The sequence below is a fragment of the Ferdinandcohnia sp. SAFN-114 genome, from assembly GCF_059415045.1.
In genome coordinates this window covers 1-57,671 of the sequence record NZ_JBPFDQ010000017.1, presented here as the reverse complement: position 1 = coordinate 57,671, position 57,671 = coordinate 1, and the positions used below count along the sequence as shown (strand labels likewise).

Here is a 57,671-nt window from a genome sequence, read left to right as displayed (position 1 = left end):
AAGCTATACTAGCTAAAAAGGTAATCATTCTATTTCCCCCTATTCTCTTTAATAGAATTTATGAATGCGTTTACAATAATTATAATATTTAAAGTGAATTTTAGGAGGGTTTTAGATTAAAAGGTAGAAATTCGACAATAACGTGTCCAAATTGTGAACTAAAACGCAAAATTTCTACCTTCTTGTTTAAATTTCTAAGCTCGCTCGTAATGCCTTTACATAATTTCGACTAACTGAGAGCTGTTCACTTCTACCTTCTATTTCCAATTGATACGCACCGTTAAACCATGGAGTGAGACGAGTGACATATTTTAAATTGACAAGAAAGCTTTTATGGATGCGGAAGAACCCAAACGATTCAAGTCTGCTTTCCAAATCTTTCAGCTGTATTTTTGTCTCGTATTCTCCCACCTTAGTTATGAGTTTGGTTACTTTTTCATCTCTTACAATATATAAAATATCCTTTGGTTCAAGATAGATAATCTCACCGCTTGAATCAATTGCCAATTTCCCAGTTTGCTTTCCTTTTTCCTTTTCCTCAGTCGTCTGGAAATGTTTTTCGATCCGTTTTACTGTTTCTTCTAGTTGTTCCTCATCAAATGGCTTTAATAAGTAGTCAATTGCATTAAAACGGAATGCTTCCACAGCAAATTCCGGGTAGGCGGTTGCAAACACAATGAGTGGCGATTTTTTCAATTCCAAAAGGGCTTTTGCTGCATCCATTCCGTTAACCTTTGGCATTTCTATATCTAAAAAGACAACATCTGGTTGAAGTTGGATCGCTTTTAAAATCGCTGCCTCCCCTGAATCGGCTTCCCCGACTATTTGAATGGATGGATGCGCTTCTAAAAGATGTGACAGTTCATCACGACTATATAATTCATCATCGACAATAAGTGTTTTAATTTTTGATTCCATTTTATATAGCCTCCGTAACTGGGATTGAAAAAGAGATTTCCGTTCCCTGATTTACTTCGCTTTTAATTGCTAATGCGGACTTTTCACCAAAATGCATCGTAAGCCTTCTATTAACATTATATAAAGCGACACCACTACCTTTTTCTGACTTTATTGGGGTAACGCAAATTTCCCTAGCACGTTCTTTACTCATCCCCATTCCATTATCCTCAACCTTAACAAAAACACAGTCATTCCCTTTTTGAATTGAAATACTTACCTGAAAATCTCCATCATGATTCTTCATGCCATGCTTGATTGCATTTTCTACAATCGGCTGAAGGGTAAGTGGTGGAATATGCTGATACAAAGCAGCTTCCTCAACTTTATAAAATACCTTCAATTTGTCTACAAATCTTGTTTCCTCAATTTCTAAATAAGCTCGAACTTGCCGCAATTCCTGCTCTAAAGTTGTTACATTTTGTGTCGTTACCGATAGGTTCTGGCGTAAGAAATGTGATAAAGAAACGAGTAGTTTCCTAGCTTTTGTTGGATCTCTCCTGACTAATGAGAGAATCGTATTTAATGTATTGAACAGAAAGTGCGGACTGATTTGTGCTTGAAGCACTTTGATTTCGGCTTCTTTAGCAAGCTGAAATGCCTTGTCCGCCTCCGCAATTTCAAGCTGATTACTTAAAAGTGAACTTAAACCAGAGATTAGCTCTGTGACAACAGGTGTAATTTCTTTTTCAGAACGGAAATAGAATTTTAGCGTACCAATCGTTTCTTCTCTTCTTTTTAATGGAGCAATCACAGCCGCACCGAGTGGGCAATCCTCATCCCTACATTGAATCATCTTTTTGTTTGCGATTACAATTTTCCCGTTATGAATAACTTCCTGCGTGATTTGTGTTTGAATAGGCATCTGTGAACGGTGATGGTCATGGCCAAGACCTACATGCGCTAGGATTTCGTTCGTGTTTGTCATCGAGACAGCTGTAGCTTGAATTTCATCCTGAATAATATGACAAACGGCCTGAGCTGTCTCACGATTCAAACCGTTCCGTAAATAAGCGAGCGTCTTGTCCGCAATCCGCAGTGTTTTTTGAGCTTGAACTGCACCTACCCGTTCTCCCTCATTAATTACACTCTTGATAATCATGAGGAAAAGTGCACATCCCAAACCATTTGCTAAAATCATCGGAATTCCAATGATCTCAACCAAAGCCCATGCCTTTTCAAACGGGCGCGAGAAGAGTAAAATAACCAACATTTGAAGTGCTTCCGCAGAGGCTGCAATAATAAACGCTGTACTCAGTTTCACATGTTTATTTTTCTTATAAAAGTATCCCGAGATAAATCCAGCAATAATGGATGCAAAACCACAGGAAAACGCAGTAAACCCTCCCAAGGTAAAGCGATGAATTCCTGCAATTAGACCCGCACCTAAACCAACCTTGTAGCCCCCAAGAAGGCCTGCAAGCACAACACCAATTACCCGTGAGTTTGCTAAAGCCTCATCGGTGGTTAAAGCAGATGCCCACCGGTCAAATTGCAGGCTTTCCGTGTTCAGGCTTAAGCCAGTATACGTACCAATGATTCCAAAAAAACCAAAGAAGACAATCGCCACAAGCTTCTGCCAGCGGTTCAGCTCCTCCTGATACATCATCCCTCTAAAAAACTTCAATCTAGTCAAAATAAAAGCGATTGCAACAATAATCCCTAACCGCTCCAATAGCGTAATCAACAGTACGAACATATACATGCTCCTTTTTGGGTCACTGGGACAGGTCCCTTGTCCCACATCAGATATTAATTTTGGGACGAGGGGCCTGTCCCTCTGTCCCTATTGTATCAAGATTATTGGGGTTGTGGACAGTTGGAAGTTTTATGAACTCTGACTTGTCATCCCATCTTAAATTTCTCATTTCTATATATGTCAATGGCTTGCTCTTGCGCCTGTAAGCATAATTCTGCTGCTTTAAAAGCATGCGCTTGAGTCATGGCTAGTTCGGTACGGTTCATGCAATCTAAGATGAACTGCCCAAAGAAAGGAAATCCAACCTTTCCGGACACATTAAAATACTGCTCTCCATCTTTATTAACTAAAAAGACGTGATTTCCATTATTCGCACGTGCCAGATCGATGTATTTCCGGATTTCAATCGTCCCTTCCGTACCAATTATAAAGATTCTCCCATCGCCCCAAGTCCTTAAACCGTCAGGAGTAAACCAATCTACTCGGAGATAATTTGTTGCCCCATTATCTCCAACCAATGTTGCATCACCAAAATCATCTAATTCCGGATACTGCGGGTGGTTATAGTTTGCTATTTTACTGTGTAACACCTTTGCATCCTGACAGCCTGTGTAATATAAAAATTGTTCAATTTGATGAGAGCCAATATCACATAAGATTCCACCATATTGTTCTCTTTTAAAAAACCATTCTGGTCGGCTAGGTGCATTTAATCGGTGTGGACCGAAACCAGTTACCTGAATGACACGACCAATTGCACCGGTTTTAATTAAATCACCAGCAAATACAGCTCCCTCTACATGAAGACGCTCACTATAATACACCATGTACTTTTGGCCAGTTTGTTTTACAACTTCCCTTGCTTTTTCCAATTGTTTTAATGAAGTAAAGGGTGTTTTATCTGTAAAATAGTCTTTACCTGCATTCATTACCTGGATACCAAGTTCACTTCGTTTTGAAGGGATCGCTGCACCAGCCACAAGCTGAACACTTGTATCTGATAAAATTTGCTCTAAAGACTCAGCATGCACCACCTCAGGAAAAGTTTCCAAGAACTTAGCTACTTTTAGGGGATCGGGATCATATACCCATTTCAAAGTAGCACCTGCTTCAATTAATCCATTGCACATTCCGTAAATATGCCCATGATCGAGACATGCTGCTGCAAATATAAATTCCCCTTTTTTCACAACAGGATTTGGTTTTCCCTTTGGCGCATAATTCATACCATCATGTACCACTATTATCCCCTCCTATTAATCTGTACAGACACATTATCTTAAGACAAACTGGTTTCAGAATACTAGCCTACCTGCACTGAATAATGAAGGATAAGTTCTTCAAGCACGTCAATCCCAGTCATGATATCTTCAAGTTCCGTATACTCGTCCGGATGGTGGCTAAGTCCATCGACAGAAGGTACAAAAATTAAACCAGTAGGACAAAGCTTTGTCATATTCATCGCATCATGTCCTGCCCCACTTGCCATCCTTTGATAGGAAAGATTTAAACTCTCACAAATTGATTCTGTAACATCATTTATATCTTTAGAGAGTAAAACGGGTTCTTCACTAATGATTTCATTGCTTACTATTTCAAGCTTTCGATTTGTTTCCAATTCTTGTATCGTTTTATATAAATGGTCTACTACTCTTTGTCTTGACTCTACGGAGGTAGATCGGATATCCACCTTAATATCCACTTCACCTGGTACAACATTCATTGCACCTGCATGAACATCCATGACTCCAACAGTAGCAACGGTTCCATAATGTTGTTCATCTATGGCAATTTTCTCTAATTCTAGTGCGATCTCAGACGCTCCTAATAGGGCATCTTTTCTCATATGCATCGGGGTTGTACCGGAATGCGAGGCGGTTCCTTTAATTTTGATAACCAACCTTATCGGAGCGGCTATTCCCGTAACAATCCCAATATTTTTGTTATTGTTTATTAATACTGGACCTTGCTCAACATGCAATTCAAAGAATGCTTTAATTTCTTCATTTACTCTACTGGCTTCTTCAACACTATCAATATCAAGAGCGCATAATGAAAGGGCCTCTTCCATTGTAATTCCATCACGATCTTTTAAATATCTAAATTTCTCTTTATCAAATAGTCCAGACATCGCCTTACTTCCAACAGTAGAAACGCCGAATCTAGCAGATTCTTCACAGGCAAATGAAACAATCTCAATTGGGTGAGCGGTTTCAATTCCCTTTTCATTGAGCCTTTTTACAACTTCCAATGCAGCTGTAACACCCACTACCCCGTCATATTTTCCACCTTGATAGACAGTATCCAGATGGGAACCCATTAGCACCGGCGGTAAATGCTTGTTTTTTCCTTCTCTCCTTGCAATTACATTACCACACTGGTCCATACTGATTTCTAATCCTTCTGCTTTACACATCCGCATAAATGCATGTGTACAAGTTTGTTCCTCATTGGTATAGGCAATTCTAGTTATTCCTTTTTCACCAGAGTTATATTGATTGATTTTATTAAAAAGTACTTGATATCTTTCAATCCGATCCATGCTGATATATCTCCCGTCCTGTCATTCATGATTCTATCAATATTATACCAGTTAGATAGATTTGTTTAGAGATGATTTTTAAGATTTAGAAAAATGGCAAATAAAAAAAGCAACGCCTTTTTTTTAGACATTGCCTCATTTTCATTTTATCGAATTGTCTTTAATGCTTTCCCCCAAGAAACAACTTGGTCTAACAGCATGTTCATATTATCATCATGAATATTTTGCGGTTTAAAATCAGTACCATTTTCAAAATCTAAAAAGAGCGATAAAGTTGGATGGGTGCGTACATCCGCAATGTTTAATTCACCACAGATTCCACGAAGATGTTCGGCCGCACGAGCGCCACCAGTTGAACCATAGCTAACGATTCCAGCCGATTTATTGTACCAAGCTTCTCGAGCTAAATCCATCGCATTTTTCAATGCCCCTGTGATACTGTGATTGTATTCTGCAACAACAAATATAAAACCATCAAGACTTGCTAATTTCTCATTCCATTTCGCAATCCCAGGTGCATCAGCTGTTCCTAAGAACGGTAAATCGTACTCTTTAATATCTACAATTTCATAGTTAGCATTTCCTTTCTTGTCACCATAACCCTTTACCCATTCTCCTACCTGTGGACTAACTCGACCTTCACGTGTACTGCCTAGAATAATTCCAATGTTTAATTTTTCTTCAGTCATTTTTGGATCCTCCGTTGCTGTATTTTTGCCAAACAATTTGTCTAAAAAGCCCATACTTAACACCACCTATGTAGTTAAGAAAAGCATTACGGTTTTAATTTCCCTATATCTAATAGATTCTATTCAAGCATATTTTTTACGTCGGATTTAAGATTCGTTGTAAGAACTGTTTTGTCCGTTCTTCCTTTGGATTTTTTAATACCGCATCTGGTTTGCCCTGCTCAACAACATACCCTCCATCCATAAACAGGACTTTATCTGAGATCTCACCTGCAAATTGGATTTCATGAGTGACAATAATCATGGTCCAATTTTCATGAGCCAAGTCCTTCATCACCTTTAACACTTCTCCAATTAGTTCAGGATCTAAGGCGGAAGTCGGTTCATCGAATAAGAGCAGCTCCGGCTTTAGTGCTAATGCCCTCGCGATTCCTACCCGCTGTTGCTGTCCGCCAGATAATTGGTCAGGGTATAAATCCATTTTCTCCTTTAATCCGACCTTTTCTAGTAAATCCACTGCCTCACGTCTTGCTTCCGTCTTATTTCTTTTTTGAACAATTAGTGGGCCTTCCATGACATTTTGAAGGGCTGTTTTATGTGGAAAAAGGTTATAGGATTGAAACACCATTCCCGATTTTCGACTTAAACGAATGACGTTCTGTTTACTCAATTTTTCTCCAAAATTTATGGATAATCCATCTTCAAACTGAAAATTTCCTTTATCCGGTTGTTCAAGACCATTAAAGCAACGGAGCATCGTTGTTTTTCCTGATCCGGATGGGCCAATAATGGAGACAACTTCCCCTTTATTAATCTCGAGATCAATATTTTTTAATACTTCATTTTCACCAAAAGATTTTGCCAAACCCTTAACAGATAAAAACATACCCTCACCCCTTTACTTTAAGACATGTCGACTTAACCTTCGTTCGAGTACTTCTTGAAACAGTGATAAAATGAAACAAATTATCCAATAGATTAGAGCAGCTTCCAAATATAATAGGAGGAAATCGTACGTCCTTGCAGCAATCTCCTGGGCCTTACGAAATAATTCAGCCACCAGCACCAATGAAGCTAAGGATGTATCTTTTACAAGGCTAATAAATGAATTAGACAGTGGCGGTACGGATACCCTTGCGGCTTGAGGAAGAATGATGCGCCTTAAGGCTGTCCATCTTGTCATTCCAATTGTAAACGCAGCTTCCCATTGACCTTTTGGTATCGATAAAATGGATGCACGAATAATTTCTGATGCATAGGCGCCAACATTTAAAATAAATGCGATTGCCGCACTTGGAAAAGGGTCAATATTGACTCCGATATTGGGAAGTCCGTAAAAAATAATAAATAATTGGACAAGTAAAGGCGTTCCTCGAATCGCTGAAACATAGATAATAGCTGGAATCTGAAAGAATCTAGATTTAGACAATCGCATGATTGCTGTGAGCAACGCAAGAATAATTCCGCCTATAAATGATATAAGTGTGAGTGGAATCGTATATTGAATCGCTCCAGAAAGCATGGAGGGAAGGGAATTGATAAATAACTCCCATCCCTCCATATTGGCAGTAATCGTGAAAATTAGACTATTTTGTAGAAACATCTTCACCAAACCATTCCTGCGAAATTTTTGCTAATGTTCCATCTTCCTTCATTGCAGCCAACTGCTCGTTAATTGCCTTTACCAAGTCTTCATTCCCTTTGTTAAAAGTAAAGGCCATTTCCGAAACATCGTCTGACTCAGCAGCGATTTTAATACTCTCATCACCTTGTGATTTAATATAATCAAGAACAGCAAGCTTATCATTAACAGTAGCTTCGGCACGTCCTTGCTTAATCAATTCAATCGACTGAGCAAGCCCTTCTACACCTACGATTTCAGCGCCATTCTCTTGAGCGATTGCACCGTAATTACTTGTCAAAGATTGCGCAGCTTTTCTGCCTTTTAAATCTTCAAATGACGCAATATCACTATTATCCTTTGCTACAACAAGAACAGCTGAGGAATAGGTATAAGGTTCTGAGAATTCATAATTAGCCTGACGGTCTTCATTGATCCCCACTTGGTTTGCTATTAAATCAAATCGTTTTGAATTTAGACCTGCAAACATTGAGTCCCATTGGGTTTCCATGAACTCCACTTCAAGATCCATACGCTTAGCGACTTCTCTAATGACTTCCACATCATATCCTGTTAATTTATCCTCTTCATTATGGAAGGTATAAGGTGCATACGTACCCTCTGTTCCTACTGTAAGAACACCCTTTTCCTTGATTTCGTCAAATAAGGAGCCTGTTTGTTCAGTATCGTTGTTTTCTTCATTTCCAGCATTATTGTCTTGATCTGTGCCACCACATCCCACTAGAAAAAAAGCAAAAGTAAGAATGATGGAAAAAAGAAAAACTTGTTTTTTCATTTTTAAAAACCCCCTGTGAATTTAATGCGTGTTTATGCTTAGTAGTAGATTTTACAAGTTCAGCCATTCTCATTCATAAGGACGACAGCAAAAAAAAGAAGCCAGCAATGCTGACTTGATTAGTGTAATTCTTACCGTCATTCAGTTGTATGCATTTTGGCTGTGGCACTAGGTAAAGTTATTCGAAAAGTTGTACCTTCAGCAGAGCTCTTTAATAAAATCAAATCCCCTCCTAGGGCTTGGGATATCATTTTACTAAGTGCCAATCCTAGTCCCAGGCCCCTGATTTTATATTTCTTTTTTTCTCCACGGAAAAAACGTTCAAATATATAGGGCTGCTCCTCTTCAGGAATCCCGCAACCAGTATCAGATACATCAATCATAACTTCCGTTTCACTTTCCATCATCAGTATGGAAATTTCACCTTCCCCTTCCATCGCATGATACGCATTGTTCAGCAAATTCGTCATTACTTGCTGAAAACGGATGGGATCAACTGTTATTTCAACTGGTGTGGAGAGCGTAGATAAATTGATTTCTATCTCTTCTTTTTGAGCAATTTGCCAACTAAAAACTGCATCTTTCACTACTTCATTACTACTATGAACGGCTTTATTAACAGGAACTTCATTGGTTGCAAATTGGTTAAATGCAAGTAAATCTTCTACCATCGTTTTCATTTTCTCAACTTCATTTAATGATATATTCAAAAACTCTTTTGCCTCATCTCCTGTTACCACCTCTTCTTTCAATGCCTGTAATAAACCGCTGATAGAAGTAACAGGTGTTTTCAATTCATGTGTGACACCAGCAAGGAGCTCTGTTCTCAAGGCCTCAAGCCTTTCTAACTTTTTTGTCATTTCTTTAAACGATTGGATTAATTCATATACTTCTTTTTCTTTACTTTCATTTGGAATATCGACATGATAATAACCCTCTGCTACAAGTTTAGCTGCCTCCGATACATCTCTAATCGGTTTTGCTAAACGATTGGAAAGGACATAAATGGCAGCCCAACCCAGCAGGGCAAGACTTATAATCATAATGGCTAATTGAGTATACTCTTGGTTGACATGTGTTAATTTATCTTTTGAATCAACCATTAGCACCCACCCAATAACTGAATCATTAACCACAATGGGGGACTTTACGATATAGAATTCTTGACCAATTAGATCTACTTTCTGAATGGATTCCTTGTTTTCAATGATAGTGGGATTCAGTTGTTGTTCGAATGGCCCTCTTGGCCGATTACTTGATAGAATAGTTCCATCTGTATCGATTATATAAGTGAAAGGATCAATTTCCAATTCCGTTTTTAATTCCCTCTCATGAAAAAAATCAGGAGGACGTACTGCCCGCTCATTTGTGGCAACAACTCGGTCTGCCATACTATCCGCCAGAAGCGACATTATGTTCAACCTGTTTTCTAATGTATTATGTCGAATCCAGAATGCCGACACAATAGCAATGACAACAAGCCCCATACATAATGTTAGTAAATATCTCCTTGTCCAATATTGCTTTAATGAAATACGTTTTTCTTTATTGGGGTTATTCATTCCATTGTCGCATTTGTTATTTTTGATAAACACTTAACTGATACCCCAATCCCCGAAGTGTTTTAATTTCCCCTTCCGTACTTGGCCAGTCTTCCAATGACTTTCTAATTCGCTTTATTGCCAGGTCAACTGCTCGGTCGCTTCCCTCATAATCCCAACCCCAAATTTGTTCTATAAGTTGATCTCGCGTGAATGTTTGATTCGGATGTTCAGCTAAAAATAATAGAACGGATAAATCACGTGGAGTAAGAGAGATACGTTTTCCATTCACCATCACTTGATGTGCTTTCAAATTAATTTCTAATTGTCCATACCGTTTCACAGGATTATCGTTGTCTGCCTGAGTACGTCTCAATACAGCTTTCACACGTGCAACCACTTCGTCAGCAACAAATGGTTTCGATATATAATCATCTGCACCCATATCTAATCCATCTAAACGATAATTCACATCACCAAGTGCCGTCAGCATAATCACAGGGCAATTACTTTCTTTTCTTATTTCCTTTAAAATGTCCCACCCATCCTTGTTCGGCAACATCACATCTAACAGTACAAGATCCGGGTAAGCTTCATGAAATTTTTCTAAGACATCATTTCCATCATATACTTGTATGACTTCATAGCTAACCTTCTGCAAATAAGCTTTCAATACTTGACTAATCGCATATTCGTCCTCAACCACTAAAACTTTCATTGGTATCCAGTCCTCCTGAAAACAAGATAAAGCACAATCCGACTAATGTTTTCCTTACTTTATCACAGTATCACAGAAATAAGTCAGCAAAAAGTCAGGGAGTATCTTTATGAAATAGGATTGAATTTAGGAATTGAAAAAAAACTCCGCCCCACTTTATGTAGGAAGAAACAAGGATAAATATCAAGTTGATCGAAAAATTTTTTTTGACATACACCTGACATATTAGCCACATATACTTTTCATTGTTCAAGGTTACACATAATTTTAATAAACAGAAGGAGGCTCCAAGTGATGCCAGTCCAAACTTCTTTTAATCCAAATGGACGCAAAGAATTAAAACATGCAATATCGAAGGCAGAGTATTATTTATTGCGAACGAAGCTACTACATTTTATGCGAGGTGATCCGAATGCTGGGCCGGATGGTAAATATCTCATTCGTTCAACCTACTTTGACAACTTCGATAACAAGATATTGATTGAAAAAAAAGAAGGTTTTTTAAATCGGGATAAATATCGTGTACGCATTTACGGATTAAGCGATCATGTGGTCAATCTCGAAAGGAAAAGCAAACGGAATAACTTAACATATAAATCAAAATGTACACTCACCCGGAATGAATATGAAAAAATTCGTAGTGGTGATATTCAATGGATGGAACATGACGAACGAGGACTTATTCGGGATTTACATGCAGAGATGGCCTACCATCTCATTAGACCTCTTACCGTGGTAGATTATGAACGGGAAGCATTTACATATCCTTATGGCAATGTCCGGGTCACTTTCGATATGAAGGTACAATCTAGTTTACAAAACACAGATATGTTTAATAAGCATTTACCGATGGTTGATGTCCTGGAAGCAAACCTTGTCATATTAGAGGTAAAATACGATGAATATATTCCAGAAGTGATTAAATGCTTACTGCAATTATCGGACACTAGACAGGAAGCCTACTCTAAATATCAATTAAGTCGGATGTATGGCCAATAAAGGATATTGGTTATTAAAAAATATACTTATATAAAATGGATAGATTAGGAGAGAAAAAAATGGATATCACAACTTTTTCAGATATTTTTAAGTCAAGCTTTTTAGAAAAGAGCACTTCAATTTCTTTTATAGATTCTATTTTAAGTATCGGATTCGCATTATTACTTGGTTTAGTCATTTATATGGTCTATAAAAAAACCTTCAATGGGGTCATTTACTCCCATTCTTTTAATATATCACTCATTATTATGTCGATGGCTACATCCCTTGTCATTCTTGGTATTAGCCAAAATGTACTCTTATCACTTGGGATGGTTGGTGCATTATCAATTGTACGTTTTCGTACCCCGATTAAGGATCCAATGGATTTAGTCTATTTATTCTGGTCACTGATTGTTGGAATTCTTTGTGGAGCAGGATTCATTTTACTAGCAATTGTAGGGTCTCTCATAATTGGGGCAGTTATCATTCTATTTGCTAACAAGATCAAGGTAGAAAACCCTTATCTCTTAGTTGTGAAATATGGTAAAGAAATAGCAAACGAAGAAATAGAACGAATTATTAAAAAACATGCAAAAAAATACTCATTAAAGTCAAAATCTATTATGCAAGGTTATGAAACAGAAGTCACTTATGAGATTCGTGTTAAAAACAATGATTCAAAAATAATAGCAGATATTTCAGAATTGAAGGGCATACAATCAGCAGTCATGCTAAGTTACGATGGCAATTTTACCGCATAAACAGTAAGTACAAGTAAGGAATAGAATTGCACTTAGTAAAGGGTGAATGAAAATGTTAAAGAATAAAATGAGGATTCTCTTTACATTATTATTCGGTTCCTCGATCTTAATCAGTGGCTGTACGAGTAATTCAGATACAGCCATTAAAAAACAGGAAGAGATAATCATTGATTTAGTTTCATATAAAGATAGTGACTACTACACAAGTTGGCAAGATGACCCATTCACTTCGATTAAACTAGAAGGGCAAACAGCAACAGTCGATGGACCGGATGGGGCGATTGTGGGAGGTAATCAGATTCTGATTCGTACTTCTGGAACGTATGTCTTATCAGGCACGCTTGATGATGGACAAATTGTCGTCGATTCTGAGGACCATGGAAATGTCCGTTTAGTATTAAATGGAGCAACCATAGACTCTTCAACAAGTGCACCGATTTATATTAAACAAGCAGATAAAACGATTATTTCGCTAGAAGAAGGCACGGAAAACATACTTTCTGATGCCACTGAGTATGTCTATGAAAAAAATGATAAGGATGAACCATCCGCTACAATTTATAGCAAGGATGACCTAACAATCAATGGAACCGGATCATTGGTTGTGAATGGAAATTACAACGACGCAGTAAAAAGTAATGACGATTTACTAATTACTGGTGGGACCTTCAAGGTAACATCTAAAGACGATGGAATGATCGGTAGAGATGTATTGGCAATAAAAGATGCTACGATTACCGTTAAAGCTGGTGGAGATGGCTTAAAGGCATCGAATGTCGAAGACAAAGCAAAAGGTAACATTGTACTTGAAAGTGGCACTTATACGATTGTTTCAGACGGAGACGGAATTCAAGCAGAAAAGAATGTGGTTGTTACCGATGGTATGTATTCTATTACAGCTGGTGGAGGAAGCCCAGAAACGATTATGAATGTGGAATTTCCGATGGGTGATGGTATGAGACCGGAAATGCCGGCCTATTTCAATCCACCTGATAACAAAAACGGGGAAATGCCCCAGCCACCGACTCCTCCAACCGAGGGATCTCCTCAATCTGGAGCGCAGCCTGGTCCCCCTCCTCAACCTGGGGATTCTAGTGATAATCAATCATCTCAAGGAACTTCTAATGATCAGAGTAGCCCTTCAAAACAAGCTAGGCCTACAGAAAGGACAGAAAGTAATGCATCCACTGATGATACGATTAGCGCCAAGGGGATAAAAGCTGGCACTACCATTACTATTACCGGTGGGAACTTAAAGATTGACTCTCTAGAAGATGCTGTCCATAGTAATCAAGATGTATTGATTTCAGGTGGTATAACCAAAATATCCACTGGTGATGACGGTATTCATAGCGACCAAAATGTAGTGTTGAATGGTGGTGAGCTTTCCATTGACAAAAGCTTAGAAGGGATAGAAGGAACAAATATAACAGTAGCTGATGGAAACTATCACGTTATTGCTGAAGATGATGGGATAAATATAAATGGCGGAAGTGACGAATTTGGCATGCCAGCTGGCTTTGGAAACATGAATCCTCCAGTAGCAACTGACACACAGGAAAAACAAGACACAACAGTTTCTACTGAAAGTGAAAATCAAGCGGAGACAACCGATGAAGGAATATTGTTAATCAAAGGTGGCTATTTATTCGTTAATGCCAATGGTGACGGTCTTGATTCAAATACTTCCATTAAGATGACAGGTGGTACTGTTATTGTCTATGGTCCAACCAATAATGGAAATGCAGCCCTAGATTATAATAATTCCTTTGATATTGAAGGAGGCATCCTTGTTGCATCTGGAAGTAGCGGTATGGCCCAAGGGAGCTCGGATGGATCAAGTCAAAATGCAATCATGATGACCTATTCGGAATTTCAAAAATCCTATACGACAGTCTTTGTAGAAGACGAAAATGGAAATACCGTACTTGCCATTGCTCCAGAAAAGCAGTTCCAATCAATTGTCATTAGCACACCAGATATAGAATTAAATCAAAACTATACGATTCATACGGGTGGTACTTTAACTGGTGATAACGTTGATGGTTATTACCAAAAAGCAAATTATGAAAAAGGAACATTATCCACTTCATTTTCATTATCCTCGATTATGACGTATCTGAACGAAGATGGTGTAACGGAAGGAAATCCCCATGGAATGATGGGCGGTTTCAGAGATAGAGGAGGAATGAATCCATTCGGGTCGGAACAAAACAATGAACAGCCACTTCAAATTAAGGAAGAATAACGATTATAGCAACTTGTATTAACAAGCCTAAGTTAAATCATTATTAAAAACGTTGCCAAACCCAGTCATACATTGGGAATGGCAACGTTTAATGTTTTACCAGTCTGGTCACCGTTTATTAAAATTTATTATAGTAACTCAGTTGAATCAAAATCAAAAAGACTATAAAGCTTATATGCCATCAATAGCTCAAACCGCACTTCTGCATTATTTAAATCGACACCTAATAGTTCAGAGATACGGTCAATTCTATATTCTAAAGTGCTTCGATGTATAAATAATGCATTAGAGGCCTCTCTTACATTGCCATTATGAAGTAGATAAACTTTTAGTGTCCCAAAGAGATCGACGTTATTTTTTTTCGAATACTGCACCAAGGCACCAAGGTTTTTCTTGATAAAGATTTTGGCTGATGCAAAATCACTCGTATTACTTAAAATGGTGTAGGCACCGAGATCATCGTATAATGCATAGCCTCCGTCAGGATTACGATTCATGATTACATTTTTCGCTTTAGTTGCCTTCATGAAACTATCATTATAGTCTTCTAGCTTGGTTGTACTCCCACCAATTCCGATATATGGCGTTATCCTTTCTTTTTTTGCTGAATCTGATAGAAGTTTATATAGTCGTTCCCAAACGTTTTTCTCGCTTGGTGTTTGAACAATGATAATAAAATCATCACTTTTACGACTGAAGATTATGTTTGAAAAATGAAAAGATAAATCAGACTTTATTTGGTCCCATACTCTTGATTTCTTCGCTTCAACCGCAACGACATTCTCACCTGCATCATCAGCTACATAGAAAGAGCCTACTACAACCGTATGGGGTTCAAGTATATTCCAATTGGTCAATGTTGCATATTGGATAATCTTTTCTGGATTTTCAATGGTTTCTGCGAACAATTGATTGATGAATCCTTCTTGTATCTGTTCTTTTGTATCTAGAACGAGTTTCTGCTTAATGAATTCAATTGCATACACATTTAAGACATGGTCAATCGTAAGGCGAATAAGGCGGTTCATTTTTTTCTTGTATAAGCTCACAATCATGTACCCTAAAGCTTTATTTCCCTGCAAAATGGGGAGTACATGTAAGTCTGTGCCATTAACTGTAAAGGTCAAATCTTCTATACTAAGCTTTGTAATTTCACTTTTCTTCTTTGTGATTTCATGTTCGTATTCATTTTGGAGGTGTTTTTCCTCCTGTTTAACCTTTGAGGTAATTGGATTCATAAATCTATCATATAAAAATACGGTACTATCAATCATGGCGCTAATTGTATTTGTGATCTCAACTAAATCTGCACCTTTTACTGTCTTTTTTACTAATTCTTGTTGATGCTCTACGATGGTCTCAAGATTTTTTTTACTCTCGTATTCAAACCGATAAAGTCTTGCGTTTTCGATTTGCATGGACACGAAGTCCGAAACAAATTTCAAAAATTCCAGATCTTCATCCGTAAAATAGCCTTCCCCACCGGTTGTGACATAAATAACGCCAATCGTCTTCAAATTAACTAGTAATGGAACTGTGAGTTCTGTTCCTCCTGATACCTCAACATATGGAAAATAGGAGTCCAATGATTTATTTGAATGGATGTTTATCTTAATTGGATGTCCGACTGGCCCATACCATGGGGGATGAAGGTCAAAGCTTGTGTTTTCTTCATCATATAAATAGACGCATGCACCATTTGCTTGGGTCCCTTTACATGCACGTTCCACCACTTTTTCGATGATATGTTCGATTGAAGAGTTTGGAAGGATATTCTCCTTAATCCACTCGATTCCCTTCATTTTTCGTTTTTGACTTTCCTTCTCACGCGCGATGATTAATGAGGATGCAACATCATGACCAAACTCTGTAAAAATTTGTTCAGCTTCAATGATTAATGGAATAAATTCTCGAAAGCCTATTACGCAAAGACCAAAGCTTTCGTTTAGGTTATGTAGGGGGACTGTAAACCATGTTGATAAGTTTTCATTTTTGATGGCAGTATGAAAGGCACATTTAGTCTCTTCACGCTTATCCTTCTGCCACCAAATTGCATTTTTCAGGAGTTTTGGAGAGCAGTCGTTGACATCTAAGTGAAGTGTTTGATCGATTGTGAACTGTTCTCCTTTCCAAACTTTGGGGACAAGCCTTCCTTTTTCATAGAGGACGACTCCCACTAAATCACAGGCATATTCCTTATAAAACCCTTCTAGCAAGTAATCTAGTGTTTCTTCAATCGTGTCAAATGTAACAAGGTGGCGCGCCATCGTTCGTAAATGAGTATCAATTTTCTTCATTAACTTTTCTCGTTCACTCGTTAGCTTCAAAAAAATCGCCACCTTATCCTTTGTTTTCTATATACATTCCACTTTATAATTCGAATTCCTTCTTAAAGCGTTCATTTTATATAGATTGGCCTATTTAAGTATTTCTTTAGCGATAACAACTCTCTGAATTTGATTCGTTCCTTCATAGATTTGCATGATTTTTGCATCCCTAAAATACTTCTCGACTGGGTAATCACGAATAAATCCATAGCCACCAAAAATTTGTACGGCATCTGTTGCTACTTTCATTGCGGTATCAGAGGCAAAGCACTTTGCAAAGGAAGCATGCTTGATGGATGGAGTACCCGATTGTAAAAACTGGACAGCTTGATGAACAAGGAGCCTTGCCGCTTCAATATTCATCGCCATATCCGCAAGCATGAATTGGATCGCCTGTAGATTTGAAATTGGTTTTCCGAATTGAGTTCTATCCTTCGAATAAGAAAGGGCATCTTCATAGGCAGCTTGAGCAATTCCTACTGCTTGAGCTCCTACCATCGGTCTAGCAATCATGAGCCCTTGTAAAAAGATTTTTAAGCCGGCACCTTCCGCACCGATTCGATTCGATGCTGGAACACGTACATCTTCGAAAATGACAGATGCTGTATTTGAGGCTCGTAAGCCAAGCTTTTTCTCTTTGACACCTACCTGTAACCCTTCTGAATCTCGATCTACGACAAATGCTGTAAAACCACTATCTTTTACATTGGTTAACACAACAAAAAAGTTAGCATAGCTTGCATTCGTAATAAAACATTTTTCACCATTTAAGATGTATTCCTCACCACTTCTGATTGCGGTCGTCTTTAAAGAGCTAACATCACTCCCTGCACCTGGTTCAGTCAAGGCAAACGAGGCAAACTTTCCTTCCCTAGTGAGTTGGGGCAGATATTTTCTCTTAAGCTCTTCACTTCCACCCACTAGAATTGGGTATGAAGATAGTGAGTTTGCTTCTATGCTTGTTGCAACACTCGCACATGCTCTTGCAATTTCTTCAACGATTAAAGCATGTGAGAGTTTATCAATGCCCGGCCCTCCATATTCCTCTGGTATTGCTAGGTTGGATAAACCTACCTCATGTAGTTTTCTTAGAATGTCTAGCGGAAATTCTTCTTCCTCATCATACTGCCGTGCAAAAGGTGTAATTTGATTTTTTGCAATGTCACGTGCAAAGCTTCTAATTGTTTGCTGTTCCTCTGTTACGATAAAGCTCACTTTTATCACCCTTTTTTATGAGGTTATCAAAAAGGCCGGTTGAAAATGACATAATGTATAGGAACTTCGACTAATTACCGACGCAGTCCTTTTCATTTCATCCTCCTTTTTGACAAACATTATATGACTTTCTCTGTATAACCTAAATATGTGGATTGAACGAGTGGATTTTGGATTAATTCATCTGCTCTGCCTTCAAGGACAAATTTGCCTCGGTCCATCACATATGCTCGATCAGCAACACTAAGGGCTGCTTTTACATTTTGTTCAACTAAGATCACCATTGCACCAAACTCATCCCTTATTTGCTTCATAATATCAAGGATTTCTTTTACGATTAAAGGCGCTAATCCCATTGAAGGCTCATCTAGAAGGATCACTTTTGGATCAGACATTAACGCCCTTGCAATGGCTAACATTTGCTGTTCTCCTCCACTTAATGTTCCTGCAATACTATTCATATGCTTCTGTAATCCTGGAAACATCTCAATCATTCGGTCTATCTTTGTAGTAATAATCTGTTTTTCTTTTCGGTATTTAAAATACATTCCAAGAACCAAATTTTCCTTAACCGTTAGATTTGAAAAGATTTGACGCCCTTCAGGGACAAGAGAAATTCCTTGTTCGACTACTTTATGAGATTTCACGCCCGTTAAAGATATATCATTATAAAAGACTTCACCTTCAGTTGGCTTGTAGATACCCGAAATCGTTCCGAGCAAAGTACTTTTTCCTGCTCCATTCGCTCCGATGATCGATATGATTTCTCCAGGATTCACTACTAGATTGATTCCATCGATTCCTCTAACTCTACCATGATAGGTAGTAAGATTGGTTGTGCGGAGTGTCATAATACTTCCTCCCCTAAATAAGCAGCTATTACCTTTTGGTTTTTCTTAATCTCATCTGGTGTTCCTTCAGCAATCTTATTTCCAAAGTCAATTACAACAATTTTATCTGCAATTTTCATGACTGTATTCATGTCATGTTCCACAAATAGAAATGAATAGCCTTCTTGTTTCATGTCGAGTAGGATATCTGCAACTTTTGCCGCTTCTCCGTCATTAAGCCCTGCCATTGGCTCATCAAGTAATACAAGCTTTGGTTTCGAAACGATTGCACGTGCAATTTCTAAAAGTTTTTGCAGTCCATATGGTAGATTTCCTGCAATTTGGTCTGCTTGATCAAGTATGCCTACCTTTTCCAAAGCTTCTTCAGCAAGCTGTTTTGCCATTTCATCATCTTTATTTACCGCCTTGGTTCTTAATGCCGCAAGAAAAACATTCGTTTTCATTTGAGGGTGAACACCGAGCATTACGTTTTCAAGAACAGTCATGTTGTCAAAAATTTGAAGGTTTTGAAACGTACGAGTAATTCCTTTAGAAGCTAAACTATGAATCGGTGACCCATTTAACTTTTCCCCCAAAAACCAGACCTCACCACTAGTACTAGGCAGAACAGATGAGATCATATTAAATAACGTTGTTTTCCCAGCACCATTCGGACCAATAACAGCGAGTATTTCTCCTTTATTCATTGTGAAAGAGACATCGTTTACTGCCACAATTCCGCCGAATCGTTTCGTTAAATGATTAATCTGCAGGATGATTGTTTTCATTTACGACAACGTCCTCCTTTCTTGTTACAGGACGAACTTTATCCTTAACCCGTTCGTAAAGATTGGCACCTGTCGGGATAAGTCCTTTTGGCATAAACATAACGACAAGGATTAAGACGAGACCATACACAATAATTTCGACTTCTCCACTTACATCAAATAACAATGGAAGATAATCCTTCACCCATTCACCGAGCATCGTCATTAAAAAAGCACCAGCTATTGCACCCCAAATAGATTGGGAACCGCCTACTACTACCATTACTAGAAATTGTATCGAGACTAATATGTGAAAAGTAGATGGTGTAATAAAATTCATAAAATGAGCATACATACTTCCTGCAACTGCTGCAAAAATGGCACTTAATACAAAAATATGAAGTTTAAACTTTGCTACGTTAATTCCTAATGACTTTGTTGCAATCTCACTATCATGAATGCCTCTTAACACCCTTCCAACATGGGAATGTACAATATTTAGGGAAACGATGACGATTAAAACAACAATTCCCCAAATAAAATAGTAGAAGCTCAACTCTTGTTGTAAAACAAACCCAAAAAGATTTAATTTTGGGATTCCAGATAAACCAGCAGCACCCTTGGTAATGTCGGTTAGTCCTAGCAAAAGAATAAATACAATAACATTGACACCAATAGTTGCAAATGCTAAGAAATGTTCTTTCAATTTTAATATAGGAATTCCGATAACAAATGCTAGAAGACCTGTCACTAGTACCCCAACAATAAGTGCAATCCATGAAGACATTTGATAACTTGTCGTTAAAACTCCTGTAAAATAAGCACCTAATCCAAAGAAAGCAGCATGCCCAAGTGATATTTGGCCTGCATACCCCATAAGCAGACTTAATCCAATTGTAACCATGCTATATATTCCAATCAGGATAAATAGACTTAACATATAAGAATTATTGAATAATAATGGAAGTACGATTATCGTGGAAAGCATGACAATCAATGGTTTTGTCCGACTAGGATACAACATGTTTCAATCCCCCTCTCCTCACACGCGATTCCCAATAACTTTTGACATAATTCCATTTGGTGCAACAAATAGAACAAGTAATAGAATTCCAAAACTTATCGCATCGCTGTATGAAGTGGATATATATCCTGCTGAAAAAGATTCGATAATACCAATTAAGAAGCCCGCAATTACTACCGCCGGAACCTTCGTCATTCCTCCGATAATCATCGCCATAAAACCTTTTAATCCAAGCATTAATCCCATATCATAAGTTGCACCTGTTACAGGGGCAATGACAATCCCAGCAATCGCTCCTACAGCCGCACTTAAAACAAATGCCAATGTAGACATGGAAGAGGTATTGATGCCCATTAGCCTTGCAGCTACTGGATTTACAACACAGGCTTTTAACGCAGATCCGGTAATTGTTTTTTCAAAGAAGATATAAAGAAGTGCTAGTAAGAAAAATAGCGTACATATGACCCAAATGCTCTGTGGCATTAGTACAGCTCCCATAATTTGAATCGGATTGTTGGCTGAAAATGCAGGTAGAGACTTTGGATATGTCCCCCAAGCAAATAGTCCGATTGCTTTAAGAACCATGGATAAACCTACTGTTATGATGATTAAGTTTATAAAACTTGCATTTTTCGTTGGAGCAATTGCGAGTTTCTCAACAGCAAATCCGATCAATGCTGTACACAAAACGGCTAACAGAATAGCAACATAAATCGGTAAGCCTAGACTTGAAAAAGTGATGCAAAACATCGCACCAAGCATTGCGAACTCACCTTGTGCGAAATTAATAATACCTGTCACATTGTAAATTGTTACGAACCCGATTGCGATTAATGCATAGATACTTCCAGTCGTTAAACCTGTAATCAAATATTGAATAACGGCATCCATCGTAACCCTCCTTTATCAAAAGAACTTAGAAAGCATGCATGACTCACATCATACATGCTTCAATTGATTATCTAAGATTCTATTCTATTTCCCAGCCGTTATCCCCAACCTTAAGGATGGCCATACCATCACCCTCAACACCATTACGATTTTCTGGTGAAAGATTATACGTCCCTGTAACACCTTTATAAGAGATTGTTTCTAAATATTTCTTAATAGATTCGGAATCGGTATTACCTTCGGAAATAGCTTGTAACACCATTTGAATCCCATCATACGCATAGCCGCCAAATGGACCTGGATTATAATCGTACTCTTCCATAAATGGTTCAGCAAAGTCTTTAAAGAGCTGAGTTTGTTCGTTATCTTCTAATGAATCAAGAACATTTAATTTACTTCCAAGCACCAATACTCCAAGCCCATCTGCTCCAACTTGATCTAAGAAACCTTGATTACTTACAGCATGGCTTTGAATCATAGGAACATCAATGCCCAATTGTGAGTAGTTTTTGGCAATAATTCCTGCTCCAGGGGGACGTGACCAAATAATGATAGCACCTGGATTTTTAGGCTTTATTTTCGTTAACTGGACAGTCATATCAGTAGCTTCAGCATCAAAATCTTCCTTTGCAACAATTTCAATACCATTTTCTTTTGCCATCCCTTCAAAGACAGGAAGTCCAGTTTGACCAAAGCCGTCCCTTGCATTGATCCAAGCAACACTATCAATATTGTTATCTTTTAAATAATCAATTACATTTTGAAGTACTGTTTCGTTGCTTTGAGGCGCTTGAACCGTGTATTCATTTAATTGGTCATCATTCAGTACACCTAGCGCAACGAGCGGAATTTTATTTTCAGCAGCTACACCCATCAGTGCCACACTCGTACTGGTTTGAGTTCCTCCTACTACAGCTGTAACATTATGTTCTGAAATCATTTTTTTCATAAGTACAACGGCATTTGTATCATCTGTTTCATAATCCTCGATGATAAGCTCGACCTTTTTCCCATTAAAATCTTTGTCTTTTAGTTGTTTGTTTAGTAATCTAGCAACATCTGCCTCAGGTTTACCTAACGCAGATGCTGGACCAGTATCTGCAACGATGACACCGATTTTAATCGTATCTGAGGATTCCCCACTCGACTTCGCATCGCCTCCACTGATTTCTCCATCAGTTTGTTTTGAACCTCCACTGCAGCCTGCGATAACAAATAAAGTTAAACAAATGACCAGAAATGACCACACCCAAGATTTTTTTCTCATCTTAATTCGGCCCCCAATTTTTCTTTTAATTGATCCTGAAGAGATATTTTTCTAATTTTCCCGCTTGCTGTCATCGGAAACTCATCTATAATCAGTAACTTATCTGGGACTTTATAGTCAGCAACTTTTGGTCTTATGAACTCCAAAAGTTCCTTAACACTTGGTGAAGTATTTGGTTTGATTTTTACGCAAGCACAAGAAATTTCCCCTAATACCGTGTCAGGGAGTCCAACGATGGCCACTTCCATTACATCCGGGTGTGTATAGAAAACTTCTTCTACTTCTCTTGGATAAATATTGTAGCCACCACGAATGATCATTTCTTTTTTTCGTCCAACAATTCTTAGGTTTCCTTGCTCGTCTAATGTGCCTAGGTCACCGGAATAAAACCATCCATCCTCATCCAATGCTTCCCTCGTTTTTTCAGGCATATTGTAGTAGCCCTTCATGATCCCGAAACCACGACAAGCTATTTCTCCAACTTCATTAAGACCAACATCTTCCTTAAATTCGTTAACTATTTTCACTTCGGCACCTGGCAGTACCTTTCCAACCGTTTCGGCACGAATTTGGTCGTCATCATCAAAAGCAGTCATCGTAAGGGTAGGTGATGTCTCGCTTAAACCGTAACAAACAACGATATCACAGCCCATATCCGTACGAATTCGCTTAACAATCTCTACAGGACACGGAGCCGCTGCGATAATACCTGTTCTTAAAGATGACAGGTCATAATTTTTGAACTCAGCATGATTAAGCTCTAAAATGAACATTGTTGGTACGCCATGCTTTACTGTGATTCTTTCATTTTGAGTGGTTTTCAACGCTTCTTTGGCATTATATTTTTCTGCCAAGACCATTCGTGCTCCTACAGCAATCGTACTTAGAATGCTTGGCACCATACCAAATACATGGAAAAGTGGTACAGCTACATAAAAGACATCCTCTTCGGTACACTTCATCTCTTCAGCGGTAATAATCGCGGTGTTCACAAAATTACTATGGGTAAGCATCGCCCCTTTTGGAGCTCCTGTGGACCCTGAAGTATACAAGATACAGAAAATATCATCCTCCGAATCGATTGGGACAGGGGAAAAAGGATGATCGTCAACTCTTTCAAGTAATTGCTCATAACTCATATGGCCATCTTTCACGCACCGAACTGTAATGAGTCTTTCAAGACTTGTGACATGTTGGATAGCTAACGTAAATTGTTCATAATGCTTGACTCCACCAAATTCTTCGGTAAAAAAGGCAATCTTAGCTTCAGAATTACGTAAAATGTACTCAACTTCATCTTGTCGGTAACGAGTATTGAAAGGAACGATGATGCCTCCAAGATGAGAGACAGCCATATAAATTACGACAAATTCATTCCAATTTGGTAAGCAAACCGCAATTTTATCTCCCTTTGTAATGCCGATTTCTTGTAGTGAGGCTGCTAGATTAATAGACTTCTCCCATAACTCCTGATAGGACAGCCGTGTATAACCATCGTATGAAACTTCGTGATGAGGATCCTTTTTGCAAACGTTTTCTAAAAGCTCTGAAACACTAAGTTTGCTTAATTCTTTTTTCATGTAATTCACCCCAATAACTAAAATTTCCTTTAATCAGTCAGGGCTGAAGCCCCGACTGATTAAGACTACAAGACTTCCCAAATCGCCGCGATTCCTTGGCCCCCACCGATACATAATGCAGATGCGCCGTATTTTTTATTTCTTCTCTTAAGCTCGTAAATGAGCGATAAACTGATTCTTGCACCACTTGCTCCAAGTGGATGACCTAATGCTACCGCACCACCATTGACATTCCCAATGCTCGGGTCAAAGCCTAGTTCCTTTTGGCAAGCAAGATATTGAGCAGCAAAAGCTTCATTGATTTCAATCAAATCCAAATCCTCAACTCTCATATTTGCACGCTCTAATGCTTGTCGAATTGCTGGAGCAGGTCCGATTCCCATGTAATTTGGCGCAACGCCAACTATTCCCCATGAAACCAATCTTGCTAAAGGTTTTAGATCTGATTTTTCAGCATATTCACTTGAAGTGACGACCATCGTCGCTGCGCCGTCATTAATGCCACTTGCATTCCCAGCCGTAACTACACCGTTTTCTTTAAATCTAGCTGGTAATCGATTTAAAACATCAGTTGGTGTATCACGTGGATGTTCATCTTGATCGATTACCTTTTCACTTTTTCTTACTTTCACCGTTACCGGTACAATTTCCTTTGCAAAAAAACCTTTTTCTTGTGCTACTAATGCACGCTTATGACTTTGTGAGGCAAACTCATCAATTTGTTCTCTTGAAATCTCATATTTTTCAGCTAGGTTTTCCGCTGTAATGGCCATTGAGCATTTCCCATAGGGATCATAGAGAGCTTCCCATAAGTAATCCTCCATTGGCGCTTTTCCGAGTGGTAAGCCCCATCTAGCACCACGAACAATATGTGGAACCTGGCTCATATTTTCTGTACCACCCGCAATGCTAACATTTGAGTCTCCTAGTTTAATAGATTGCGCAGCGCTAACGATGGCTTGTAAGCCTGAGCCACAAAGTCGATTGACCGTCAATCCTGGCACATGCTCAGGAATACCTGATTTTAACCCGACATGTCTTGCCATATAAATGGCGTCAGTACTGGATTGAATAACATTTCCGATTACTACCTGATCCACTTCTTCCGGCTGGATTGATGACCTTCGTATTGCTTCCTTTGCTGTATGCACGGCAAGGTCAATCGCTGATACATCACGAAATGATCCCCCGAATTCTGTAAAAGCAGTACGTGCACCATCAATGACAACAATTTCTTTGCTCAATATACTTCACCTTACCTTCCAACAAATTGTGGCTTTCTCTTTTCTACAAAAGAATTCATTCCTTCAACACGATCTTCGCTTGCAAAGGCATTTCCGAAACAAGCAGTTTCAAGGTCTAAGGCTACCTGTAAATCCACCTCTGTCCCTCGGTTAATAGAAGTCTTTAGCATTTTCATTGCAATCCGTGGCTTTTGGGCTAATTTTTCAGCCCATTCAATCGCTTCTTCTAGTACACGCTCTGATTCTACTACCTTATTGATTAAGCCCACTTCGAGTGCTTTTTCAGCATCAATCATTTCACCGAAATAGAGCAATTCTTTCGCTTTGGCTTGGCCGATTAAACGTGGAAGACGTTGTGTTCCACCCCCACCAGGGATAATGCCTAAATTAATTTCAGGTAATCCAAATTTTGTCGTTGGTGAGCCGATTCGGAAATCACAAGCAAGTGCTAATTCACAGCCACCACCTAAAGCAAGCCCATTTACCGCAGCAATTACCGGCTTTGAAATAGATTCAACTTTGTCATAAGCAAGACGAGAGATTCTTGACATCTCCATCATGTCGGCTCCATTTAAGTTGACCATTTCATTAATATCAGCACCTGCGGCAAAAGCGCGATCGCCCTTTCCTGTAAGAATAATGGCGCGAACCTCTGAATCCTTTTCAAGTTCCTCGAATAAAGTGAATAACTCATTATATACTTGGCTACTTAACGGATTGTATGGTGGACGATTTAAATAGACGATCCCGATATGTTTATCATTTGAAAGATATTGAACTGTATCCATTGTTACATAACACAACCTTTCGTATTATAAGAATCAAATACGCCTTGGCGTATTTGCGCCCAGATTTTTTCGTGCTTGCTCGAAAAATTTCCTTTTAAAATCTGTGGCATCTGCCAGAGGCTTAACTTTAGTCAGCCTAGTGTTGAAAATCCACTTAATTGTTAAGCTTATTGAATTCATCCAACCACTTATAATAGTTGGGAACTCCGCTGAGTAAAGTTAATAGTCGTACCAGCCTGCACCAGCTTTCTTCCCAACTCGGCCTGCGCGAACTAAATTACGCAATGTAAGTGGTGCTGCAAATCGTTGATCCTTGAATTCTTCGTAAAAATAATCCATAACATGAAGCCCAATATCAACCCCAGCATAGTCTTGAAGGGTAAACGGCCCCATTGGGTAATTCAGCCCTAATGTAACAGCCTTATCAATGTCTTCTGGAGTTGCAACTCCTTCTTCCACTAAGCGGATTGCTTCAATAAATTGAGGAATCATGATTCGATTGACAATAAATCCTGGTACATCTTTTTTTACTTCAATTGGCTCTTTTTTCATCGCGATTGCCAACTCTTTGAATACGCTTACAGTTTCGTCACTCGTTCTATAGCCTCTAATAACTTCTACTAATTTCATTACCTGTGGTGGATTGAAAAAATGCATTCCCGCTACTTGTTCAGGTCTGTTTGTAACACTCGCAAGTTCAGTGATCGACATTGAGGAAGTATTGGATGCAATCAACGAATCAGGCATTAAAATTTCATCCAACTGCTTAAATATTTCCTTCTTCGTATCTAAATCTTCAATGATAGCTTCGATGACGACATCACAGTCTCTCACATCAGACATGTTAGTCGTTAGTATTATTCTTGAAAGAATTGCTGATTTATCATCTTCGGTTAATTTCCCTTTGCTTATGGAACGATTCATTAATTTTTCCATGCGTGCTTGTGCACTATCTAGAAATCTTTGTTCGACATCTACGAGCACTACCTCGAATCCGCAAATTGCTGCTTGATGAGCAATTGCCCCTCCCATAGTTCCTGAACCAATTACGCCAATTTGGTTAAATTTCATGGCAAACCCTCCGATATGTAAATTTTTCATTTAGAAATCATAATTTTTATAATTTTCATATTAATTATAGTGCTTTTAGGAAAAAGCTATCTACCGTAAATTAGAGGAATCGGAAGGTGCTGATTTCGGAAATTAGCGGAAAGGATAACGTAATGTCCGCAAGATTGAGCATTTATATAAAGGCTGTTTTCGCAAACTTTGTTGTTTTTATATCGTTGACTTCCGCTTCAGGTGGACGCTTTCCGCGGGCGTGGCTTGAGCCTCCTCAACGAAATGTGGAGGCGGCTTGCACAGAAACGAGAAAATTGGCCACTCCGACAAAGAGGCGTAATTTGCCTCTGAAGGAGGAGTTGAAATTTCTCGAGTTTCTAGCCGCTACAACTGGACAAGTCGCTACCGCTCCTGCGGGGTCTCAAGTCTCACGCTTTTCCCGCAGGACATTGAATTTACTTCTTTGAAATAACCCACGCACGAAGAAAATGTGAATACATTTTCGAGGAGTCGCCACCTTACGCTCCAATCAACTTGGTTTGCAATTTATTAACAAAAAGCAACAATCTTTTAGAAAAGAGCCTATATAAAAAAGCTGACTCTGCATCGAGTCAGCCTTCGGGTTAATCTATTTATTTGTCAGTGGTATCGTTAATACATTCTCTTTCGAACCATCTTTAGCGGAATAAACAAACAGTTCAAACCTGGCTTCATTTTTTGCATTTGCTATTAATTCTTTCTCAATCGGAATTTCAAAGTCACCCCAAGATGGTGCACCTACTGTTTGATAGTTGTTTTCTACTAGCTTTTCCTCACCATCATAAACTGCATAATCAAAAACACCTTCAAATACTTGAGCTTTACCAGTAAATACGAATTCATTATCCGTCTCAGACACTTTTACATCTTTGAAGATTTTGTTCTGGTAGACTTTATCTTCGTTTGTCGGTGTTACACTATTTTCGGTACCTTGCTCATTTTCATCAACTTCATTATTTTCTTCTTCCTGAGTCGCTTCATCTGTATTGTTATCAATTTGTTCCTCTGTCTCATTCACCTGTTCATTCTCATCAGGTGTATTAGTCTGATCGTTTTGATTACATGCGCTTAGGATTGCGGCAATGCTTAATACAATCAGATAGAATATTATTTTTTTCATTAGAATACCCCTCCTCAACAGAATATCTCTCTCCTTTTCTATTCTGTGAATATTAAAGGAAAAAAATACCTAGGTACTGGTTATAAAAGTTGTCCATAATGGTATATTTTTTGCATATAAATAGTACATGTCCATTTAGACAGGAGAGTTCTAATTCGATGTCATTCTTTATAAAAGCAGCTGCTATCCTTATAGGCAGTATAACAATTGCAATCGGAATCAATACTTTTTTAATACCAAACAGGGTTTTAGATGGTGGGATTATTGGTTTAGGTCTAATTATTAGTTATTTATTTCATACCAATGCTGGGTTCACGATTATGATATTAAGTATTCCTATCTTTATTATCTCTTGGTTTAAGTATCGCTCTTATTTTTTTAACAGTTTGCACGGTATGTTTCTTTCCTCATTTTTCATTGACCTGTTTCATAACTTAAATCAACTCCGTTTACATATTTCTCCTATACTTAGCTCGTTTACAGGTGGTGTCTTGATTGGTTTTGGTATTGGGATTATGCTTCGCTTTGAAACAAGTACTGGTGGGACAGATTTATTAGCCCAGTTCTTATCAGAGATCGTGAAAATGAATGTAGGAATCATTATTCTAATTATTGACGTTTTTGTTATTTGTCTTGGAGGGGTATTGGTTTCTAGTGATACATTCTTACTTTCAGCTATAACCATTTTAGCAGGTGGATTAACTACTAGTCTGTGCACATGGAATCTGAAAAATAATGGTAATAGAATGTAACTCTACTTTCACGGTATTTATGTTTGGGTAAAACGTCTAGTCATAGGACAATAATGGAACATATGATGAAATTGTGTTTATCAAATTAGTGAAATCACTAAATGAGATATTTTAATAAAACCATTTAATAGTCGATGTTTCACCTTTTGCTCGCGCCAATTCTTGGATATTTAAGTAAAGGACAGGGAGATGGAGTTATATGGACATTGTGGAAGAAAAACAATACCATGAGGAGTTATTGGAATGGTGTAGTAACATTTATTTTCACTGGGAAAGGAAGAAACCAAGGTTTTTAAAATTATTTGATTTGAAGAGCTTAGAAGAGTGGGAAATGTCATGTAGTGAATTGAAAGAGAAATTACAGACGAATAGGAAAGCGGAAATTGATGAATATCAAACAGCTCAAAAATTATTTGAGCAGTGGGAAATTTTTTATAGCGAATTAATCAATGGTCAGAAAGAAATTACTTCTGATGTGAGGGAGATGCCTGAGTTGTCCCCAGATTCCGATATGGTAATAGAACTGGCAAATCAGGAAAGTAATAAAGCAGAGGATGAACTTATCAATATGACAATTAAAATGGAGATCCCGATACAGGAATTTAGAAAAATTTTATTAGACTATAAAAAAGAAGTAATAAACTGGGAGTCTACCATAATTCCCAAAATATAGAATGTTAAATTTCCTATTCACGCCTCACCTCTTTTCTTATAAATAAGAGGTGATATTTTTTTCATCAGAAATGAGCATTTGAAAACTAATATTCCCGCTCTTAACTAAATTTATTTTAACAATTAATTCAACCAATATAAAAAATCGATTTAGGTAAAATATTACCGTTGTCATTATAACAACAAAAATGTAGGAGGCGGTAATATGGCAAATCAACTTGATACAAATAAATTAAAACAAGCAGAAGCTCAAGCTTCAATTGCAAAGGACATGATTACTTCGGCAATTGAACAGTCAGCCGCAAACCAAATTTTAGCAAACGAAGCTTTAAAATCAGCTTCACAGGAGATTGCTCAAATTCAAACACTAATAAGTCAAGCACAATCTACACTTCAAGCACAAACAACAGACGAATCTTAAAGTAATATGGACCCCTTTTTTTACAAGAAGGGGGTCCTTATATCCGTGTAAGAAATCAGATATCAACTCCCTTGGGACGTTGCTGGCACTTTTCTCTGATACGTTGATAATAGGACTCCACCGACTATAAAAAGTGATCCCACCATTTCTGCACCAGTTATTGGTTTGTATAAAATTATTAATCCCATTATCATGGCTACAAAGGGTTCTAGATTTGATAAAATGGATGCCTTTGAGGCATCGACAAATCTTATATAATTATTCCAAATCAGATTAGCGATACCATGTACCACAACGGCCGTACCGATCAATAAAGCCCAATCAGAAAAGTCTTGGCCTATTCGTAAAGGTGAGTCCAGTAAAAAAGCAAATGGAATTGCTACAAATAGTCCTACTAAATTTGAATATAACGTAATAGTCAGTGGGTCTGTTCTGTTGGATAAAAGCCTTGTCATAATAATCATAATCGCAAATGTTATCATCGTTACAACAATCCAAACAAGGCCTTTGTCCACTTGAATTGTTGAAAAAGTTCCTTTTGTTACAACAAAATAAATACCTATGATAGCAACAATCGACCCTATGAACATGCGCTTTGTTAATTTTTCTTTTAAAAATATGCCAGCTAATATACTTGTTAAAATGGGCGTAGTTGCTAAAATTAACGCAGATGTGGTTGGATCCGCTGTTTGCAATCCTTTAAAAAAAGACCATTGGTTTATAAATACACCGATTACCCCTAGAAAAAAAACAGAAAGAAAATCTGATTTTCTTAGCAGTTTAAAGTGTTTTTTAAATAAGGTTAATCCAATCAAAAAAATAACAATAAACATAAGCCTTAACATCGTTAATAGTGCTGGTGAGAAATCTAATACTAAAATTTTTCCAAATATAAAATTGCTGCCCCATACTACTACGCAAAAAGTTAGCCAAGAATAAGCTTTTAACATGAATAACACCATCCAGAGTTCAAAAATGACGACTTTTATAGTTTAAACACCCTAGATGGTTCCGTAAACATTTCTGTTTCTATACAGACCAATTCTACATATTTCAGCACTTAAATCAGCTTTTTTAGTTTATTTTGAATGAAATATTTAAAATGTCCTCTTTCGAACTGCCTAACCGGTAGTTTGAAAGAGGACATTTAATGGGGTGAAATCTATTTCAACTTCAACCCACGCTTGATTATGCTTTGAATGGGTTCTTCAGTTGTGGTTATCATGTTTACTTTTGGAAAACTAAGCTGAATCCTGTTACGAACTTGATTTTTTATGTAGTGGTTATGTTGAAAAACGCCACCTTGTAAAATCAAATCAATTTCGCTCTGTTGGATGCCTGCATTTTCAATTGCAGTATGTAGGAGAAGCAGCAATTCCTCTGCAGCACGCTCTAATATCCGTTTACTTACTGGATCCCCCAACCGAAATGCCTCATCGACTGTCGTTGCAATGGCCCCCACGTCATCAACTGAATATGCATCACTATAAGCCCAATTATAAAGTTCTTCAATTTTTGTAAAATCAAATTTCTCCAATACTAACTTGGCTAACAGTGTATTTTCTCCACGGCCATCTTGCATTTTCAGAACGGATTCAATGGCTTGTTTGCCAATCCAATAACCACTCCCTTCATCGCCAAATCGGTGGCCCCATCCACCGGAACGGACAATTCGATTATTGCCATCATGAGCAAAAACGATAGAGCCTGTTCCTGCAATTAAGAGGACGCCAGCTTTGTTTTGGGTCGAGCCTAAAAGGGCAGAAAGACAATCATTTTCTACTACTAATCTCTCAATCTTAATTGGCAACCCGATAACCGTTTCCTTTACAACTCTGGAGACTTCTTTTTCATCGTTGTCCGTATCAATACCGGCAAGCGCAAATACAGCTTTTTTCACCACACTACTCGGATTAATCCCTGCATCCATAAAGGCAGCAAGTATGGCTTTTTCTAGTGCTTCTTTTACTCTGATAGCCCCTGCTACATGATAATTTGTGGCACCAGCTCTTCCTTCACCAAGAATGGTTCCATTTGCATCAACTAGGACCGCAAGTGTTTTTGTTCCACCCCCATCGACCGCAAGCAGTTCGATGGTATTCTTATTCATTGGCTCCAGTCCAATCTGTTATGAAGCTTGAAACGTTAGCCGCGGATTTGTTAAGATGTTCTTGTTTTTCATCTAACCAAGCTGAAAGTTCTTCTTGTTCAGTTAAGCGTGTTTTAATTGTTTTTTCCATTCTACTTGGACTTGGTCCACCCTCTAAATCGCGGATTTTAACAAAATACTCTGGACTTAACACTTGCTTTAATTCTTCTGCTGTTAAGGTAGATTCCTTCCCAACTATCTTTCTAGATTTCTCATTTAATAAGTCTATTGTTAATGATTCTAACGATGTTTTGCCTTGATTTGTAAGCTCTTTAACTGTAGAACTTACAACATGATGTGCTTGGCGAAAGGATAGACCGTCACTACGTACAATTGTATCCGCTAATTCCGTTACATTCGCAAAGCTTTCACTTGCCCGTTTGAGAAGGGTTTCTTTATTTACTTCCATTGTAAGTAAGACAGAAGTCAACAACTCATAAATGCCACCGAGTCTTTCAATGGCTTTCCAGATGTATGGCTGCATGTCATCTTCAGTATCGACAATGTCTCCGAATGGGGTGTTATGAACCATTAATAATACTGTTTGACAATCACCCGCTACACTGGATAAAAGTGCTCTCATGTGTTCAATCGAAACAGGGTTTCGCTTTTGCGGCATGATTGAACTGATCTGTACATATGGAGCAGAAAGAAGAAAAACGCCATATTCCTGTGTTCCCCATAATAAGAAATCTTGCATAGACCGTCCGAGATTCAAGGCTGATAATTGAACAGCAGTCGCTGTTTCTGCGATATAGTCGGCACCTGCGACAGCATCCCAGGCATTATCAATCATATCCTCAAAACCTAGTAAATCCTTCATCCGCTCTCTGTTAATTGCAAAACCAGAAGTTGTGAGTGCTGCTGCCCCCATACTGCTGCGGTTTACGGTTTTATAAGCAGCTTGAAGTCGAACTATATCACGAGTTAACATATCGGTCATTGCATTTAAATAATGGGCTAATGTTGTTGGTTGCGCCTGTTGCGTGTGTGTGTACCCAATCATAATTGTTTCTTTATGTTCATCGGTCATTTCGATAAGAGCTTCGCGGAGCTTTAAAGCCTTTTCTATTAAAGGAAGAAGCTTTTTACGTAATGTCATTCGATAGATGGCAATCCCCATATCATTGCGGCTCCGAGCAATATGAAGGTTTCCTGCAATGTCTCCTGCATCTTCAATCAATGCATGCTCAACTTCAAAAAATAAATCCTCAAATTCGCCTGTATAGCTTCTCTTTTGAATTTCATCTTGATCAAGGTGGGAAACTGCCACAGCAATTTTTTTTGCCTCTTCTTTTCCTACAAGCCCTTGTTCGACTAACATGATTAAATGGGCATTGTGAATTTCAATCATTGAATCAAGCAATTGATGTTTTGCCTCATTATAAGCTGGTTCAAGTACCATTGATGTATATGTTTTAGAAGGAAAAACTGTACCTTCAATTTCAATGATCTTATCTCTAAGTGAGTTTTTCATTCTAGTCAATCCCTTCTGTTTCTTCATCAGCGATCCAATTTTTGATTAACTCATTCATGTTTACCGCTGCCTTTTCTACAATTAATTTTCCTTTTTCATAGGAGATTTGTTGAATGAGACCTGTATAGCCATCCCAAGCTCTCGGTGTTCCTTCTACTAGAACATATGGCATAGAAGAAAGTGGGGACACCTCTTTAAATTCTGTGTCCCATTCTTGTACACGCACCAAATCGGGACGAAATGCTTTGACCGCAGACATTTCATATGGGCCACCATGACCTCTACCCTTTGTTCCTACAAAACCGATTTCTTCAGCTGCATCGATCGCAACCATCTGCCACCAATTGATTAACAAGAAGCTAGCGTCCGTGTGTTTTCCTGTCACATATTCTGCGACTGTTCGAGAAACTCCCATATTGGCATCATGAGCATTTAAAAGAACAATCTTCTTAATCCCTTGGTTGATAATTCCCATCGTAATATCAATTAAATATTCGGTAATTATACTTGGCCGAATCGGGATCGTCCCTTGATATTTAGCTGTTTTTCCAGGACATGCTGTGTAGGGTACCGTTGGAAAAACAGCTCCGCCTAATTCATCATCAATTAAATCTGCAAATCCATCAGCAAGAATAATATCCGTTCCTAAAGGAGAATGCGGCCCATGGTACTCAAAACTCCCTAGAGGAACAACCGCAAACGTAGCCTGATCCAATTCCTTCAAGTCTCTTCCGTGAACATCACTAGCCTTCATACGAATTTCCTCCTCCTATATCAAATGCGCCTTGGCGTATTTGCCGCCAGATTTTTAGGCCCACACGATATGGGTCATAAAGACGTTGCCACAGGATGTGGCGTTATTAGTCTTTGAACTTACTGCTCGAAAGATTCCTTTGAAAAATCGTGGCATCCGCCGGAGGCCAAACTTTATTCAGCCTTGGTTAGAACACGCCTTGATTAGGTCACATCCTGCTTCCCCTCTTCTAAAAGTAGAGGCTCTCAGCTGAATAAAGTTAGATTGCGGAGCCTGCCTTTCCATCCGTAATCTTTTGTGAAATAAATAGAACTGTAATAATTAAAATGATTTGAAGAACGCCATATGCACACGCAGTCCCAAATTGGAAAGCGTACATTTTTTGGAATATCGCAACTGATAGTGGCATCGTTGACGTACTATAAATTAGGATTGAAGCAACGAATTCACCTAACCCCTGAACTAATGCAAGTAAGGTACCTGCAAGAATACCTGAGAAGGCCATTGGAACAACTACTCTTCTAAATGTGTACCACCAATTGGCCCCTAAACTTCGCGCTGCTTCTTCTACCGATTCATCCATTTGCATTAAAGCTGCAGAAGTAGAGCGGAAAATCAATGGTAAATGTCTTACAAAATAGGCCAAAGGTAAAATCCAGAAGGTACCGATTAACACTTGGTTAAAACTGAACACGTTAGGTTCACTAAATGCTGCGATTAAGTTAACCGCTACAACCGTACCAGGTAATGCCCAAGGAACCATGATGAGAATATCTAATAAGGCTTTGCCTTTAAATTTAGTCCGAACCATTGCATAGGCAGCTGCCACACCAAACAGGATATTACCTGCTGTTGCAACAAAACTCATCTGTAAACTGTTCCAAATTGGGCGCCATGTTCGCTCATCTGTAAATAGATCAATATAGTGTTGAAGGGTGTACGCAGTCGGGATAATTTGCACCGTCCATTCCCCGTCCACAGAAAACGAAATAAGTACAAGAACAAGAATTGGAAGCATCAAGATTATAACCCCAACAAATGAAAGGAACATTGATAAGTATTTTACAAATGGGGAACGTAATTCAGTTCTGTGAACACTGATCCCTTTGCTTTGGTTTTGGAAGTTACGCCTTCCTTGATACCATCTCATTAAAATTAAGAATGAAATAGACACAATGGAAAGGATTGTTGATTGCGTTGCCGCCATATCTAAATCTCCATTTGTACGAGATAGATAGATTTGCATAGTCATGGTTCTTTCTACACCGAACATTAAGGGAGCTGTATAGGAAGCCATTGAAATCATAAATACAAGCAAAGAAGATGCCACGAGTGCTGGAGTTAGCATTGGCAGAATTACCTTTCTCCAAATGCGAATCCTTCCAGAGCCAAGGCTTGTTGCCGCCTCTTCCAATGAAGGGTCTAACCCTTTGATGGCTGCAGCAGCCGTTAAATAAAAATAGGTATACATCGTGAAGGTGTGTACCACAATTACCCCAACGACACCTCTTAAGGCAAATGGAACCTCTTCCAGATTAAATAGTGCTTGAAAAGCTCTCGGAATAATTCCACTTTCCCCATAAAGGAAGGTAAATGACAGTACCCCTACTAGTGGAGGTAACGCCATTGGTACTAGAATTAAGACAGAGAGAATTTTTCTTCCTGGAAATTCGTAACGTTCCATTAAAAATGCCATCGTGACACCAACAATGGCACAAGTAATTACACTAATTACCGATATATATATACTTGTCCAAAGCGCCTCTAGGTTTGCTGTACTTGTTAAACCAAAGAAGCGTTGGTAATTTTCGAGATTTGCACCTTCTTCACCGACCACGGATTGGATAAACGTTTGATAAAACGGATAAATAACATAAGCTAATAACACTAAAAACAATGGAGAAATTAAAACATACACAAAATATTTTGAACGGGTTAGTCGTGCCCACCAGTTCTCTTGCACTACAGTACTTTGATTCGCACTCATTCTTTCACCTCCTATTCACCAATCAAGTAAATTCCATTTTCGGGTACGTGAAGGGTAATTGAATCACCGCGACTTAGGATTTTGTTACCTTTATTAATAATCATGACTTTTATCAAATTGGATCCTATTTTCACAAGATAATTGATGCTGACCCCTGTAAATTCAACAAGCTGGACCGTTCCTGTTAGTTGGTTCACGCCTGGTCCTTCATGCAATGCTTCTGGTCGTATCGAGCATTTGATTTTTTCACCTGCAACAAGCTTTTTCCCATTTGCAGATTGAGTCATTGAACCTGTTACGAAAACATCCTCTTCCAATTTCACTTTAACTGCATCGCCATTAATCTCAACAACTTCGCCATTAACAATATTAGATTCACCAATAAAGGAGGCTACAAAGTGGTTAGAAGGACGATTATAGATTTCTTGAGGAGTCCCAATTTGCTGAACAACGCCATCTTTCATAACCATTATGCGATCAGACATTGTCATCGCTTCTGTTTGATCATGAGTAACATAAATCGTTGTGACACCTAATTCAACTTGTAATCTCTTAATCTCAATTCTCGTTTCCTCACGCAATTTCGCATCTAAGTTTGACAATGGTTCATCGAGTAAAAGAATATCCGGTTCAATAACGAGTGCACGTGCCAAAGCAACACGCTGCTGTTGACCACCAGATAACTCATTGATTTTACGCGTTCCATATTGATCAAGGTGAACAAGCTTTTGTGCTTTTTCTACCTTTTCTTTAATAACGGCCTTTGGTAATTTACGTACTTCAAGACCGAATGCGATATTTTCAAATACAGTCATATGTGGGAATAGGGCGTAGTTTTGGAACACCATACCAATGTTACGCTTGTTTGGCTGGAGGGTTGTAACATCTTTATTGTCAAACAGGATTTTTCCCTCTGTAGGAAAATAAAATCCCGCTATCATCCTCAATGTCGTTGTCTTCCCACATCCTGATGGACCTAAAAATGTGAAAAACTCACCAGGTTTTACGTCGATATTTACATTTTCTACCCCTCTTGCTTTACCAAACATTTTACTAACATGATCAAGTCTTACATTTTTCAAACCAAACACCTCGCTGTATAAAAATGAAACTTCCTTAAACTTTAAAAAGGGGTGAAAATAACTCTTCACCCCCTTTTAATCAAATGCGCTTTGGCGTATTTGCGCCCAGATTTTAGGCCCACAGGACGTGGGTCACAAAGACGTTGCCATAGGATGTGGCGTTTTTAGTCTTTGATCTTACGCTGCGAAAACTTCCTCTAAAATATCTGTGGCATCCGCCGGAGGCTTTAACTTTATTCAGTGAATAAAGTTAAAACCTATTAATTTTTACCTTTGATATTTTCATCCCAATGTTGCATCCACTCAGCTTCTTTTTCAGCCATTACTGACCAATCAAGATCTAATGACTTAAGTTCAAGCTCTTGATACCATTCTGGCATCGTAGACTTATCAATATCTGTACGAGTTGGAATTTGGTATAAATCTTCAGCTAACGTTGTACGTGTTTCTGGTTCAAACAAGAACTCATAGAATAATTTTGCATTCTCAAGGTTCTTTGCATTTTTCACAAGACCAACAGCATCAACTAAGATTGGTGCACCACTTTCTGGATACACGAAATCAAATGGTTGGTTATGCTGGTTTTTTTGAATTAAAATATCTTGCAGATTCCAAAGGGAAATAGAACCTTCTTGACGAGCAAGCTTTAAGTATAGATTAGTAGGATCTTGTGCATATTCTTTTGTATTGGCATCTAATTTTGCAAGCCATTCGTACCCAGCATCTGGATTATCAGCACCTTGCTCATGAATCATTGCAGAGTAGATGGTTCTCATCGTTCCTGATGCTAATACACCACGGATAATAATTTCATCCTTCCATTTTGGATCAAGAAGATCATCCCAATCCTGTGGAGCTTCTTCTTTCGAAAGCATGTCAGAGTTAATCATGATTACCTCTGGTAAAAGCATTTCACCATACCAACGGCCTTCAGCATCCTTATGTTCTGGAAGAATGCTAGCATCAAAGCTTGGCTTAAATGATTCAAGTAAATCTTCATCTGCTGCTGTCATGAACGCAGATTGCGTACCTCCCCACCAGAAATCAGCTTGTGGATTTGCTTTTTCTCCACGAACACGCTCAAGAACTTGTTGAGCACCCATTGTTAATACATCAACCTTGACATCTGGGTACTTTTCGTTGAACATCTCGACAACTTGATCCACAATTGTTTGGTCACGAGCTGTGTAGATTACAAGGTTACCACTTGCTTCAGCTGTTTCTTCCGTTTTGCCATCGTCATTTCCATCAGCTGGCTCCTCTTCCTCAGTAGAAGAACTACCAGAGCATGCCGATACAAAGAGCATCAATGCTGCAATCAAAAGAACTAAAAAATGCTTCTTTTTAAACATAAGAATCCCCCTTAAATCATTTTATTTATTCAAAAGTAGGACAAATCGTCCTACTAAGAATCAAATAGAAGATGAGCTTGTTATAAATTATGCAGATAAGTTATGTGTATTCTGCTTTTCCAGCTAGTTTAAGATACTTTCATGTTCTCTGAGGAATAGCGAGATAGCTCCAAGAACGCCTGCATGATCTCCTAAGTGCGACAATTGTAATTCAACTGAACTCGGAAGATATCTTTGAACCATTAGTCGTAATTTAGGAAGAATATAATCGGATGACTTCATGACCCCGCCATCTAATATGATTATTTCTGGATTTAATAGAGTGGCTGCATTGATAATTCCATATGCAAGATGTTCAATCGCTTCATCTACCACTGTTTGGGCAATCTCATCACCTGCTTTTGCCAGTAAAAAAGCCTGCTCTCCTGTAATTTCGGATTTCAGTGCCTCTTTATACATAGGGTGATCCTCGTGTTGCAAGATCAGCTTTGTTACTTTTTCTCCGATTGCTTTCCCTCCAGCAACACTTTCAAGATAACCATACCGGTGAAAAGTGGGTTTAAATTCATTTTTTATATCGTTCTTATCGGTGACGATATATCCGAATTCCCCAGCCGCATTTGAGAAGCCACGATATAACTGATTTTGAATAATAATGCCACTTCCAATTCCAGTCCCGACGGCAATAAATAAAACATTTTCCTTATTCTTCGCATTTCCTAACCATTGTTCTCCAAGAACTGCTACATTCACATCATTATCAACGAAGACTGGGAAAGAAAAGTATTGCTCCGCCTCCATCAAAATCGGATAACGAACCCAATTTAAACTTGGTGCTTCCACAACAACGCCTGATGCTGTTTCCGTAATGCCTGGTACGCCTATTCCCATTCCTAATATCTTTGTTGGGTCAAGCCTGCTACTTTGTATCAACTCTTGTACCTCTTTATGTATTTGTTTGATTAAGCCACTTTCTAAATACTTACTTGTGCTAAAGCTTGTTGAACATAGCATCTTTCCGTTCAGATCGGAAATAATAATTCTTACCTTTGTTCCTCCAATGTCTGTTCCAATTACATAAGCAGCATTTTCATTAAAATATAGATGAATAGGCCTTCTTCCTCCTTGTGAAGAGGATTCACCATTTCCCTTTTCACAAATCCAATTCTCTCGTACTAGTTCATCAACCAGTAAGGAAACAGTCGGTTTACTAATATTTAGTTTTTCAGATATTTCTGCCCTTGAAATTGGTTGATAATATCGAATACATTGCAGGACCATTTTTTTATTATTCGTTCGTACACGAAGATGGGATGGTAGTTTATTCATAACATCACGGCCTTATTTCATATAGTTAGTTAGTAAGTTTAACTAATTCAACTACACTATATAACAATTTGATATCGTTTACAATACTAAATTTTCAAAATTTAATAAGTAGACTGGTAAAGCTTATTTTCACTATTATATCAACAGTTTGTCTTATAACTATATACCCCCTACGTTATACCTACAAAGAAACAGCAAATAGTTATTTGGTAATATTTACAATATTCAGAAAGGATATATAATTCGAATTGAAGGAATGATCATTAGTTAGTTAGTTACAATTACTAACTAAAAATCCTAAGAAAGGAGAGTTTTGTAGATTTTTTTATCCAAATTTGAAAGGGGTTACAAAATGAAGAAATGTCTCTATGTGTTGATGTCCATTCTTTTACTTGCTTCATTATTCCCACCACTCAGCCTAGCACAAGAACAAAGTGAAGCCGATGTTGAACTTTGGAATGCAGTTAAGCCTCTAGATACCACTGTCACTTTCTTAAACACAGGTGCACACCCAGATGATGAACGTAGTGATTTTTTAGCCTATTTATCCCGCGGGCTAGGTGTTAAAACAGCAAGTCTGATTGCTAACCGCGGTGAAGGCGGTCAAAACGCGATTGGAAACGAACTAGGAAATGCGCTTGGAATTATTCGTTCAAATGAAATGATAGAAGCCGCAAAGGTAAACGGTGTAAAAGCCTATCACTTAAGTGAAACAACCTCTGATGCGATTTATGATTTCGGTTTTTCCAAGTCACCAGATGAAACGCTTGAAAAATGGGGTGAAGAAGTAACTTATGAGCGCCTTATCAAATTTATTAGAACCTATCAACCTGATATTGTCATGCCTTCCTTCCTAAACGTTGATAGCCAACACGGACATCACAGATTGATCAATATTCTATCAGTTAAAGCATTTGAAGATGCTGCTGATCCTTCTGTATTTCCAGAGCAATTAGAAAATGGGTTGGAGCCTTGGCAAATTAAAAAGCTTTACTTACCAGTTTCAAAGGAAGAAGCTACCACATCGATTGAAATTGGTGACTATGATCCAATCTATGGAATGAGCTATCCACAACTTGGTGAAGCTTCAAGATATCTACATAAGAGCCAAGGAATGGGACGCGATATTCCAGTTGAACCAAAGCAACAACATCTGAAATTAGAGAAAACAGCAGTAGGAGCAGAATCCACAGAACTTTTTGCAGGTGTTCCTTATGATTTCCATGCTTGGGCAGATATTGTTCCTGCTAAAAATATCAGTGAACAACTTGATTCATTACAAAATAATCTAGAAAAGATTATTGAGCTTTACCCAAATCGCGAGGCAATTTTACCTGAGTCTCAAAAAGCTTTACGCTCAGTTCAAAAATTAATCTCAACTACAAAATCTGGTAAGCTGGAAGATGCAATGAAAAACGACCTTCTTCATAAGCTTGGGCTAAAAGAAGAACAGCTTCAACAAGTAAGCTTAATATCTTCTAACTTAGCTGTTGATACTGAAATTGGTTCTTACGTGTTGACACAAGGTGAACAAACTCAAGTAGAGGTTACTGTTACAAATAACGGTAAGCAAAAAATTCACCATATTGAAGCGGCTTTACTTACTCCTGAAAACTGGAAGCATGAAAGTGCAATTCAGTTAAAGCACTTAAAGCCAGGTGAATCAAAGACTGTAAGTTTCAATGTAACTGTTCCAGCTGATGCTGAGTATTTTCAACCATATGATCATGCATCGATCCAAGCACAGTTAACTTTTAAAGAAAACGGTGTTGAAACGACTTCCGTTATCGATTTAGATAATACAGTAAGTGTTCTTCCTGAATTAAGCGTTACACCGGATCCAGTAAACATTACGGTAAATACAGCTAATGTTCAAGATGAAATTCCAGTCTCAGTTAAGGTGAAAAACTATGCCGATGGTTCTAAAACTGCAAAGGTTTCCCTAGACCTTCCAGAAGGCTGGACGAGTGAACCCGCTGTAGGAGAGGTAAACTTCACAGAAAGATTCGAGGAAAAAGTAGTATCATTCACATTAGCGCCACCTTCAACTGTCGAAGAGGGTAATTTTACAATTGCAGCAATCGCAGAAGCAGATGGAAAGTCTTTCAACACGACTGTACAAGAAATTAAATATGAGCATATTAATGATTCTTACTTCATGTATCCTGCCGACATTAACGGTGTTGCTTTTGAATTATTAAAACCAGATAACCTTAAAGTTGGCTACATCGATAGCGGATTTGACACAATTGCTGATTCTTTCATAAATGCAGGGTTTGATATTACAAAGCTAACTCCAGAAGATTTAGCCACTGGAGATCTATCTCAATACGATACAATCGTTACGGGGATTCGCGCAACTCTTGGTAGAGAGGATCTACTAGCAAATAATGAAAGATTGCTTGAATATGTGGAAAATGGTGGACATTTAGTCATGCAATATGTGACTGCAGCAGATCCATGGGATGCTAATCTAACACCGCCATATCATTTAAAAATTGGTACACCATCCATTCGCTGGCGCGTAACGGATGAAAATGCAGAGGTTAATATACTTCAGCCAGAGCATGATCTCTTTAATTTCCCTAACAAGATTACTAGCAAAGACTGGGACAACTGGGTACAAGAAAGAGGACTTTACTTCCCAATGGAATGGGCTGAACAGTATGAAACATTCGTTTCAATGGCAGACCCAGGTGAGGACCCATTCACAAGTGGAATCCTAATGGCTGAATACGGTGAAGGGACTTACCTTTACACTAACCTCGTGTTCTATCGCCAAATCGGTGCTCAGGTACCTGGAGGATATCGTATCTTTGCTAACCTAATTAGTTATGGGGCTAACAATTAAAGATATAGGAACATTAGAAAAAGCTATAGACCTGAGGTCTATAGCTTTTTTGATTTAATTTACATTTATGCGACCATTTATCCTTATTTCGGAAAAAAAGTAGACAGACTCACTTATCGCTCTTTGAACTTCCAACATCACGCAGCTGCCGTTTGAGGATTTTGCCGCTAGCATTTCTTGGCAATTCGTTCACAAACTCGATTCTCTTTGGTACCTTGAAGCTGGCTAAATTGTTCCTGACATGCTGGAGGATCTCCTCCTCAGACACTGGAGTTTTGATGACAACGAAGGCAGTGACTGCCTCAATCCACTTTTCATCCGGCACACCAACAACTGCGACTTCAGCGACCTGAGGTAATTCGTAGATGCAGTCCTCTATCTGGCGGGAGGCCACTAGAACACCACCAGTGTTAATGACATCCTTCACCCGATCAATCACCTCGATGTATCCGTTCTCGTCCTGCTTCACGAGATCTCCAGAGTGGAACCAACCACCAGCGAACGCCTTTGCCGTTGCTTCACTTTTGTTCCAGTATCCTAGACAAAGCTGTGGTGAACGGTATACAATTTCGCCAAGTTCGCCAGGAGGAACACTATTACCTTCGGTGTCCACAACCCGAGCCTCGACGAAGAGCATTGGTCTTCCTGCGGAACCAGGATGATCCGGATGCTCCTCAGGACGCAAGACTGTACAAGCAGGACCCATCTCTGACTGGCCATACACATTGTAGAAACCGAGCTTAGGTAGACACTTCTGCAGTCGTTCGAGTATTGGTCCAGGCATGATTGATGCCCCATAATAGGCCTTCTGAAGATTCCCAAGGTCCCGGGTTGTCAAATCAGAGTGATTAGCGATTGAAACCCAAACAGTTGGAGCGGCGAAGAAAGATGTGATTTCATCTCGTTCCATGGTTTCAAGCACAGTACCAGCCTCCGGAGCAGGAAGCACCTTGTTCCAACCACCTACTAACAATGCCGGCAGCATAAACACATGCATCTGCGCGGAATGGTAAAGAGGCAGGCAATGGAGCGCACGATCTGATTCCTTGATGTCCAGACCGTGGATACAACTCATGTAATGGTGCATCAGAGCACGATGCGTCATGATTGCACCTTTTGGGTCAGACGTGGTGCCTGAGGTGTAGAGTAACTGTGCAACATCTGTATCCTCGACATCGAACTCTTCATCTTCCACAGGACGGTTATCATTACTGAAGGTCCACTCCAGGAGCTCGTCCTCGAATCTTAGTACCTGCCGATGGCTGTTCGACCTAGTCTGGGAGATTGCATTGGTAAGGTCTCGGTCAGCGATTATGAGCGATGGGTCGGAATCGCCAAGAATGTAGTCGAGCTCACCGGCTCGGAGCTGAAAGTTCACCGGAACGTGAATAGCTCCAATACGTGACGTGGCCAGAAACAGTAAAACATACAGGTCGGAGTTTTTACCGTAGGAGGCAACTCTGTCTCCCTTTTCCACCCCTTGTTCACGCAGTTTTCGCGCAATACGTGTGACTGCCATGTCGAGTTCTCGGTAACTCCACTCCCTATCGTTGAACACAATAGCAATACTATGCGGGATCCGTGTGGCCGTACGACGGACGGCCTCGGCTATGGTGTTTGTTCTCAAATTCCTCTAAGTCCCCTCTCGTCTATTATTTATACCCCTAATATAAATAATATTCCAAAAATAAAGAATATTTACCTGAATATTAGCCCACTCATGCCAAGCTGTCAATATAAATATAGAGCGCTTTCATAAATCGAGAAGGAGTTGAGGTAGATTCCTTAAATTACTCGAAACGGAAAGTACAGTCCAGAATTATTACGAAAGAAAATTATGTTTGAAGAATACTTTTTTAAAATGTAAAACGGACTCACCATATTGGTGAGTCCGTGTCAATTTCTGTGATTTTAATCATATTTTTGCCAAATATTGAACCTTATTTTTGCCAACCATTGGTACTACAGTTTTTTCACTACGCCTCTTTGAAACTTCCCACTATATTTTAGGTGCAATATTACTTTTTGAAACCTCTTAAACGCTAAATTTCTCTACTTTAGGCAAGGAAATGATTCAATAAAAAACTTTAGGCGAAAATATGATTCAGCTGGTTATTCATATAAATTTAATTCGTAGATGCTGCAGTGTCAAACATGTTATTCTATAATTCGTTAACTAATTCTAAATATAGCGAATCGGATATAAGCCAGTATTAGTGAAAAAAAATGACTTGTTTTATTCAATGTAGTTTTGGGTATTACTTAATCCCACTCATCTTTTTTCTAATCCCTATATTATCAATTATTAGAGGAATGTAACATGCCATTTGATGAAAAGGAAATTTCTTATAGTTTAACGAATTTTAGTGTTTTTGATGAAAAACCATTACAATAACCACTTGGGTTTGCATTTTTAAAAAAGCAGCAGAAATTCTCTATTTAGCTCCTGCTGCTTATTCTTATACTAACTGCGATACACACGCCACATGTCCAGAGTGTATGTGGGAACACATGAGTTTTGCTGGTGAGTTTATTCCTATACAGTTGAGACTACAATTCATCGTACATTCAAATATTTCGATAACGTGTGTGAATTTGAGGATTTTTCAATATAGTCATTTGATGAATACTCCCATGAATACTTTTCCATTAAAGGAATACCGTGTTCGGAAGTTACTTTTTTAATAAAATTATTCAAATCAGAAATGTCATCTAAGATTTCCTCGATTTTCAAAAAGTCTGGTATATATTCAACATCTTTTCTTATTAATGTTGCTATTTCTTTTTCTGCCCTTTTTCCATATCCAATCTCATATGGAACCCACCAAGACATCACTGTTTTTTGGGATGCAAAGCATAATATATAATCACTTTTAGAGATTCCTTCCTGAATACAATCAGTTATAGCTTTTGGGTCGTTCTTTGCTATTGCAGTCTGCAACTTAAAATCACTAGAATCCAAATATATATTTATACCTGCATTGATTAAATAATTTCCAATCGCTTCTACATAATCTTTATCTTCACTTTTGTGTGATAAAAATACCACTGGCTTTCGTACAGAATTATAGGAAGCATATTTATTTATTAAAACATTCTCAGCAATATTTATCCCTTTTCCCATGTTTATTCCTCCAATATACGTTCATATATTTTTATAGAATTATTTTTTACTTATTTCCTCTTCTTGAGGATAATCCAGTTCCTCTATTTTTTCTTTTAGCTTAGTAATTATCTTTGTTGGAATATTAGGAGGCTCTTCATAAGAAAACTTCTTAAGTTCTTCCGCGTAAAGAATTAAATTCTCGTTAACTTCCTGTATAGATATCATTAATTGGTCGTAATCTTTATATTTTCGCTGTATCTCTTGAGGTGATAAATCCTTATATTCTGGGTTCACTAAAGCAGTTTCATACCATTTTCTATATTTACCTTGCCACTCAGTTAAATGTGGTCTTAAACCCTGATTTAATACATCCAGTGAGAGTTTTACAATTTTTTGGGCGTTATCATTCCCTTCTAAATCTTTAGTAGACAACTCTAGTAAATATTCCCTTGTTGATTTGAATAATTCATACCATGAATCATATATTTCCGTAATAATATCATGATCCTGATCAACTGGAATTGCTGCTTTACGTGTAGTTAATTGAACATAAAGTTTCCAAGAAATATCTAATTCCTTTTGAGTTAATTCTGCTCTATTAAACTCATATGTACCTAAACCAAAAGGAGCATTAATAGTTAAATTCCCTGGCGAATAAGATTTTGAAAAATGTATAGTTTGGAAAATAATGAATAACAAGAGAAAAAACAAGCTGATTAGAAAATAAATGGTCTTTCTCCTCCTTTTTTTCTTAATAGACCAGGACATTAGCTATTCCTCACTCTTCTTGGTCTACTATTTTCAACTAAGTAATATTTGTCTCTGTTATTAAAAGCTTCTTTAATTTTACTATCTAATTGCCATGAGATATTTTCCCATTTCATAGTTACTGCATAACCAGTTCTAATATTATCAGCCAATCTACTTGGTACATAGGTTGCAGTAGGAAGGTAGATTGCCAACAGCCCGTTTCTTTTTCTATCACCATATGGTCTTAAAGATGAATATATCTCCCAATCTACCCACTTACGATTATATGTTTCACTACCAATCAGAACAATTGTAACTGTTGAATCTCTTAAATGCCTTGTTCTAATTACACTTAAAATATAGTCATTATCTTGACTATCCAGAGCTTCCGGTAGGGAACGATCTATTATTGTATTATTTTGACCGTAATACCTTCTAAGATAATCAGCTCGATTTTGATCATTATAATGATGGTAGCTAACAAAAACTTTATGGGCCATAATTTTCACTCTCCTAAATAGTTTTAACTATTTTTTTGTAAAATATTGTCTAATTATAATAGTAATACGAAAATTCATAATCCTCAACAATTAAAACGTTAGGATTTAAAATTAACAATTTATTTATAAAAGTGGATCAATCAAAAGGTTCAAGTAAAACTTGCAATAAATTATTTAATAGGTTTTATTAAATACACATTAAGAAAAACCCAACAGGGTCAGAGCTGCACCTTCTGTCAAAACGCTGTCGTTTTAGTAGATTCGACATGGAAAACCACTAAAAAGAAGAATCGGGGGAATGCCTTTAAGTCACTAAAGAAGAGGTCAGGTGAGTTGAGCCGATGCAGAAAATCAACGTTTACAATCATTAGGCAAGGTCTTTACTGCTGTTTTCAGACTGGATTGTTAGACTTAAGGAAGTGGGAACGACTTCTTGGAAAAACTGTTTGGATGGAGTTTCGATTGGTTACGGCCAATGGTGCTTGTCACGATATATGCGGGCGAAACTGCGTATGCTTAATAAAGCAAATGACAAGTTGAAGTAATTCAGGTATGAAACAGCAGCATCATCGGGTGCCCAGCTTTACACTAAAAAATGCATTTTAATGATAAAATACTACCCCTCTGTCCTTGAATCCATATAGATTATTGAGACAGAGGTGGGTATTTTTCATAGTCATAACCCGCATAACCTAAAAAGTATGCATTCTCAAAATAACCCACCTACAAAATATTTTGGTAATGAAAAAGACACCTAAATTGAGCCTCTCATCACAAACATATAATATTCCTACATATTAGTTAACCTGCAACATCAGGGTTTCCAACCTCGTACTATGTTATGGTAAAAGTTTGGTAATTCAATCGTTTATAAAAGCCTCTTCATTAACTAAATAATATATTGCTCTGCAATCTTTTCTTCTAACTTTTTTGTTTCTCGATATTCTTTTGCATCTGCAACCATTGTAAACTCAATGACTGCATCATGATTTTGATTAACAACTTTTTTTATTTCTTCTAGTCTGACATTGAAGAACTCTTTACGTTCATTAATTTTGTTTACTCTGCGATGACTAAATGTCCTGTGAAGAGATGCTTCAAGCTCAGGTGCATTATCTGAAAAAATAACGGCATGTACGTCAAACCGAAAAGGAACTGAAGCCCCTCCAAGTTCTCTAACACGATCCATAGGGTCTAAACGTCTGGTCATTCCTATCTTATATATAGTTTCTCCAAAAGAACCTATATTAGAAATTACATATATATAGCCAGCCTTAGTATTCTTAACCCTATAATCAACTTCCTCCTTTTGCCGTCTTATTTCTTCCAATCTTGTTTTTAATTCATTCACTCTTTGTTCACTGAACTGTGATGAATGTTGCATAACATTTTCTATATGTTTTTCTTCTTTATTCAATATTTTCAATTGTTCTTCTAACTCTTGTTGGGCCTTACGTTCTTCTCTCATTTGCTCGTTAATACGACGTTGCTCTTCCTTCTCTTCCTGTTTCTTCTGTGCATATTCATAAGCCAAAAATAATTCTTCCAATTTCAGATGGAGAAACTCATCTGTAAGTTCAATTGAATTATGGTGGTTTAATTCATTAATATGTTGAAAGGATGCTCGTATTCTTTTCTCCGACATTTCAACATTATTGAATTTAACCTTACTGATTACAGAATCACATTCATTATTGAAAGACCTTATAGCTAATTTAATATTGTTATTTTTTAAAGAATCTTTTTTTAACATCCCCGTATGGTCTGGATATATTTTTATTAAAGTTGCCCTATTTTCTTTTACCAATTTTTTTTGTGCATTTCTAACTAATTCAAGATAGTGTTTATATTCTTCTGAATTCTCTAGATCAAATCTAGTATCATAGAATCCAAACGATTGATATAATACCTCATCTTCAAGAGTAATTATCATGGACTTTAGGATATTACTCTTTTCTGTCGACCTCTTAATTTCAATCTGTAGTTTATTTACCTCATCCTGGCCTTTCGCAATAATTTCTTCAATTTCATTTTCTTTTTTACTAACAGACATCTCCCTTGAGACTAATTCTTCTTCTCGTATTTTTGTCATCCAAATAAGATTCTGTTTGTGCTCCATTTCTAATTTACTTATTTCCTTTTGTTTTTCTAAAAACGTGAACTGAATATCTTTTTCTTTAACTTTTATATTTTGTTCCCTTGAGATTAATTCTTCTTCCCTTTCCTTTGTCATAAATAATAATTTTTGTTGGTGTTTGACTTCTAATTTACTTAATTCCTCTTCCTTATTCCTCGTTAATTGAAGTAATTTTTGTTGGTGTTCTTCCTGCAACTCCTTTAATTTCTCCTCTTTATTGAATAACACATTTTTTTGTTTTTCTATTTCCTCTTTAATAGCATGTTCTTTTTCTTTTAACAAAACTTCATGTTTTTTTGAAGCTTCTGCTAACCTTTCCTGATGAATTGACTCCAATTCAATTAATTCTTTTTGCTTTTCGATAAACTGACGTTCTATTTCTTTCCCTCTTGATTCAATCTCCTCTTCCCTAGACATTAACTCCTTATTAGAAATCATTAATTGCTCGACGTACCTTTGATAATTAACTCTTTCTCTCTTTTGTATATATAGTAAAAATATCCCAGTTATAAGTGGAATGACTAAAAACCAAAATGCAAACAAAAGTGCTATAAGCCATGTAGATATGTACCACTTATTATTTTTCATATCATTCACAATCTCCTAAAATATAACTTTATAACTTAAATTCTACCATTATTTTGATAACCCGGTATCAAATTTCCTAAAAAGTCTAATATCTCTATCTAACAAATATTACCTCTTGAATAAATTGCCCAAAAGCAGGGCCTGACCCCCAGTGCGCTAACGCTTTAATACGATGGGGACCTTTAATTGAGGTAATTTTTATTAGAAAATTCACATTTTTAGTATGGGTTTATATGGTAAAATAGTCTTAATTTATGGAAAATTATTACTGGGGGGATTCATCAATGTTACAAGATCGTGTAAACGAATTGAAAAGTGGCATTTTGGATATTGAAGATGGGAAAGTTCTTGTTACGGGATTTATACGTGAGGAAATGTTACTAAGGCATTTAGAAAATGGAACGCAATGTTTTAGTTCCAAAGGCATATATAAAAATCAAAACTTAGTATTTCATAATATTCAAAACGATGCTTTAATTATTGTTAGGAAAGATGGAATAGAGATCAGCCGACATCAGTTTAAGCCCATACATAAAGAGTTGATTCAATATAAAAAATGGAAAGACGGGGATGAAAAGCTTTTCTCTGTTACATATACTATCCGTAAAAGTACATTCAGTGACCATTATCATTTTTTAACGGAAACATCGTCTTTGTTATTTGAAAATAAAGTGGAATTAGATAAATATTTATTAGAAAAATATAAAATTGGAGGGATAAAATTCGATTTTATTGCAATCGATTTCGAGATTGCCAGTAAGGAGCTAAGAAGTGCGTGTTCAATGGGTTTAGTTTTTGTGGCGAATAATGAAATCGTGGATAAAAAACATATTTATATTCAACCTCCTGGATTAGAATTTGATCCAGAGATGGTGGATGTACATGGGATTACGTTAGAAGATGTTAAAGATGCAAAAAAGTTTGATGAAATATGGATGGAAATTAAAGATATCTTCACAGATTCAAACATTTTTGTAGCTCATAATGCACAGTTTGATATGAGTGTTTTACATGCTTGTCTAACGGAATATAATTTGGAACTACCCGATTTTACTTACATAGATAGTATTGCAATAAGCACACGAGCATGTAGAGGGGAAAATGTGGGGAATTCTTTAAAAGAACGAACAGAATTCTTCGGCATTTCAATAGAAAATCATCATGATGCATTGTCTGATGCACTTGCTACTGCGGAGTTGGTTCTTCATTGTGTAAATTTAAAAAATAAAAAGTCACTAGAATCATATTGTCGTTTACATCGTAGTATTGCTATAAAATCCTTTTCGGAATTAAAACCAATAAAATCGTTCGCAAAAAGAAGAAAGTTTACTAAGATAAGTGTGACAGAAATCGCCGCCAGCACTGAAACATTTGATGAAAATCATATCCTTTTTGGTAAAAACATCGTCTTTACTGGAGAACTTCAGACAATTGAACGAAAAACTGCAATGCAAAAGGTTGCGGATTTAGGTGGCGTTTTAAAATCCGGGGTTAGCAGCAAAACTCATTTTTTAGTTGTTGGAAAGCAAGATAAATCACTTGTTGGTGAAGATGGATTAAGTACAAAAGAGGAGAAAGCTTACGAACTTATTGAAAAAGGGAAAGAGATCAAAATTATTACTGAACATGATTTTTTAAAAATGATTGATTAGTACATTAGTATAAATTAAATCATTACAGTTGAGGTAGGTAATTGGAGATTTGTTGCTGTGTTTGCCATCAGGAATTGAAGAGTGAGGACGGAGTGGACATGGGGATCAATAAATACCTTAACTAATTTGCTTGTTGTACACTAAATCCGACGTTCGTGAAAGAGATTGAGTCTTATGGGGAATTAAAAAAATATTGGTTTTCCGTAGAAACTAGTTAAAAATAAATAATTTTATCCGATAAATATACGAAAGGGTATGGGGTGTTATGCGTAGGAGGATATATAATTAAAAGCAGGGCCTGACCCCCAGTGCGCTAACGCTTTAGTACGATGGGGGTCAGGCCCTGTAATTTAAGTAAATTGGCCTTTTTGCTTTAATAGATTTATTGACTCACCCAATAATAATGCTATTCTACGATATGATTCACCCCTCCAATGTTCAGGAAGATCCTTTGACTTATCCCACATTGATGCCGCTATCCAAGTTAGTGCCATTCCTTCAGGGTCATCTCGATGATTCCATAATAATTCTGCGGTTGTTCGAGTCCCTGCTTTTGTTTTTTCCCAATAATACAAGCCTTGAGTTCCGTGCTTATCTATTAATGCTTTTCTCAAGTCAATTTCTTCATTATCCCACCAATCAATATATTCATTACCTCTCCAATCCATATAATCATATATATTGTTATTGCTAGATTCCTTTAGTAGCACAGTAGAGAAATAACCTTTTTTTAATTTTTGTTAAAATTCTCCTTTAATTCAATCAACTTATTTTTTATAACTGGATCTGTTTCTTCGGGTAATTGGTCTAATTTGAAATATTCGGCTTCAATTGCTTGGTTCTTATCAGAAGATATTTCTCCTTCATAGTCCGTACACAGATAACCTATTGCGACAGTATGATACTCATCTTCACCGTCCTCAGGTTTTGAATTTAGTTCCTGACCAGAATAGACTCCAAATAATTGGAGAGAATTTAAAATTAAACCTAAATCTACTTTTACATTTCTTTTAATACATTCTTCAACTGATTCATTTAATTGCAAAATCCCCCCAGGGATTCCCCAAGTGCCACCTGAATATCTATACAGTAAAACTTCTCCTTTATTATTAATAATACCAGCACTTGGTCGTACTACAATTAATGGAGAATTTCCAATCATTGCTCTTATGTCTTCACAGTAATTCATAAAAATCCCCTATGATATTTGATTAATAAACTTTGTAACATTCCCTAGACAACAACTACCCTGAGGATTGTTTACCTCACAACCACAGCGATTTTCTCTGATGTTTTCACGAATATGTTCTATTGGATTAGTAGTAGACTCTTTTTCAACATATTGTTTAATTTTTTCTTTTGTCCAATCAAAACAATAACAAATAGGTGTATTTACTGAGCCATCTTTTTGATGAACACCTACCTTGATGTCAGATACAAAGTATTTTTTATTATTTACATCAAAATAGACTATTTCACAATCTTCAGTTGTACAAAAATAGTGAGTATCTTTAGCATTTAATGTTTCTAGTGCATGTGCTTTAAGCAATGATTTTAAAGTAATTAACTTTACTTTCTTGCCTTTGTTTTTACATAATGGGCAGGTGCCATCATTTTCAAGATCTATTTCGTTAAAGTTGCTACAACAATTTTCCATCATTCTCCCACCTTTTTCTCATTCATCAAAGTCTCAATAATAGGACATTCATACAAAGATTTTTCATCTGGGCAACATTCTTTTAAATTAATTAGCATATTTTCTATTCTTTCTAAGTCTCTAATCTTCTTTTGTACTTCATCAATTTTTTGAACGACAAAATCATACATTTGCAGACATCGTTCATCATCTTTATTTACGACACCAAGTAATTTATGAATTTCAGATAAAGAAAATCCTAATTCTTGCATTCGTTTAATAAAACATATGCGTTCAACCATCTCGGGTGGATATTTCCTATATCCTGAATGTGTTCGCGAAGGTTCTGAAACAATCCCTACTCTTTCATAGTATCGTATTGTTTCTTTATTCACTCCACATTTTTCAGCAAGTTCACTAATAAGATACTTCAAGATATTCACCTCATAATAAATTATAAACCCTGTACTATGGTACAGGGTAAAGGGAAATTTTGAATTTTTCAATAATCTACCGATTTTACTTTAATTATGTTGAAAAGGTTAGATAAAAGCAGAATTGTTTGGAGGTATGGTTTTTGCTTTGATTAGTACAAAGATATTGCTAGAACATTTGAATATATTTTAAATTGTAAGGGCATCGCTTTGAGCGATGCCTTCGTCCTTATCCCAATATCTAATCTCGAACTTTAAGTAATCTTAAACTGTTCAGAGTAACGAGCAATGTAGCACCCATATCAGCGAAAATTGCTATCCAAAGGGTTAACCAACCAGGCATAACTAAAAGTAATGCTACTAACTTAATCGCTAAAGAGAAGGTGATATTTTGTTTGATAATAGTTAAAGCTTTACGACTTAATTTTATGGTATAAGGTAATTTGCTCAGATCATCTGACATTAATGCAATATCAGCCGTTTCTAAAGCTGTATCAGTGCCAGCACCACCCATTGCTACACCTACAGAAGATGCAGCGAGTGCTGGAGCATCATTAACACCATCCCCAACCATTGCAACACTTTGAAGTTTTCCTCGGATTTCTTTAATAAAATTCAGTTTATCTTCTGGTAGTAAATCTGCTTTAATAACAGAAACTCCTACTTGTTTTCCAATTGCTGATGCAGTTCTTTGGTTGTCACCTGTTAGCATTACTGTTTCGATACCAATATGATTCAATTTACTTATAACTTCTTTCGATGATTCTCTTATTTCATCTGCAACAGCTATTAAAGAAAGGATTTCTCTTTCAGTGCCTAAAACCATGACTGTTTTTCCTTGCGTCTGCATTTCAGTTATCTTTTGCATTTTACTACTTTGGATATTTCCGTGTAGTTCTTCGAAAAGATTTGGACTTCCTACATAGTACATTTCATTATTTACCTTTGCTTTTACACCTTTACCCGTAATAGATTGAAACTCTTCAATGGATATACCGTTAATATTCAATCCATTTTCTTCTGCCTTTCTTATAATGGCTGAAGCAAGTGGATGTTGTGATCCTTTTTCAATGGCTGCCGTTATCATCATTAATTCATTTTCATTCCCACCATATGTCACAATGTCTGTTACAGCGGGAATTCCTTTTGTTAATGTTCCTGTTTTATCAAAAGCTATAGCCTTTAAATGCCCCGCCTCTTCTAAATGGATACCACCTTTAATTAAAACGCCATTTTTTGCTGCATTTCCTATTGCAGTCACGACAGCAACTGGAGTTGAAACAACTAAAGCACACGGACAACCAACTACCAATACTGCTAACCCTTGATAAATCCATTCGCTCCAATCACCTCCAAGTAATGGAGGAACAACTGCAATCAGAAATGCAATAATAACAATAGCTGGTGTATAGTATTTCGCAAATTTATCGACAAATGCTTGAGAAGGTGCTCGTTCTGCTTGAGCTTCTTCTACAAGATGGATGATTTTCGAAAGGGTTGTATCTTCCACTCGTTTTGTTACTTTAACTTCAAGCAATCCCTCTTCATTCAAAGTTCCTGCAAAGACTTCATCATCAATTGTTTTTGTTACCGGAACACTTTCCCCAGTAATTGCAGCCTGATTTAGTGTAGATGTACCTTTAACAACTAATCCATCCATTGCAAGTTTTTGACCAGGTTTTACAATCATAATGTCTCCAACTTGAATATCATCAACGTGGATCATCATTTCTTCATTCCCGCGACGGATTAGCGCTTCTTTGGGAGCAATATCCATTAATGACTCAATAGATCTACGAGCTTTATCCATTGAATAACGTTCTAACGCTTCACTAATAGCAAATAGGATAACAACTGTTGCCCCTTCACCCCATTCACCAATAAGGGCCGCTCCTATAATAGCAATGGTCATAAGCGTATTCATATCGAACTTTAATCTACTTAAGTTTTTAAGACCCTTTATAAATAACGAATATCCACCAATTAATATGGATGCTGCATAACCAATCGTAGGAAGAATATGCCCTTCTCCGTATTGCTCCCCTAAAAACCAGCTAACCACAAGTAAAATCGCTGAAATATATACTTTAAAATTTTCTTTCTGCTTCCAAAAAGGTTCACGTTCTACCCTTTGTTCCTTTTCGTCTCGAACTTTTAAATTTTCAAAAGCTCCTGCTTTTTCAAGTTCTTCAATTGTTGTATTTCCTTGAATATAAATTTTAGATGCTCCAAAATTTACTTTTGCATCTTTTACTCCTGGTAATTGTTTTACATTGTCTTCGAAGGTTCCTGCACAGTTTATACAGCTAAAACCTTGAACACGATATGTTTTCATTTCTTCCTCAGATAATTGTGCTTGTTTTTCAGCCATTTGCTTTCACTTCCTTCTTATGTGCTAATGCAATCATCATTATTTGCTTAATGTGTTCATCATCTAACGAATAAAATGCGAGCTTTCCTTCTTTTCTAAACTTCACAACACCTTGTTTGTGAAGAGTTCGTAAGTGATGAGAAGCATTAGCTACGGTAACACCTATTATATTTGCTATATCGCAAACACATAATTCTTCATCCTGGCACAAGGCATAGGTAATTTTTGCTCTGTTTTCATCAGCAATCGCTTTTAACATTTGGGAAACACTAACAATATCAATGCTTTTTAAATCACCCTGTATTCGATTGACCTTTTCTTCGTCATAGCAGTAAATCTCACAAGTTTCTTTTTTATTCATGTCCTCACTCCATTATCATTCAAGTATATATTTGATTATAGTATACCTTACTTAAAGTAATATTCAAATATATATTTGAATGAAATAAGAAAAGAATTGGAATTCACAATTCTGAATTTATTTGTCTACACTAACCTACACTGTTAAGTCAATATTGCCACCTGAAAAGTAAGAACCTAGACGTATTATTCTGCCTGTCAGGCTTCGTCTTTCCCTAATGCAACAATGTTTGTATAGACACACTCGATATCCCGATGATACCCTTATAAAAGTGTATCAAAGCAGAGGGGGAAGTGATTAAGTGAATATAGCAACTATTATCACCATATCTTTTGGGATAGCAATGGATGCCTTTGCAGTTTCAATTACAAGTGGGGTTGTATTAAAAAAGCATTTTTCAATTAAAAACATCTTAAAAATAGGTATATTTTTTACAGTTTTCCAAGCACTAATGCCTTTAATTGGATGGATATTAGGAAGTAGGTTTAGCTTTTATATAAAAAATGTTGATCATTGGATTGCTTTCATGGACTAACCTAAAATAGTGAGACAATATAAAACACCTCCAAAATGGCAATACTTGAGATAAGTATTGTGACATTA

At 37.4% G+C, this 57,671-nt stretch carries 51 protein-coding genes (1 of these 51 running past the window's edge); 9 read left to right on the top strand and 42 right to left on the bottom strand.

The window, feature by feature from the left end:
- From ACR65M_RS07725 to ACR65M_RS07675, 11 genes are all read right to left on the bottom strand, one after another.
- A protein-coding gene (locus ACR65M_RS07725; protein ID WP_341330421.1) for a carbon starvation CstA family protein crosses the window boundary here: on the bottom strand, positions 1-28 show its 5' end (the start). Its footprint begins 1,424 nt before the window's first position; the window shows 28 of its 1,452 coding nt (coding positions 1-28); it begins with the start codon at positions 26-28; its stop codon lies beyond the left edge, outside the window.
- Between the two features lie 158 nt (positions 29-186).
- A complete protein-coding gene (locus tag ACR65M_RS07720) occupies positions 187-918 on the bottom strand; it encodes a LytR/AlgR family response regulator transcription factor (protein ID WP_341330420.1) in 732 nt (243 codons plus the stop codon).
- Between the two features lies 1 nt (position 919).
- Entirely contained in the window at positions 920-2,656 is a 1,737-nt protein-coding gene (locus ACR65M_RS07715) for a LytS/YhcK type 5TM receptor domain-containing protein (protein WP_341330419.1), read from the bottom strand.
- 146 nt (positions 2,657-2,802) lie between these two features.
- On the bottom strand, positions 2,803-3,882 hold the full coding sequence (locus ACR65M_RS07710; protein ID WP_440273027.1) for a Gfo/Idh/MocA family protein: 1,080 nt from the start codon (positions 3,880-3,882) through the stop codon (positions 2,803-2,805).
- A gap of 77 nt (positions 3,883-3,959) precedes the next feature.
- A complete protein-coding gene (locus tag ACR65M_RS07705) occupies positions 3,960-5,198 on the bottom strand; it encodes a Zn-dependent hydrolase (RefSeq protein WP_341330418.1) in 1,239 nt (412 codons plus the stop codon).
- A gap of 146 nt (positions 5,199-5,344) precedes the next feature.
- Positions 5,345-5,941, bottom strand: coding sequence for an NADPH-dependent FMN reductase (locus ACR65M_RS07700; RefSeq protein ID WP_341330417.1), 597 nt, complete (start codon positions 5,939-5,941; stop codon positions 5,345-5,347).
- Positions 5,942-6,023: 82 nt separating this feature from the next.
- Positions 6,024-6,773: an amino acid ABC transporter ATP-binding protein gene (locus tag ACR65M_RS07695; RefSeq protein ID WP_341330416.1), complete on the bottom strand. Its 750-nt coding sequence runs from the start codon at positions 6,771-6,773 to the stop codon at positions 6,024-6,026.
- 12 nt (positions 6,774-6,785) lie between these two features.
- On the bottom strand, positions 6,786-7,490 hold the full coding sequence (locus tag ACR65M_RS07690) for an amino acid ABC transporter permease (protein ID WP_341333493.1): 705 nt from the start codon (positions 7,488-7,490) through the stop codon (positions 6,786-6,788).
- Positions 7,474-8,304 carry an amino acid ABC transporter substrate-binding protein gene (locus tag ACR65M_RS07685; RefSeq protein ID WP_440273023.1) on the bottom strand — a complete coding sequence of 277 codons (831 nt, stop codon included), beginning with the start codon at positions 8,302-8,304 and terminating at the stop codon, positions 7,474-7,476. Before ACR65M_RS07685 ends, ACR65M_RS07690 begins: the two co-directional genes overlap by 17 nt.
- 137 nt (positions 8,305-8,441) lie before the next feature.
- Positions 8,442-9,899: a HAMP domain-containing sensor histidine kinase gene (locus tag ACR65M_RS07680; protein ID WP_440273022.1), complete on the bottom strand. Its 1,458-nt coding sequence runs from the start codon at positions 9,897-9,899 to the stop codon at positions 8,442-8,444.
- On the bottom strand, positions 9,883-10,563 hold the full coding sequence (locus tag ACR65M_RS07675; RefSeq protein ID WP_440273021.1) for a response regulator transcription factor: 681 nt from the start codon (positions 10,561-10,563) through the stop codon (positions 9,883-9,885). Before ACR65M_RS07675 ends, ACR65M_RS07680 begins: the two co-directional genes overlap by 17 nt.
- Positions 10,564-10,857: 294 nt before the next feature.
- Between ACR65M_RS07675 and ACR65M_RS07670 the strand changes: the two genes are divergently transcribed.
- Genes ACR65M_RS07670 through ACR65M_RS07660 form a run of 3 tightly spaced genes read left to right on the top strand, consistent with a single transcriptional unit; the run spans position 10,858 to position 14,553 of the window.
- Positions 10,858-11,562 carry a polyphosphate polymerase domain-containing protein gene (locus tag ACR65M_RS07670; protein ID WP_440273020.1) on the top strand — a complete coding sequence of 235 codons (705 nt, stop codon included), beginning with the start codon at positions 10,858-10,860 and terminating at the stop codon, positions 11,560-11,562.
- Between the two features lie 59 nt (positions 11,563-11,621).
- A complete protein-coding gene (locus ACR65M_RS07665; protein WP_440273019.1) occupies positions 11,622-12,305 on the top strand; it encodes a DUF4956 domain-containing protein in 684 nt (227 codons plus the stop codon).
- A gap of 52 nt (positions 12,306-12,357) precedes the next feature.
- On the top strand, positions 12,358-14,553 hold the full coding sequence (locus tag ACR65M_RS07660) for a carbohydrate-binding domain-containing protein (RefSeq protein ID WP_440273018.1): 2,196 nt from the start codon (positions 12,358-12,360) through the stop codon (positions 14,551-14,553).
- A 128-nt stretch (positions 14,554-14,681) separates the two neighbouring features.
- Here the strand turns inward: ACR65M_RS07660 and ACR65M_RS07655 are convergent, their stop codons facing one another.
- The 12 genes from ACR65M_RS07655 to ACR65M_RS07600 form a co-directional block, all read right to left on the bottom strand.
- Positions 14,682-16,880 (bottom strand): helix-turn-helix domain-containing protein, encoded by a 2,199-nt coding sequence (locus tag ACR65M_RS07655; RefSeq protein ID WP_440273017.1) that lies wholly within the window; start codon positions 16,878-16,880, stop codon positions 14,682-14,684.
- Positions 16,881-16,970: 90 nt separating this feature from the next.
- Positions 16,971-18,095 (bottom strand): acyl-CoA dehydrogenase family protein, encoded by a 1,125-nt coding sequence (locus ACR65M_RS07650; RefSeq protein ID WP_440273016.1) that lies wholly within the window; start codon positions 18,093-18,095, stop codon positions 16,971-16,973.
- Between the two features lie 119 nt (positions 18,096-18,214).
- Positions 18,215-18,946, bottom strand: a complete 732-nt coding sequence (locus ACR65M_RS07645; protein ID WP_440273015.1) for an ABC transporter ATP-binding protein — start codon at positions 18,944-18,946, stop codon at positions 18,215-18,217.
- The gene (locus ACR65M_RS07640; RefSeq protein ID WP_440273014.1) at positions 18,943-19,713 is read right to left on the bottom strand and encodes an ABC transporter ATP-binding protein; all 771 of its coding nucleotides are present in this window, start codon (positions 19,711-19,713) and stop codon (positions 18,943-18,945) included. Before ACR65M_RS07640 ends, ACR65M_RS07645 begins: the two co-directional genes overlap by 4 nt.
- A complete protein-coding gene (locus tag ACR65M_RS07635; RefSeq protein ID WP_440273013.1) occupies positions 19,688-20,716 on the bottom strand; it encodes a branched-chain amino acid ABC transporter permease in 1,029 nt (342 codons plus the stop codon). The genes ACR65M_RS07640 and ACR65M_RS07635 overlap by 26 nt, the downstream gene beginning before the upstream one ends.
- 18 nt (positions 20,717-20,734) lie before the next feature.
- Entirely contained in the window at positions 20,735-21,607 is an 873-nt protein-coding gene (locus tag ACR65M_RS07630) for a branched-chain amino acid ABC transporter permease (protein ID WP_440273012.1), read from the bottom strand.
- A 79-nt stretch (positions 21,608-21,686) separates the two neighbouring features.
- Positions 21,687-22,874 (bottom strand): ABC transporter substrate-binding protein, encoded by a 1,188-nt coding sequence (locus ACR65M_RS07625; RefSeq protein ID WP_440273011.1) that lies wholly within the window; start codon positions 22,872-22,874, stop codon positions 21,687-21,689.
- Entirely contained in the window at positions 22,871-24,454 is a 1,584-nt protein-coding gene (locus tag ACR65M_RS07620; protein ID WP_341330407.1) for an AMP-binding protein, read from the bottom strand. The genes ACR65M_RS07625 and ACR65M_RS07620 overlap by 4 nt, the downstream gene beginning before the upstream one ends.
- A 65-nt stretch (positions 24,455-24,519) precedes the next feature.
- Positions 24,520-25,698, bottom strand: a complete 1,179-nt coding sequence (locus tag ACR65M_RS07615) for an acetyl-CoA C-acetyltransferase (protein ID WP_440273010.1) — start codon at positions 25,696-25,698, stop codon at positions 24,520-24,522.
- 11 nt (positions 25,699-25,709) lie between these two features.
- The gene (locus tag ACR65M_RS07610; protein WP_341330405.1) at positions 25,710-26,486 is read right to left on the bottom strand and encodes an enoyl-CoA hydratase/isomerase family protein; all 777 of its coding nucleotides are present in this window, start codon (positions 26,484-26,486) and stop codon (positions 25,710-25,712) included.
- Positions 26,487-26,705: 219 nt separating this feature from the next.
- Positions 26,706-27,557 (bottom strand): 3-hydroxyacyl-CoA dehydrogenase family protein, encoded by an 852-nt coding sequence (locus ACR65M_RS07605; RefSeq protein WP_341330404.1) that lies wholly within the window; start codon positions 27,555-27,557, stop codon positions 26,706-26,708.
- Positions 27,558-28,176: 619 nt separating this feature from the next.
- The gene (locus ACR65M_RS07600) at positions 28,177-28,707 is read right to left on the bottom strand and encodes a Gmad2 immunoglobulin-like domain-containing protein (RefSeq protein ID WP_440273009.1); all 531 of its coding nucleotides are present in this window, start codon (positions 28,705-28,707) and stop codon (positions 28,177-28,179) included.
- Positions 28,708-28,865: 158 nt separating this feature from the next.
- Between ACR65M_RS07600 and ACR65M_RS07595 the strand changes: the two genes are divergently transcribed.
- The 3 genes from ACR65M_RS07595 (at position 28,866) to ACR65M_RS07585 (ending at position 30,552) form a co-directional block, all read left to right on the top strand.
- Positions 28,866-29,459 (top strand): YitT family protein, encoded by a 594-nt coding sequence (locus ACR65M_RS07595; protein ID WP_341330402.1) that lies wholly within the window; start codon positions 28,866-28,868, stop codon positions 29,457-29,459.
- A 208-nt stretch (positions 29,460-29,667) separates the two neighbouring features.
- Positions 29,668-30,132: a hypothetical protein gene (locus tag ACR65M_RS07590; protein ID WP_341330401.1), complete on the top strand. Its 465-nt coding sequence runs from the start codon at positions 29,668-29,670 to the stop codon at positions 30,130-30,132.
- A gap of 204 nt (positions 30,133-30,336) precedes the next feature.
- The gene (locus ACR65M_RS07585) at positions 30,337-30,552 is read left to right on the top strand and encodes a hypothetical protein (protein WP_099361602.1); all 216 of its coding nucleotides are present in this window, start codon (positions 30,337-30,339) and stop codon (positions 30,550-30,552) included.
- 62 nt (positions 30,553-30,614) lie between these two features.
- Here the strand turns inward: ACR65M_RS07585 and ACR65M_RS07580 are convergent, their stop codons facing one another.
- The 8 genes from ACR65M_RS07580 to ACR65M_RS07545 form a co-directional block, all read right to left on the bottom strand.
- A complete protein-coding gene (locus ACR65M_RS07580) occupies positions 30,615-31,502 on the bottom strand; it encodes a DMT family transporter (protein WP_341330400.1) in 888 nt (295 codons plus the stop codon).
- Positions 31,503-31,714: 212 nt separating this feature from the next.
- Positions 31,715-32,662, bottom strand: a complete 948-nt coding sequence (locus tag ACR65M_RS07575) for an N-acetylglucosamine kinase (protein WP_341330399.1) — start codon at positions 32,660-32,662, stop codon at positions 31,715-31,717.
- Positions 32,655-34,178 (bottom strand): argininosuccinate lyase, encoded by a 1,524-nt coding sequence (argH, locus tag ACR65M_RS07570; protein ID WP_440273026.1) that lies wholly within the window; start codon positions 34,176-34,178, stop codon positions 32,655-32,657. Before argH ends, ACR65M_RS07575 begins: the two co-directional genes overlap by 8 nt.
- Before the next feature lies 1 nt (position 34,179).
- The gene (locus ACR65M_RS07565; RefSeq protein ID WP_440273008.1) at positions 34,180-34,932 is read right to left on the bottom strand and encodes a creatininase family protein; all 753 of its coding nucleotides are present in this window, start codon (positions 34,930-34,932) and stop codon (positions 34,180-34,182) included.
- A 259-nt stretch (positions 34,933-35,191) separates the two neighbouring features.
- Positions 35,192-36,919: an ABC transporter permease gene (locus ACR65M_RS07560; RefSeq protein WP_440273007.1), complete on the bottom strand. Its 1,728-nt coding sequence runs from the start codon at positions 36,917-36,919 to the stop codon at positions 35,192-35,194.
- 11 nt (positions 36,920-36,930) lie between these two features.
- On the bottom strand, positions 36,931-38,001 hold the full coding sequence (locus ACR65M_RS07555; protein WP_440273006.1) for an ABC transporter ATP-binding protein: 1,071 nt from the start codon (positions 37,999-38,001) through the stop codon (positions 36,931-36,933).
- Between the two features lie 260 nt (positions 38,002-38,261).
- On the bottom strand, positions 38,262-39,353 hold the full coding sequence (locus ACR65M_RS07550; RefSeq protein ID WP_341330395.1) for an extracellular solute-binding protein: 1,092 nt from the start codon (positions 39,351-39,353) through the stop codon (positions 38,262-38,264).
- A 123-nt stretch (positions 39,354-39,476) separates the two neighbouring features.
- Positions 39,477-40,682, bottom strand: a complete 1,206-nt coding sequence (locus ACR65M_RS07545) for an ROK family transcriptional regulator (RefSeq protein WP_341330394.1) — start codon at positions 40,680-40,682, stop codon at positions 39,477-39,479.
- A gap of 352 nt (positions 40,683-41,034) precedes the next feature.
- On the opposite strand from ACR65M_RS07545, the gene ACR65M_RS07540 reads away from it, so the two are divergent.
- Entirely contained in the window at positions 41,035-43,533 is a 2,499-nt protein-coding gene (locus ACR65M_RS07540) for an NEW3 domain-containing protein (protein ID WP_440273005.1), read from the top strand.
- 109 nt (positions 43,534-43,642) lie between these two features.
- Here ACR65M_RS07540 and ACR65M_RS07535 read toward each other — a convergent pair whose 3' ends face one another.
- The 5 genes from ACR65M_RS07535 to ACR65M_RS07515 form a co-directional block, all read right to left on the bottom strand.
- Complete coding sequence (locus ACR65M_RS07535) at positions 43,643-45,160, bottom strand: fatty acyl-CoA synthetase (RefSeq protein ID WP_440273004.1); 1,518 nt, start codon at positions 45,158-45,160, stop codon at positions 43,643-43,645.
- A gap of 930 nt (positions 45,161-46,090) precedes the next feature.
- Complete coding sequence (locus ACR65M_RS07530) at positions 46,091-46,657, bottom strand: toll/interleukin-1 receptor domain-containing protein (protein ID WP_440273003.1); 567 nt, start codon at positions 46,655-46,657, stop codon at positions 46,091-46,093.
- A gap of 39 nt (positions 46,658-46,696) precedes the next feature.
- Positions 46,697-47,407 (bottom strand): hypothetical protein, encoded by a 711-nt coding sequence (locus ACR65M_RS07525; protein ID WP_440273002.1) that lies wholly within the window; start codon positions 47,405-47,407, stop codon positions 46,697-46,699.
- Positions 47,407-47,889 (bottom strand): TIR domain-containing protein, encoded by a 483-nt coding sequence (locus tag ACR65M_RS07520; RefSeq protein ID WP_440273001.1) that lies wholly within the window; start codon positions 47,887-47,889, stop codon positions 47,407-47,409. The genes ACR65M_RS07525 and ACR65M_RS07520 overlap by 1 nt, the downstream gene beginning before the upstream one ends.
- 889 nt (positions 47,890-48,778) lie before the next feature.
- Positions 48,779-50,614, bottom strand: coding sequence for an SNIPE associated domain-containing protein (locus tag ACR65M_RS07515; protein ID WP_440273000.1), 1,836 nt, complete (start codon positions 50,612-50,614; stop codon positions 48,779-48,781).
- Positions 50,615-50,898: 284 nt separating this feature from the next.
- Between ACR65M_RS07515 and ACR65M_RS07510 the strand changes: the two genes are divergently transcribed.
- The gene (locus ACR65M_RS07510; protein WP_440272999.1) at positions 50,899-52,266 is read left to right on the top strand and encodes an exonuclease domain-containing protein; all 1,368 of its coding nucleotides are present in this window, start codon (positions 50,899-50,901) and stop codon (positions 52,264-52,266) included.
- A gap of 350 nt (positions 52,267-52,616) precedes the next feature.
- On the opposite strand, the gene ACR65M_RS07505 is transcribed toward ACR65M_RS07510, so the two are convergent.
- The 6 genes from ACR65M_RS07505 to ACR65M_RS07480 all read right to left on the bottom strand — a co-directional run bounded on the left by ACR65M_RS07505 (position 52,617) and on the right by ACR65M_RS07480 (position 57,068).
- Positions 52,617-52,934 carry a hypothetical protein gene (locus ACR65M_RS07505; protein WP_440272998.1) on the bottom strand — a complete coding sequence of 106 codons (318 nt, stop codon included), beginning with the start codon at positions 52,932-52,934 and terminating at the stop codon, positions 52,617-52,619.
- Positions 52,935-52,996: 62 nt separating this feature from the next.
- Positions 52,997-53,455: an NUDIX domain-containing protein gene (locus ACR65M_RS07500; protein WP_440272997.1), complete on the bottom strand. Its 459-nt coding sequence runs from the start codon at positions 53,453-53,455 to the stop codon at positions 52,997-52,999.
- Between the two features lie 9 nt (positions 53,456-53,464).
- Complete coding sequence (locus ACR65M_RS07495; protein ID WP_440272996.1) at positions 53,465-53,923, bottom strand: putative iron-sulfur cluster-binding metallochaperone; 459 nt, start codon at positions 53,921-53,923, stop codon at positions 53,465-53,467.
- Entirely contained in the window at positions 53,923-54,336 is a 414-nt protein-coding gene (gene merR / locus ACR65M_RS07490) for a mercury resistance transcriptional regulator MerR (RefSeq protein ID WP_440272995.1), read from the bottom strand. The genes ACR65M_RS07495 and merR overlap by 1 nt, the downstream gene beginning before the upstream one ends.
- A 241-nt stretch (positions 54,337-54,577) precedes the next feature.
- Positions 54,578-56,707 (bottom strand): heavy metal translocating P-type ATPase, encoded by a 2,130-nt coding sequence (locus tag ACR65M_RS07485; protein ID WP_440272994.1) that lies wholly within the window; start codon positions 56,705-56,707, stop codon positions 54,578-54,580.
- Positions 56,700-57,068, bottom strand: a complete 369-nt coding sequence (locus tag ACR65M_RS07480) for an ArsR/SmtB family transcription factor (RefSeq protein WP_440272993.1) — start codon at positions 57,066-57,068, stop codon at positions 56,700-56,702. Before ACR65M_RS07480 ends, ACR65M_RS07485 begins: the two co-directional genes overlap by 8 nt.
- Positions 57,069-57,369: 301 nt before the next feature.
- On the opposite strand from ACR65M_RS07480, the gene ACR65M_RS07475 reads away from it, so the two are divergent.
- Positions 57,370-57,603 (top strand): manganese efflux pump MntP, encoded by a 234-nt coding sequence (locus ACR65M_RS07475; protein ID WP_440272992.1) that lies wholly within the window; start codon positions 57,370-57,372, stop codon positions 57,601-57,603.
- Positions 57,604-57,671 lie beyond the last annotated feature (68 nt).

Coding starts and splice junctions, on each gene's coding strand:
- ACR65M_RS07675 (WP_440273021.1), bottom strand. CDS start 10,563: ATGAAAGTTTTAGTGGTTGAGGACGAATATGCGATTAGTCAAGTATTG.
- ACR65M_RS07630 (WP_440273012.1), bottom strand. CDS start 21,607: ATGGATGCCGTTATTCAATATTTGATTACAGGTTTAACGACTGGAAGT.
- ACR65M_RS07625 (WP_440273011.1), bottom strand. CDS start 22,874: ATGAGAAAAAAATCTTGGGTGTGGTCATTTCTGGTCATTTGTTTAACT.
- ACR65M_RS07665 (WP_440273019.1), top strand. CDS start 11,622: ATGGATATCACAACTTTTTCAGATATTTTTAAGTCAAGCTTTTTAGAA.
- ACR65M_RS07595 (WP_341330402.1), top strand. CDS start 28,866: ATGTCATTCTTTATAAAAGCAGCTGCTATCCTTATAGGCAGTATAACA.
- ACR65M_RS07485 (WP_440272994.1), bottom strand. CDS start 56,707: ATGGCTGAAAAACAAGCACAATTATCTGAGGAAGAAATGAAAACATAT.
- ACR65M_RS07520 (WP_440273001.1), bottom strand. CDS start 47,889: ATGGCCCATAAAGTTTTTGTTAGCTACCATCATTATAATGATCAAAAT.
- ACR65M_RS07605 (WP_341330404.1), bottom strand. CDS start 27,557: ATGAAATTTAACCAAATTGGCGTAATTGGTTCAGGAACTATGGGAGGG.
- ACR65M_RS07700 (WP_341330417.1), bottom strand. CDS start 5,941: ATGGGCTTTTTAGACAAATTGTTTGGCAAAAATACAGCAACGGAGGAT.
- ACR65M_RS07565 (WP_440273008.1), bottom strand. CDS start 34,932: ATGAAGGCTAGTGATGTTCACGGAAGAGACTTGAAGGAATTGGATCAG.
- ACR65M_RS07540 (WP_440273005.1), top strand. CDS start 41,035: ATGAAGAAATGTCTCTATGTGTTGATGTCCATTCTTTTACTTGCTTCA.
- ACR65M_RS07635 (WP_440273013.1), bottom strand. CDS start 20,716: ATGTTGTATCCTAGTCGGACAAAACCATTGATTGTCATGCTTTCCACG.
- ACR65M_RS07705 (WP_341330418.1), bottom strand. CDS start 5,198: ATGGATCGGATTGAAAGATATCAAGTACTTTTTAATAAAATCAATCAA.
- ACR65M_RS07660 (WP_440273018.1), top strand. CDS start 12,358: ATGTTAAAGAATAAAATGAGGATTCTCTTTACATTATTATTCGGTTCC.
- ACR65M_RS07505 (WP_440272998.1), bottom strand. CDS start 52,934: ATGGATTGGAGAGGTAATGAATATATTGATTGGTGGGATAATGAAGAA.
- ACR65M_RS07715 (WP_341330419.1), bottom strand. CDS start 2,656: ATGTTCGTACTGTTGATTACGCTATTGGAGCGGTTAGGGATTATTGTT.
- ACR65M_RS07495 (WP_440272996.1), bottom strand. CDS start 53,923: ATGGAAAATTGTTGTAGCAACTTTAACGAAATAGATCTTGAAAATGAT.
- argH (WP_440273026.1), bottom strand. CDS start 34,178: ATGAAAAACTCACTTAGAGATAAGATCATTGAAATTGAAGGTACAGTT.
- ACR65M_RS07480 (WP_440272993.1), bottom strand. CDS start 57,068: ATGAATAAAAAAGAAACTTGTGAGATTTACTGCTATGACGAAGAAAAG.
- ACR65M_RS07645 (WP_440273015.1), bottom strand. CDS start 18,946: ATGACACTCCGCACAACCAATCTTACTACCTATCATGGTAGAGTTAGA.
- ACR65M_RS07610 (WP_341330405.1), bottom strand. CDS start 26,486: ATGGATACAGTTCAATATCTTTCAAATGATAAACATATCGGGATCGTC.
- ACR65M_RS07515 (WP_440273000.1), bottom strand. CDS start 50,614: ATGAAAAATAATAAGTGGTACATATCTACATGGCTTATAGCACTTTTG.
- ACR65M_RS07500 (WP_440272997.1), bottom strand. CDS start 53,455: ATGAATTACTGTGAAGACATAAGAGCAATGATTGGAAATTCTCCATTA.
- ACR65M_RS07640 (WP_440273014.1), bottom strand. CDS start 19,713: ATGAAAACAATCATCCTGCAGATTAATCATTTAACGAAACGATTCGGC.
- ACR65M_RS07600 (WP_440273009.1), bottom strand. CDS start 28,707: ATGAAAAAAATAATATTCTATCTGATTGTATTAAGCATTGCCGCAATC.
- ACR65M_RS07720 (WP_341330420.1), bottom strand. CDS start 918: ATGGAATCAAAAATTAAAACACTTATTGTCGATGATGAATTATATAGT.
- ACR65M_RS07560 (WP_440273007.1), bottom strand. CDS start 36,919: ATGAGTGCGAATCAAAGTACTGTAGTGCAAGAGAACTGGTGGGCACGA.
- ACR65M_RS07575 (WP_341330399.1), bottom strand. CDS start 32,662: ATGAATAAGAATACCATCGAACTGCTTGCGGTCGATGGGGGTGGAACA.
- ACR65M_RS07550 (WP_341330395.1), bottom strand. CDS start 39,353: ATGTTTAAAAAGAAGCATTTTTTAGTTCTTTTGATTGCAGCATTGATG.
- ACR65M_RS07585 (WP_099361602.1), top strand. CDS start 30,337: ATGGCAAATCAACTTGATACAAATAAATTAAAACAAGCAGAAGCTCAA.
- ACR65M_RS07695 (WP_341330416.1), bottom strand. CDS start 6,773: ATGTTTTTATCTGTTAAGGGTTTGGCAAAATCTTTTGGTGAAAATGAA.
- ACR65M_RS07685 (WP_440273023.1), bottom strand. CDS start 8,304: ATGAAAAAACAAGTTTTTCTTTTTTCCATCATTCTTACTTTTGCTTTT.
- ACR65M_RS07670 (WP_440273020.1), top strand. CDS start 10,858: ATGCCAGTCCAAACTTCTTTTAATCCAAATGGACGCAAAGAATTAAAA.
- ACR65M_RS07710 (WP_440273027.1), bottom strand. CDS start 3,882: ATGAATTATGCGCCAAAGGGAAAACCAAATCCTGTTGTGAAAAAAGGG.
- ACR65M_RS07620 (WP_341330407.1), bottom strand. CDS start 24,454: ATGAAAAAAGAATTAAGCAAACTTAGTGTTTCAGAGCTTTTAGAAAAC.
- ACR65M_RS07545 (WP_341330394.1), bottom strand. CDS start 40,682: ATGAATAAACTACCATCCCATCTTCGTGTACGAACGAATAATAAAAAA.
- ACR65M_RS07530 (WP_440273003.1), bottom strand. CDS start 46,657: ATGGGAAAAGGGATAAATATTGCTGAGAATGTTTTAATAAATAAATAT.
- ACR65M_RS07580 (WP_341330400.1), bottom strand. CDS start 31,502: ATGTTAAAAGCTTATTCTTGGCTAACTTTTTGCGTAGTAGTATGGGGC.
- ACR65M_RS07525 (WP_440273002.1), bottom strand. CDS start 47,407: ATGTCCTGGTCTATTAAGAAAAAAAGGAGGAGAAAGACCATTTATTTT.
- ACR65M_RS07690 (WP_341333493.1), bottom strand. CDS start 7,490: ATGTTTCTACAAAATAGTCTAATTTTCACGATTACTGCCAATATGGAG.
- ACR65M_RS07510 (WP_440272999.1), top strand. CDS start 50,899: ATGTTACAAGATCGTGTAAACGAATTGAAAAGTGGCATTTTGGATATT.